The 57671-nt window shown below is 64.3% G+C and carries 44 protein-coding genes, 1 tRNA gene, 1 other RNA gene and 4 pseudogenes (2 of these 50 running past the window's edge); 27 read left to right on the top strand and 23 right to left on the bottom strand.

Annotation, left to right across the window (positions count from 1 at the left end; genetic code table 11):
* Nucleotides 1-591: the 5' portion of a pyridoxal phosphate-dependent aminotransferase gene (locus tag NDY25_RS00720; protein ID WP_168958473.1), read on the bottom strand. Its footprint begins 534 nt before the window's first position; only the first 591 of its 1125 coding nucleotides appear in the window; its start codon is at nucleotides 589-591; the stop codon falls past the left edge of the window.
* A 193-nt stretch (nucleotides 592-784) separates the two neighbouring features.
* Here NDY25_RS00720 and ligA point away from each other — a divergent pair, with 193 nt between their 5' ends.
* From ligA to NDY25_RS00690, 6 genes and pseudogenes are all read left to right on the top strand, one after another.
* The gene (ligA, locus tag NDY25_RS00715) at nucleotides 785-3286 is read left to right on the top strand and encodes an NAD-dependent DNA ligase LigA (protein ID WP_168958472.1); all 2502 of its coding nucleotides are present in this window, start codon (nucleotides 785-787) and stop codon (nucleotides 3284-3286) included.
* Complete coding sequence (gene epmA, locus NDY25_RS00710; protein WP_168958471.1) at nucleotides 3283-4245, top strand: EF-P lysine aminoacylase EpmA; 963 nt, start codon at nucleotides 3283-3285, stop codon at nucleotides 4243-4245. The genes ligA and epmA overlap by 4 nt, the downstream gene beginning before the upstream one ends.
* A gap of 169 nt (nucleotides 4246-4414) precedes the next feature.
* Nucleotides 4415-5101 carry a DUF3011 domain-containing protein gene (locus NDY25_RS00705; RefSeq protein ID WP_168958470.1) on the top strand — a complete coding sequence of 229 codons (687 nt, stop codon included), beginning with the start codon at nucleotides 4415-4417 and terminating at the stop codon, nucleotides 5099-5101.
* An 898-nt stretch (nucleotides 5102-5999) separates the two neighbouring features.
* Nucleotides 6000-7064 carry an S-methyl-5-thioribose-1-phosphate isomerase gene (gene mtnA / locus NDY25_RS00700; protein WP_168958469.1) on the top strand — a complete coding sequence of 355 codons (1065 nt, stop codon included), beginning with the start codon at nucleotides 6000-6002 and terminating at the stop codon, nucleotides 7062-7064.
* A gap of 210 nt (nucleotides 7065-7274) precedes the next feature.
* Nucleotides 7275-9986, top strand: a complete 2712-nt coding sequence (gene gyrA, locus NDY25_RS00695; RefSeq protein WP_168958468.1) for a DNA gyrase subunit A — start codon at nucleotides 7275-7277, stop codon at nucleotides 9984-9986.
* A gap of 197 nt (nucleotides 9987-10183) precedes the next feature.
* Nucleotides 10184-12659: pseudogene (locus NDY25_RS00690) on the top strand (membrane-bound PQQ-dependent dehydrogenase, glucose/quinate/shikimate family).
* Nucleotides 12660-12917: 258 nt separating this feature from the next.
* On the opposite strand, the gene NDY25_RS00685 reads toward NDY25_RS00690, so the two are convergent.
* Nucleotides 12918-13643: a hypothetical protein gene (locus tag NDY25_RS00685; RefSeq protein WP_023903654.1), complete on the bottom strand. Its 726-nt coding sequence runs from the start codon at nucleotides 13641-13643 to the stop codon at nucleotides 12918-12920.
* 339 nt (nucleotides 13644-13982) lie between these two features.
* On the opposite strand from NDY25_RS00685, the gene NDY25_RS00680 reads away from it, so the two are divergent.
* Nucleotides 13983-14945, top strand: a complete 963-nt coding sequence (locus NDY25_RS00680; RefSeq protein WP_256627702.1) for a hypothetical protein — start codon at nucleotides 13983-13985, stop codon at nucleotides 14943-14945.
* Nucleotides 14946-14998: 53 nt separating this feature from the next.
* Here NDY25_RS00680 and NDY25_RS00675 read toward each other — a convergent pair.
* From NDY25_RS00675 to hutI, 5 genes are all read right to left on the bottom strand, one after another.
* Nucleotides 14999-16143, bottom strand: a protein-coding gene (locus tag NDY25_RS00675) for an IS3 family transposase (protein ID WP_256627573.1) whose coding sequence is annotated in 2 segments (ribosomal slippage) — nucleotides 14999-15906 and nucleotides 15906-16143 — 1146 coding nt in all. Because the reading frame shifts where the segments join, the coding sequence is not laid out codon by codon here.
* Between the two features lie 700 nt (nucleotides 16144-16843).
* Complete coding sequence (gene hutU / locus NDY25_RS00670; protein WP_168960033.1) at nucleotides 16844-18511, bottom strand: urocanate hydratase; 1668 nt, start codon at nucleotides 18509-18511, stop codon at nucleotides 16844-16846.
* 16 nt (nucleotides 18512-18527) lie between these two features.
* Entirely contained in the window at nucleotides 18528-19388 is an 861-nt protein-coding gene (gene hutG, locus NDY25_RS00665) for an N-formylglutamate deformylase (RefSeq protein WP_168960034.1), read from the bottom strand.
* 73 nt (nucleotides 19389-19461) lie between these two features.
* A complete protein-coding gene (gene hutH / locus NDY25_RS00660; protein WP_256627701.1) occupies nucleotides 19462-21045 on the bottom strand; it encodes a histidine ammonia-lyase in 1584 nt (527 codons plus the stop codon).
* Nucleotides 21014-22219 carry an imidazolonepropionase gene (hutI, locus tag NDY25_RS00655; RefSeq protein ID WP_168960036.1) on the bottom strand — a complete coding sequence of 402 codons (1206 nt, stop codon included), beginning with the start codon at nucleotides 22217-22219 and terminating at the stop codon, nucleotides 21014-21016. The genes hutH and hutI overlap by 32 nt, the downstream gene beginning before the upstream one ends.
* Nucleotides 22220-22279: 60 nt before the next feature.
* On the opposite strand from hutI, the gene NDY25_RS00650 reads away from it, so the two are divergent.
* Complete coding sequence (locus tag NDY25_RS00650; RefSeq protein ID WP_168960037.1) at nucleotides 22280-23650, top strand: formimidoylglutamate deiminase; 1371 nt, start codon at nucleotides 22280-22282, stop codon at nucleotides 23648-23650.
* 4 nt (nucleotides 23651-23654) lie between these two features.
* Nucleotides 23655-24428, top strand: coding sequence for a histidine utilization transcriptional repressor HutC (hutC, locus tag NDY25_RS00645; protein ID WP_233366658.1), 774 nt, complete (start codon nucleotides 23655-23657; stop codon nucleotides 24426-24428).
* A 28-nt stretch (nucleotides 24429-24456) separates the two neighbouring features.
* Here the strand turns inward: hutC and NDY25_RS00640 are convergent, their stop codons facing one another.
* The 3 genes from NDY25_RS00640 to NDY25_RS00630 form a co-directional block, all read right to left on the bottom strand.
* The gene (locus NDY25_RS00640; RefSeq protein ID WP_425526345.1) at nucleotides 24457-25464 is read right to left on the bottom strand and encodes a restriction endonuclease; all 1008 of its coding nucleotides are present in this window, start codon (nucleotides 25462-25464) and stop codon (nucleotides 24457-24459) included.
* Between the two features lie 241 nt (nucleotides 25465-25705).
* Nucleotides 25706-26266 carry a phasin family protein gene (locus NDY25_RS00635; RefSeq protein WP_006451097.1) on the bottom strand — a complete coding sequence of 187 codons (561 nt, stop codon included), beginning with the start codon at nucleotides 26264-26266 and terminating at the stop codon, nucleotides 25706-25708.
* 251 nt (nucleotides 26267-26517) lie between these two features.
* Entirely contained in the window at nucleotides 26518-26793 is a 276-nt protein-coding gene (locus tag NDY25_RS00630) for a polyhydroxyalkanoic acid system family protein (RefSeq protein WP_043889151.1), read from the bottom strand.
* Between the two features lie 171 nt (nucleotides 26794-26964).
* On the opposite strand from NDY25_RS00630, the gene NDY25_RS00625 reads away from it, so the two are divergent.
* Entirely contained in the window at nucleotides 26965-27774 is an 810-nt protein-coding gene (locus tag NDY25_RS00625; RefSeq protein WP_168960040.1) for an FHA domain-containing protein, read from the top strand.
* On the opposite strand, the gene msrQ is transcribed toward NDY25_RS00625, so the two are convergent.
* The gene (gene msrQ / locus NDY25_RS00620) at nucleotides 27716-28372 is read right to left on the bottom strand and encodes a protein-methionine-sulfoxide reductase heme-binding subunit MsrQ (RefSeq protein ID WP_168960041.1); all 657 of its coding nucleotides are present in this window, start codon (nucleotides 28370-28372) and stop codon (nucleotides 27716-27718) included. The genes NDY25_RS00625 and msrQ overlap by 59 nt on opposite strands.
* A 141-nt stretch (nucleotides 28373-28513) precedes the next feature.
* A complete protein-coding gene (gene msrP / locus NDY25_RS00615) occupies nucleotides 28514-29482 on the bottom strand; it encodes a protein-methionine-sulfoxide reductase catalytic subunit MsrP (RefSeq protein ID WP_168960042.1) in 969 nt (322 codons plus the stop codon).
* Nucleotides 29483-29661: 179 nt separating this feature from the next.
* Here msrP and serC point away from each other — a divergent pair, with 179 nt between their 5' ends.
* The 3 genes from serC to aroA all read left to right on the top strand — a co-directional run bounded on the left by serC (nucleotide 29662) and on the right by aroA (nucleotide 33452).
* Complete coding sequence (gene serC / locus NDY25_RS00610) at nucleotides 29662-30747, top strand: 3-phosphoserine/phosphohydroxythreonine transaminase (RefSeq protein ID WP_023903670.1); 1086 nt, start codon at nucleotides 29662-29664, stop codon at nucleotides 30745-30747.
* Nucleotides 30748-30813: 66 nt separating this feature from the next.
* On the top strand, nucleotides 30814-32013 hold the full coding sequence (pheA, locus tag NDY25_RS00605) for a prephenate dehydratase (RefSeq protein ID WP_095574583.1): 1200 nt from the start codon (nucleotides 30814-30816) through the stop codon (nucleotides 32011-32013).
* Nucleotides 32014-32135: 122 nt separating this feature from the next.
* Nucleotides 32136-33452, top strand: coding sequence for a 3-phosphoshikimate 1-carboxyvinyltransferase (aroA, locus tag NDY25_RS00600; protein WP_168960043.1), 1317 nt, complete (start codon nucleotides 32136-32138; stop codon nucleotides 33450-33452).
* Here aroA and NDY25_RS00595 read toward each other — a convergent pair.
* On the bottom strand, nucleotides 33436-33903 hold the full coding sequence (locus NDY25_RS00595) for an energy transducer TonB (RefSeq protein WP_168960046.1): 468 nt from the start codon (nucleotides 33901-33903) through the stop codon (nucleotides 33436-33438). The two genes, aroA and NDY25_RS00595, sit on opposite strands and share 17 nt — an antisense overlap.
* Nucleotides 33904-34264: 361 nt before the next feature.
* On the bottom strand, nucleotides 34265-34930 hold the full coding sequence (locus NDY25_RS00590; RefSeq protein WP_168960044.1) for an energy transducer TonB: 666 nt from the start codon (nucleotides 34928-34930) through the stop codon (nucleotides 34265-34267).
* A 113-nt stretch (nucleotides 34931-35043) separates the two neighbouring features.
* Between NDY25_RS00590 and serS the strand changes: the two genes are divergently transcribed.
* The 4 genes and pseudogenes from serS to NDY25_RS00570 form a co-directional block, all read left to right on the top strand.
* Nucleotides 35044-36393: a serine--tRNA ligase gene (gene serS / locus NDY25_RS00585; RefSeq protein ID WP_168960045.1), complete on the top strand. Its 1350-nt coding sequence runs from the start codon at nucleotides 35044-35046 to the stop codon at nucleotides 36391-36393.
* 487 nt (nucleotides 36394-36880) lie between these two features.
* Nucleotides 36881-37897 carry a LysR family transcriptional regulator gene (locus tag NDY25_RS00580; protein ID WP_006451085.1) on the top strand — a complete coding sequence of 339 codons (1017 nt, stop codon included), beginning with the start codon at nucleotides 36881-36883 and terminating at the stop codon, nucleotides 37895-37897.
* Between the two features lie 361 nt (nucleotides 37898-38258).
* Nucleotides 38259-38348, top strand: a tRNA-Ser gene (locus NDY25_RS00575).
* An 83-nt stretch (nucleotides 38349-38431) separates the two neighbouring features.
* Nucleotides 38432-39229 (top strand): annotated as a pseudogene (locus NDY25_RS00570) (DUF6538 domain-containing protein); the annotation flags it as partial.
* Nucleotides 39230-39255: 26 nt separating this feature from the next.
* On the opposite strand, the gene NDY25_RS00565 reads toward NDY25_RS00570, so the two are convergent.
* From NDY25_RS00565 to NDY25_RS00555, 3 genes are all read right to left on the bottom strand, one after another.
* Nucleotides 39256-40400, bottom strand: a protein-coding gene (locus tag NDY25_RS00565; RefSeq protein ID WP_256627700.1) for an IS3 family transposase whose coding sequence is annotated in 2 segments (ribosomal slippage) — nucleotides 39256-40163 and nucleotides 40163-40400 — 1146 coding nt in all. Because the reading frame shifts where the segments join, the coding sequence is not laid out codon by codon here.
* A gap of 51 nt (nucleotides 40401-40451) precedes the next feature.
* Nucleotides 40452-41258, bottom strand: coding sequence for an IS5 family transposase (locus NDY25_RS00560; protein WP_251761629.1), 807 nt, complete (start codon nucleotides 41256-41258; stop codon nucleotides 40452-40454).
* 42 nt (nucleotides 41259-41300) lie between these two features.
* The gene (locus NDY25_RS00555; protein WP_233366360.1) at nucleotides 41301-41462 is read right to left on the bottom strand and encodes a hypothetical protein; all 162 of its coding nucleotides are present in this window, start codon (nucleotides 41460-41462) and stop codon (nucleotides 41301-41303) included.
* Between NDY25_RS00555 and NDY25_RS00550 the strand changes: the two genes are divergently transcribed.
* The gene (locus NDY25_RS00550) at nucleotides 41456-42532 is read left to right on the top strand and encodes a LysR family transcriptional regulator (protein WP_218973963.1); all 1077 of its coding nucleotides are present in this window, start codon (nucleotides 41456-41458) and stop codon (nucleotides 42530-42532) included. The genes NDY25_RS00555 and NDY25_RS00550 overlap by 7 nt on opposite strands.
* An 88-nt stretch (nucleotides 42533-42620) precedes the next feature.
* On the opposite strand, the gene NDY25_RS00545 is transcribed toward NDY25_RS00550, so the two are convergent.
* The 4 genes and pseudogenes from NDY25_RS00545 to NDY25_RS00530 form a co-directional block, all read right to left on the bottom strand.
* On the bottom strand, nucleotides 42621-43247 hold the full coding sequence (locus tag NDY25_RS00545) for a DUF8082 domain-containing protein (protein WP_168957689.1): 627 nt from the start codon (nucleotides 43245-43247) through the stop codon (nucleotides 42621-42623).
* 44 nt (nucleotides 43248-43291) lie between these two features.
* Entirely contained in the window at nucleotides 43292-44419 is a 1128-nt protein-coding gene (locus NDY25_RS00540) for a Cache 3/Cache 2 fusion domain-containing protein (protein WP_168957688.1), read from the bottom strand.
* 205 nt (nucleotides 44420-44624) lie between these two features.
* A complete protein-coding gene (locus tag NDY25_RS00535; RefSeq protein ID WP_115040121.1) occupies nucleotides 44625-45266 on the bottom strand; it encodes a response regulator transcription factor in 642 nt (213 codons plus the stop codon).
* Nucleotides 45259-48352, bottom strand: a pseudogene (locus NDY25_RS00530) (sensor histidine kinase). The gene NDY25_RS00535 and the pseudogene NDY25_RS00530 overlap by 8 nt, the downstream one beginning before the upstream one ends.
* Nucleotides 48353-48695: 343 nt before the next feature.
* Between NDY25_RS00530 and NDY25_RS00525 the strand changes: the two are divergent.
* From NDY25_RS00525 to NDY25_RS00485, 9 genes and pseudogenes are all read left to right on the top strand, one after another.
* Nucleotides 48696-49169: a helix-turn-helix transcriptional regulator gene (locus NDY25_RS00525; RefSeq protein ID WP_168957687.1), complete on the top strand. Its 474-nt coding sequence runs from the start codon at nucleotides 48696-48698 to the stop codon at nucleotides 49167-49169.
* Nucleotides 49166-49822 (top strand): hydrolase, encoded by a 657-nt coding sequence (locus NDY25_RS00520; RefSeq protein WP_168957686.1) that lies wholly within the window; start codon nucleotides 49166-49168, stop codon nucleotides 49820-49822. Before NDY25_RS00525 ends, NDY25_RS00520 begins: the two co-directional genes overlap by 4 nt.
* Nucleotides 49819-50256: a DoxX family protein gene (locus tag NDY25_RS00515; protein WP_168957685.1), complete on the top strand. Its 438-nt coding sequence runs from the start codon at nucleotides 49819-49821 to the stop codon at nucleotides 50254-50256. Before NDY25_RS00520 ends, NDY25_RS00515 begins: the two co-directional genes overlap by 4 nt.
* A 125-nt stretch (nucleotides 50257-50381) precedes the next feature.
* Nucleotides 50382-52223 carry an amidohydrolase gene (locus NDY25_RS00510; RefSeq protein ID WP_180336523.1) on the top strand — a complete coding sequence of 614 codons (1842 nt, stop codon included), beginning with the start codon at nucleotides 50382-50384 and terminating at the stop codon, nucleotides 52221-52223.
* Nucleotides 52224-52305: 82 nt separating this feature from the next.
* Nucleotides 52306-53934: an MFS transporter gene (locus tag NDY25_RS00505; RefSeq protein WP_168957683.1), complete on the top strand. Its 1629-nt coding sequence runs from the start codon at nucleotides 52306-52308 to the stop codon at nucleotides 53932-53934.
* 5 nt (nucleotides 53935-53939) lie between these two features.
* The gene (locus tag NDY25_RS00500; RefSeq protein WP_168957696.1) at nucleotides 53940-54170 is read left to right on the top strand and encodes a DUF1427 family protein; all 231 of its coding nucleotides are present in this window, start codon (nucleotides 53940-53942) and stop codon (nucleotides 54168-54170) included.
* Nucleotides 54167-54325, top strand: a complete 159-nt coding sequence (locus tag NDY25_RS00495) for a XapX domain-containing protein (RefSeq protein WP_256627699.1) — start codon at nucleotides 54167-54169, stop codon at nucleotides 54323-54325. The genes NDY25_RS00500 and NDY25_RS00495 overlap by 4 nt, the downstream gene beginning before the upstream one ends.
* Before the next feature lie 245 nt (nucleotides 54326-54570).
* Nucleotides 54571-54782: pseudogene (locus NDY25_RS00490) on the top strand (hypothetical protein); the annotation flags it as partial.
* A 90-nt stretch (nucleotides 54783-54872) separates the two neighbouring features.
* Nucleotides 54873-54948: non-coding RNA, sX9 sRNA (locus NDY25_RS00485), on the top strand.
* Nucleotides 54949-55028: 80 nt separating this feature from the next.
* Here the strand turns inward: NDY25_RS00485 and NDY25_RS00480 are convergent.
* Both NDY25_RS00480 and NDY25_RS00475 read right to left on the bottom strand, forming a co-directional pair.
* Nucleotides 55029-55853: an alpha/beta fold hydrolase gene (locus tag NDY25_RS00480; RefSeq protein WP_168957695.1), complete on the bottom strand. Its 825-nt coding sequence runs from the start codon at nucleotides 55851-55853 to the stop codon at nucleotides 55029-55031.
* Nucleotides 55854-56370: 517 nt separating this feature from the next.
* Nucleotides 56371-57671, bottom strand: partial view of an Nramp family divalent metal transporter gene (locus NDY25_RS00475; protein ID WP_168957681.1) — the 3' portion only. 46 nt of this gene lie beyond the right edge of the window; only the last 1301 of its 1347 coding nucleotides appear in the window; its start codon lies beyond the right edge, outside the window; it ends in the stop codon at nucleotides 56371-56373.

The raw sequence follows: 57671 nt of genomic DNA, 5'->3' as shown, positions 1-57671 counted from the left end.
GGCCAGCAGCCACTCGATCTCGGCGCGCGGGGTGATGGCGCCGGCGGCGTTGCCGGGATTGCACAGGTAGATCAGGCCGGCGGTGGGGTCGGCCTTGGCCATCGCCTTGACGTCGTGCGCGCCATCGGCCCGCAGCGGCACCTTGCGCACCGGCACGCCGCGCGCGTTTGCGCTGTCGACGATCGGATCGAAGCTCGGGTCGGCCACCACCAGCCCGGCACGGGCCGAAGTGAACAGGCTGCCGGCACGATTCAATGCATCCCTGGAACCGGGAAACAACGCCAGATGGTCGCCCGGCAGCTGCAACTCGCCGGTCATCAGATTGCGCAGGTCCTGCTCCATCTCGAACAGGTAGCGGCCCGAATGCGCCAGCGAGCGCGTCGCGGCATCCAGCGCGGCCGGCGCCGGCCCGAGCGGATGCTCGTTGAGGTTGAGATACACCGCACCGGCGGCCGGCGCCACGCTGGGCGTTGCCGCTGCGGCTGCGCGCTTGCGGGCTGCCTCGGCCGCGGGCGCCAGTCCCAGTGCGGACACCGCCACGCCAACGCTGGCGAGGCTGAGAAACGAACGGCGCGAGACGGGCAACGACACGGGTGAACTCCAGACGGGCGGGCGGCAGAGGGCGCCACGCTATCGGGTTTGTGCTTGTCTGACTATCGGGAAATACCCGTAGTGCTTGCTGTCGACGGCGCATGCGTGGTCGCGGCAGTGGCCGGCCGGCTACCCTTGCGCATCGGCACGGCCCGTTAGAATAGGCGGCCCCTCAAGCCAGCCCAGCGATCGTATGACTGTCAGCCCGGATCCCGCGCAGCGTATCGACGCCCTGCGTCATCGTCTCGAGGACGCCAACTACCGTTATCACGTGCTCGACGAGCCGCAGATGGCCGACTTCGACTACGACCGCCTGATGCGCGAACTGGAAGCCTTGGAGGCCGCGCACCCGCAGCTGGCCAGCGCCGATTCGCCAACCCAGCGCGTCGGCCATCTGGCTGCCTCGCGCTTTGCCGAAGTGCGGCATGCCTTGCCGATGTTGTCGCTGGGCAATGCCTTCAGCGATGAGGAAGTGGCCGAGTTCGTGCGTCGCATCAGCGAGCGGCTCGAGCTCACGCATCCGCTGTTTTCTGCCGAGCCCAAGCTCGATGGCCTGGCGATCAGCCTGCGCTACGAAAACGGCGAGTTCGTGCAGGGCGCCACGCGCGGCGACGGCGCCACCGGCGAAGATGTCAGCGCCAATCTGCGCACCGTCAAGGCGATTCCGCTGCGTCTGCGTGGCGAAGGGTGGCCGCAAATTCTGGAAGTGCGCGGCGAGGTCTATATGCCGCGCGCCGCCTTCGAAACCTACAACGCACAGATGCGCCTGCATGGCGGCAAGGTATTGGCCAATCCGCGCAACGGTGCTGCCGGTTCGCTGCGTCAGTTGGATGCGCGTATCACCGCGCAACGCCCGCTGAGTTTCTATGCGTATGGCATTGGCGAAGTGAGCGAGGGCGCATTACCGCAAACGCATTCGGCGATCCTGGCGCAGCTGCGCCAATGGGGTTTCCCGGTCAGCTCCCTGGTCGAGGTCGTGCAGGGCAGCGACGGCTTGTTGGCGTACTACCAACGCATCGGTGAAGCGCGCGACGGGCTGCCATTCGATATCGATGGCGTGGTCTACAAGCTCGACGATCTGGCCGGGCAGCGCGAGATGGGCTTTGTCTCGCGCGCGCCGCGCTGGGCGATCGCGCACAAATTCCCGGCGCAGGAGCAGTCCACCACGGTGGAAGCGATCGAGATCCAGATCGGCCGTACCGGTGCGGCCACGCCGGTGGCGCGGCTGAAGCCGGTGCATGTGGCCGGGGTGATCGTCACCAACGCCACGCTGCACAACGCCGACCAGATCGCGCGGCTGGATGTGCGCGTGGGCGACACGGTGATCGTGCGGCGTGCCGGCGATGTGATTCCGGAAGTGGCTGGTGTTGTCGCCGATCAACGGCCACCCGGCACGCAGCCATGGCAGATGCCCACGCAATGCCCGGTATGCGGCTCGGAGATCGTGCGCGAGGAGGGCGAGGCGGTATGGCGTTGCTCCGGCGAGCTGACCTGCCCGGCGCAGCGCAAGGAAGCGTTCCGGCATTTCGTCTCGCGCCGCGCGATGGATGTCGATGGCCTTGGCGAAAAATTCATCGAGGTGCTGGTCGACAGCGGCGTGGTGCAGGGCGTGGCCGATCTGTATCTGCTCAGCGTCGATCAACTGCTGCAGTTGCGTCTGATCAGCACCGCCGAGAGTCCGCATGCGTTTTTGCGCGAAGCGCGCGAGCATCTGGCCACCGGCGCATATGCGCAGTTGGAAAAGACGGTGGTGAGCATCGGTGTGGATCTGGCCGGCGAGCGCGAGGTGCCGCAAACCTGGCAGGCCGATCTATTGCGTGCCGGCCTGCCGGCCTTCGACTGGAACCGCAAGAAGATCGCCACCAAGTGGGCGGAAAACCTGATCGAGGCGATTGAAAAATCGCGCGACACCACGCTCGAACGTTTCCTGTTTGCGCTGGGCATCGAGCATGTCGGCGAGAGCACTGCCAAGGCCTTATCGGCCTGGTTCGGCGATCTGGAACTGATCCGCCACCTGCCGTGGCCGCTGTTCAAGCGTGTGCCGGATATCGGTGGCGAGGTGGCGCGCTCGCTCGGGCACTTCCTGGATCAGCCCGGCAATCAGCAGGCCATCGACGATCTGCTGCAACGTGGCGTGCGCATCGGCGATGCACATCCGCCTTCGCCCAAGCTGCGCGACGCGCTGAGTTTTGCCAGCGTGCTGGAAGACATGGATATCCCCAAGGTGACGCCGGTGCGTGCGCAGCAACTGGCCGCCGCGGTGGACTCGTTCGATGCGTTGCGCAGCGCCGGTGCCGATGCCTTGCTGCAGGCCGGCGTGCCTGCGGCAGTCGTCGCTTCGGTGCAGCAATGGCTGGAGCGGCCGGAAAATGCGGCGTTGGCCAGCGCAGCGCAGCAGGCCATGGAAACGGTGCTCTCGCGCCTGCCCGAAGCCGATGCGCTGCAGACCGGCCCGCTCGATGGCCAGACCGTGGTGATCACTGGCACCTTGGCCGCATTGACGCGCGATGCCGCCAAGCAGCGCCTGGAAGCGTTGGGCGCGAAAGTCGCGGGCAGTGTCTCCAAGAAAACCGCGTTTCTGGTGGCTGGCGAAGAAGCCGGTTCCAAGCTCGACAAGGCGCAGTCGCTGGGCGTGGATATCTGGGACGAAGCGCGGCTGCTAGCGTTTCTCGGCGAGCACGGCCAGCAGCGATGAGTGCGGTGCAGATCGATCTGGCCGCGTTGCAGTTACGCGCGCGGCTCAATGCGGTGATCCGCGCGTTCTTCGCCGAGCGTGGCGTGCTGGAAGTGGAAACGCCGGTGCTCTCGGAGGCCGGCAACACCGAGCCGAATATCGAAAGTTTCAGCACGCGCTTCAGCGGGCATGTGGATGCCGGCGCAGCGGTACGTTGGTTGCGCACCTCGCCGGAGTATCCGCTCAAGCGCCTGCTCGCGGCCGGCGTGGGCGATTGTTACGAGCTGGGGCGGGTGTTCCGCAATGGCGAAGCAGGCGGCCGCCACAATCCCGAGTTCAGCATGCTCGAGTGGTACCGGGTGGGCTGGGACGATCGCGCCTTGGCGCAGGAGACCATCGCGTTGGTGCAGCACGCGCTTGCGTTGGTCCAGCGCCAGGCGCGTGTGCAGGTGCTGAGCTATCGCGACCTGTTCCTGCAGCAGTTGGGTATCGACCCGTTGCTCCATCCGATCGAAACGCTACGCGCGCCGTTGCACGACATCGCCATCGATCCACACGGCCTGACCCGCGACGACTGGCTGGACCTGCTGATGACCCATCGCATCCAGCCCAGCTTTGCCGACGACACCTTGACTGTGGTGCACGACTGGCCGGCCAGCCAGTGCGCATTGGCGCGCATCCGCCACGACAGCCCGCCGGTGGCCGAGCGCTTCGAGCTGTATCTGGGTGCTTACGAGGTGGCCAACGGGTATCACGAGCTCAACGATGCGCAGGAGCAACGTGCACGTTTCCTGCGCGACAACGCGGTGCGTGCCGCGCGCGGGGTACAGCAGTTGCCATTGGATGAACGCTTGCTCGCGGTGTTGTCGCAGCTACCCGATTGCGCCGGTGTGGCGGTCGGCGTCGACCGCTTGTTGATGGCCTTGCGTGGCACCGCGCAGATAGCGGATGTGCTCGCGTTCGAGTTCGCCCGCGCCTAGCGCCGGCGCAGCCTGCTCGGGCTGTGCCGACGACTTCGTGGCGTATCGCAGGCCCGAAGTGCCATCCAGTTGTCATCGGCACCGTATTGCTTTCTTCACATCGATGATGCTCTCATCCTCACGTCCACGGGGGCTCGGCGCAGAGTGTGTTTGGGTGAGGAGTGTCGGCATGAAGTGGCTGGTCAGCTTATGCGGTTTGTGGTGCTTGCCGCTGCTGATGCTCGCCGATGCGCGTGCCTCGGATCGAGCCTCCGGCGTGGTGCGTTGCGAGTCCAAGGACATGGCGCGCACGCACTGTGCGATGGACACCGAACACGGCGTGCAACTGGTGCGCCAGCTGTCCGAAACCAGCTGTATTCGCGGCAGCGAGTGGGATGTGGAACGCGACGGCGTATGGGTCGAGCAGGGCTGCCGTGCGGAGTTCGCCTCTGCGCGTGTGCCAGCCTCCCCGCAGATGCGCCGCGTGGTGCGCTGCGATTCCAACGGCGGCAAAGTGGCCTGCCCGGTGATACTGCGCGGTGCACCAGTGCGTTTGTTGCGTCAACGCTCGATGTGGCCGTGCAAGGAGGGCCGCACGTGGGGCACCCGCCGTAACGAAATCTGGGTGTCACGCGGTTGCGATGGAGAGTTCGAAGTCGGTGCCGAAGATGGTTCCGGCTTTGTGGCTGTGCCGCGCATGGTCACCTGCGAATCGAAGAAGAGCTCGCGCCGCACCTGCGGGGTGTCGGTGGAGCGCCAGGTGCGTGTGGGCCGGCAGATCTCCAAAAAAGAATGCGTGGAAGGCCAGACCTGGGGCTGGAGCCGCGACGGGGTGTGGGTGAACGACGGCTGCCGTGCCGAGTTCATCGTCGACTGAGCTGCTGACGAACCTGCTGCGTATTGGTCTATTGCAGAGCGGTGGATCTTGGCTTTCGCTGCACAGCGTGGCTGATCTGTGGTTTGGCTGCAGGCCCTTGCCCGCCCACCATCGTGGGACACGCTGCAAGTACGTCCTTGTAGCTCTTACGCGGCATCCATGCCGCGTAAGGTCCCGCGACGGTGAGCGGGCAAGGGCCCGTCGCGATGGTCGGTGTGCATAGCTTTCAATAAAGCAGTCAGCAAACTGTCTGGTGCGGTGTCCTCACCGATTGCGGGACCGTGTGGCGGCATGGATGCCGCCACCGAGCCCCCAGGGACGGGTTTACGGCGTGTCCCGCGAGCGGTGAGGACACCGCGCCCTCGATGCTGCGGGTTTGGCTGCAGGGCCCTTGCCCGCCCACCGTCGCGGGACACGCCGCAAGTACGTCCGTGTAGGCTCTTACGCGGCATCCATGCCGCGTAAGGTCCCGCGACGGTGAGCGGGCAAGGACCAGTGGAGACGGTCGGTGTGCATGGTTGCAAGCAAGGCATGGTGTGTTGTCTGGATAACACCGCGACGGATCAGCTTCGCAGCGCAACGCGATCGACGGGCAGGTTTCAACAAAGGAACCGGCAAACTTCCTGGTGCGGTGCCCTCGCCGATTGCGGGACCGTGTGGCGGCATGGATGCCGCCACCGAGCCTCCACGGACGGATTCACGGCGTGTCCCGCGAGCGGCGAGGGCACCGCGCACTCGACCAACCAGGCTTTTGACTGCATCCAAACTACTCGCTACGTTTTTTAGCCGCTCTAAATACCTTCGCCTAGCACGCGCTTGAGGCATTGTTGCGCGCTGCCCCCAGGCTGAGCACGGCAGGTCCACTGACTGGGCTGCCCGCGCGCCTTACAATAGCGCCATGAACGACAGCGCCCACATCGATTACGCCCGCTACGACCACATCCGCCCACTGCTGTGGACCGGCGATGCCCTGGAATTGCTCGACCAACGCAAGCTGCCCTTCGTGGTGGAACATGTGCGTTGCGAGAGCAGCGATGCGGTGGCCGAGGCGATCCATTCGCTGGCGGTGCGCGGCGCGCCGGCGATCGGGATTGCGGCCGGGTGGGGCGTGGTATTGGCGGCGCGCGACATCGATGCCGATGACGGCAGCGCGGTATTGCAGAAGCTCGAACCGGCGCTGTTGCGGCTCAATGCCGCGCGTCCGACCGCGGTCAATCTGGCCTGGGCGCTGATGCGCATGCGTCGCGTGCTGGGCGCTGCCGGCGCCGACTGGCGCGAGGTGATCGCGCGCGAGGCGCAGGCCATCGCCGATGAAGATCTGGCAGCCAATCGGCACATGGGCGCACTCGGCGCTGCGCTGATCGCGCCGGGTAGTGGCGTGCTGACCCACTGCAATACCGGCTCGCTGGCCACCGCCGGTTTCGGCACCGCGCTGGGCGTGATCCGTGCCGGCATGGCGCAGCAGCGCATCGGCAAGGTGTTTGCCGGCGAGACCCGGCCGTGGTTGCAGGGCGCGCGGCTGACCGTGTGGGAGCTGCAGCAGGATGGCATCGACGCGACCTTGATCGCCGATTCGGCCGCCTCGCACCTGATGAAATCCGGCCTGGTGCAATGGGTCATCGTCGGCGCCGACCGCATCTGCGCCAATGGCGATACCGCCAACAAGATCGGCACCTATCAGCTGGCCATCGCCGCGCGCCACCACGGCGTCAAGTTCATGGTGGTCGCGCCGTCGTCGACGGTGGATATGGCCACCGCCAGCGGCGAGCAGATCGAGATCGAGCAGCGCGACCCGGGCGAATTGTTCGGGGTGGGCGGGGTCAGAACGGTGGCCGATGGCATCCATGCCTGGAACCCGGTATTCGACGTCACCCCCGGCAGCTTGATCGATGCGATCGTCACCGAGCGCGGGGTGATTGCGCAGCCCGACCTGGCGCAGATGCAGGCCGCATTCGGCGCCTGAGCCCGGCGCGTGCGATAACGTCGCCAACACCGCGCAAACGCCTTGCAAGTGCTTGTTTCTGGCTGGTAAACCGGCGGCATCGGGCTGCCCCTTCGTGGTACAATCCGGTGCTTGAATCGATCGGCGGGAGCGTGGGGCCGGCAGCCTGTTACAGGGTGCTCCCGACGCGGCTTTCCGGCTCGCCCGCCACCTCAAAATTACGGAACCCGAATGGCAGAAACCGCCAAGGAAATCATCCAGGTCAATCTGGAAGACGAGATGCGCAAGAGCTATCTCGATTACGCGATGAGCGTGATCGTGGGCCGCGCACTCCCCGATGCCCGTGATGGCCTCAAACCTGTGCATCGCCGCGTGCTGTTTGCCATGCACGTGCTGGGCGCGCACAGCAACAAGGCGTACTTCAAGTCGGCGCGTATCGTCGGCGACGTCATCGGTAAATACCACCCGCACGGCGACCAGTCGGTGTACGACACGTTGGTGCGCATGGCGCAGCCATTCTCGCTGCGCTACATGATGGTCGACGGCCAGGGTAACTTCGGTTCGGTCGATGGCGACTCTGCTGCGGCGATGCGTTACACCGAGTCGCGCATGTCGCGTCTGGCGCATGAGCTGATGGCCGACATCGACAAGGAAACCGTCGATTTCCAGCCCAATTACGACGAAAAGGAACTGGAACCGACGGTCATGCCGACCCGGTTCCCGAGCCTGCTGGTCAACGGCTCGGCCGGTATCGCGGTGGGTATGGCCACCAATATCCCGCCGCATAATCTGACCGAAGCGATCAACGCGTGCATCGCCTTGATCGACACGCCGGAGCTGGATGTCGAAGGCCTGATGGAGTACATCCCGGGCCCGGATTTCCCCACTGCCGGCATTATCAACGGCACCGCCGGCATTGCCGCCGGCTACCGCACCGGGCGTGGCCGGGTGCGCATGCGCGCCAAGGCCGACGTGGAAGTGGCCGACAACGGCCGTGAAGCGATCATCGTCACCGAGATCCCGTATCAGGTGAACAAGGCGCGGTTGATCGAGAAGATCGCCGAGCTGGTGAAGGAAAAGAAGCTCGAAGGTATCAGCGAGCTGCGCGATGAGTCCGACAAGGACGGCATGCGCATCTACATCGAGGTCAAGCGCGGCGAGTCGGCCGAGGTTGTGCTCAACAACCTGTATCAGCAGACCCAGATGGAGTCGGTGTTCGGCATCAACATGGTTGCGCTGATCGACGGCCGCCCGCAGTTGATGAACCTCAAGCAGATGCTGCAGGCGTTCATCCGCCACCGCCGCGAAGTGGTCACCCGCCGCACCATCTTTGAACTGCGCAAGGCGCGTGCGCGTGCGCATGTGCTGGAAGGTTTGACCGTCGCGTTGGCCAACATCGACGAGATGATCGAGCTGATCAAGACCTCGGCCAATCCGCAGGAAGCGCGCGAGCGCATGCTGGCCAAGACCTGGGAGCCGGGGTTGGTCGGCGCCTTGCTGGGCGCAGCCGGTGCCGAAGCCTCCAAGCCGGAAGATCTGCCGCCGGGCGTGGGCCTGATCAAGGGCTTTTACCAGCTCACCGAAGTGCAGGCCTCGCAGATCCTGGAAATGCGTCTGCATCGCCTGACCGGGTTGGAGCAGGAAAAGCTGACCGACGAGTACAAGCAGTTGCTCGAGGTCATCCAGGGCCTGATCCGCATCCTGGAAAACCCCGACGTGCTGTTGCAGGTGATCCGCGACGAGCTGATCAATATCCGCGAAGAGTACGGCGACGAACGCCGCACCGAAATCCGTCACAGCGAAGAAGATCTGGATATTCTTGATCTGATTTCGCCGGAAGACGTGGTGGTGACGCTGTCGCACGCCGGTTATGCCAAGCGGCAGCCGGTGAGCGCGTATCGTGCGCAGCGCCGTGGCGGCCGTGGTCGTTCTGCCGCGGCGACCAAGGAAGAGGACTTCATCGATCAGCTGTGGCTGGTCAACACGCACGACACGTTGCTGACCTTCACCAGCAGCGGCAAGGTGTTCTGGCTGCCGGTGTATCAGTTGCCGGAAGCCGGCTCCAATGCGCGCGGCCGTCCGATCATCAACTGGATTCCGCTGGAACCCGGCGAGCGCGTGCAGGCGGTGCTGCCAGTGCGCGAATACGCCGATAACCGCTATGTGTTCTTCGCCACGCGCAACGGCACCGTCAAGAAGACCCCGTTGAGCGAATTCGCGTTCCGTCTGGCGCGCGGCAAGATCGCCATCAACCTCGATGAGGGCGATGCGCTGGTCGGTGTGGCCTTGACCGATGGCGACCGCGACGTGCTGTTGTTTGCCTCCAACGGCAAGACCGTGCGCTTTGGCGAATCCACGGTGCGTTCGATGGGCCGTACCGCCACCGGCGTGCGCGGCATCCGTCTGACCAAGGGCGAAGAGGTGGTCAGCCTGATCGTGGCCGAGCGTGCTGCGGGCGTCGAAAGCGATGTCGAGGAAGAGGGCGTCGAGGACGTTGTGGAGACCACGGACGTGGCCGATGCGGCAGTGATCGAGGTCGCCGAAAACGACGACACGGCCTATATCCTCACCGCCACCGAGAACGGCTACGGCAAGCGCACCCCGCTGGCCGAGTATCCGCGCAAGGGACGTGGTACGCAGGGCGTGATCGGCATCCAGACCACCGAGCGCAACGGCAAGTTGGTGCGTGCGGTGTTGCTGGGCGGAACAGACGAAGTGCTGCTGATTTCCGACGGCGGTACGCTGGTGCGCACCCGCGGTTCGGAGATCTCGCGTGTGGGTCGCAACACGCAGGGCGTCACGCTGATCCGTCTGTCCAAGGGCGAAAAGCTGCAGGCGGTGGAACGTCTGGATGCCTCGCTGGATGAAGTGGAAGACGTGGTGGACGATGCAGCCGTCGCACCGGCAGCAAGCACCAGCGAGTTGCCGCCGACCGAAGCATGATCGCGCGTAGCGAGTAACGCAGTTGAAGAAAAACGCCGGCGCACAGCCGGCGTTTTTTATTGCACGCGGTGACATCTGCAACCCGCAGTGTTTTTCGACGGGGGCCGCAAAGAGCGCGGCTCTTTCACCGTTGCGGGTCGAAGGTGGTTGGCGGTGCGGCGGCGTTGCGTCGCCGCAGAATCGAAGAGGAACAACTGATGACGATCGTGCATCGTCCTTCCCGTCGCGGCCATTGGGCGCTGGCGACACTGGGAGGCGTGATTGGAGTGCTCGGCGCTGTGCTGCTTGCAGGCGGCGTGTGGTTGGCCGCGCTGGGCGGCTCCTGGTACTACGCGCCTGCGGGCGCGGCCATGCTGGTTGCCGGCGTGCTGCTGTTTCGCGGTCGCAATGCGGGCGCGTGGTGGTTTGCTGCAGTGGTCGTGGCGTCGTTGCTGTGGACATGGTGGGAATCGGGCAGCGATTACTGGCGTTGGGTGCCGCGTGCGGGCTTGATCGTCGGCCTGGCGTTCGTGCTGGCGCTGTTGCTGCCCAAGTTGGAGCGCCCGGTGTCGCGCGGGCTGTCGCGCAGCGTGGCCGGCGTACTGGCGGCGGTGTTTGTGGTGGCCTTCGCGCTGGCGTTCGTGCCGTTGGGGTGACCGAGGCCGATGGCGCGTTGGCGCATGCGGCCGGTGTTGCCGCGAGCCTGGTCAATCGCAACGTTCCAGCGTCGCTTGCGTCCTCTGGCGCACAGCCGGCAAATGCACCTGCCGATGACGACTGGGCCGCGTATGGACGCAGCCAGGCCGGGCTGCGTTATTCGCCGCTGCAGCAGATCAATCGCGATAACGTTGCGCAGTTAAAGCAGGCCTGGCTCTTTCACACAGGCGACCTGCCAAGCAAGCGCTGGGGTGCGGAAACCACGCCGCTGAAGGTGGGCGACAGCCTGTATGTGTGCACTGCGCGCAATCAGGTGATCGCGCTGGATGCATCCAGCGGCAAGCAGCGTTGGCGCTACGATCCCAAGGTCAAGGACGAGGCAATTCCGTACACGGCTGCCTGCCGCGGCGTGTCGTATTACGAGATGCCGGCGGCAGCCAACGATGGCGCAGGAGCGGTGGCAGCGGATACCTCGGCAATGTGCCGCACGCGCATCATCGAAGGCACGCTGGACGGCCGCCTGATCGCACTGGATGCACGCAGCGGCAAGCCGTGCGCGGACTTCGGCAACAACGGCCAAGTCGACATCACCGTGGGAATGGGCGAGACCCCGCCGGGCTATGTGTCGATCAATTCGCCACCGGCGATCGTGCGCGGGGTGGTGGTCACCGGGCATCAGGTGCTGGATGGGCAGAAGCGTTACGAGCCGTCCGGTGTGATCGAAGGCTTCGATGCGGTGACCGGCAAGTTGCGCTGGGCCTGGGACATGACCCATCCGGACTGGAACGGCGCACCGCCGCCGGGCCAGAGCTGGACGCGTGGCACGCCGAATATGTGGACCACCGCCGCGGCCGACGAACAGTTGGGCTATGTGTATCTGCCGATGGGCAATTCCACCGCCGATTACTGGAGCAGCTCGCGCACGCCGCAGGAGAATCGCTATGCGACCTCGCTGGTGGCGCTGGATGTCACCACCGGCAAGCCGGTGTGGAATTTCCAGACCACGCATATCGATGCCTGGGATTACGATCTGGGGTCGCAGCCGAGCCTGATCGACTTCCCCAAGGACGGGGTCACGGTGCCGGCGGTGTTGTTGCCGAGCAAGCAGGGCGAGCTGTACGTACTGGATCGGCGTACCGGCAAGCCGCTGGTGGGTGTGGAAGAGCGTGCGGTGCCCGGTGGCGGCGTGGAGCCGCAGATGCGCGCCAAAACCCAGCCGTTCTCGCTGTATCACACGTTGCGCAAGCCGGATCTGACCGAGCGCGACATGTGGGGCATGACACCGATCGATCAACTGGTGTGCCGCATCCAGTTCCGCAAGGCCAGCTACAAGGGCATCTACACGCCGCCGGAGGCCGACCGGCATTCGATCGAATATCCCGGTTATAACGGCGGGTCGGATTGGGGCAGCGTGGCGGTGGATCCGCAGCGCGGCGTGATTGTGGCCAACTACAACGACATGCCCAACTACAACCTGCTGGTGCCGCGCGCCAAGGCCGACAAACTGGGCTGGGCACCGCGCGACGAAGTGCGTGGCGATGCGGGCGGTGCGGAAGGCGCGGGCGACCCGCAGGCTGGCACGCCGTACGCGATCAACGTCAACGCCGGCTGGCGTTTGCCGTTCACCAAGTTGCTGTGCAAGGAGCCTCCTTATGGCGGCATCCGCGCGATCGATTTGGCCAGCGGCAAGACGCTATGGGACCGTCCGTTCGGCAGTGCGCGCGGCAATGGGCCGTTCGGTATCCGCTCGGGGTTGCCGATCGAGATCGGCACGCCGAACAACGGCGGTTCGGTAGTGACGGCAAGCGGATTAATCTCATTGCCGCAGCCACCGACGACCTGATCCGCGCCATCGATCTGTCTACCGGCAAGGAGCTGTGGCACGCCAAGTTGCCGGCCGGTGGTCAGGCCAACCCGATGGTGTACGCCTACGGCGGCCGCGAGTATCTGGTGATCATGGCCGGCGGCCACCACTTCATGGAAACGCCTGCGGGCGATGCGTTGGTGGCGTATGCGTTGCCGCAGAAAACGCCTTGATTTGAGCCGTTCTCGAACCTGCTCGCCAGAGTTCGTTAGCCGTTCCTAAGGCTTGAAACAAAAAAAGCGCACCGTAAGTGGTGCGCTTTTTTATAAGTAACCGCAATGCAACTGTGACTCAACGACGCACATCAACACGCTGTTCGACAATCATGCATCTATATGTTGACCTGACAGAACACCGCGCCCACGCTCTTGCGAATCCCGAATCCCGAATCCCGAATCCCGAATCCCGAATCCCGAATCCCGAATCCCGAATCAAGCCACATTTGCCGCAACTGCCTCTTCCATCACCGCATCCTGCGCGTCCTGCGCCAGCGTGGCCTTGACGATGATCGAGCGGATGGCGTCGGTGGCATCGGACAGGGGGACATCGCTGCTCAGACGCTGAAAGGTATCGCGGCTGTTGTAGCCGGAGCCGTCTTTCAAATAGTGGTCGTACATCGACAGCAGGTCCTGGCAGGCCGTGATCAACGCGGCGACGTTACCGCGCACCAGCGCATGGCCGATCTGGTCGAAGCTGTGCAAGCAGTCCGCCAACCAGTGCAGGTCGTAGCGGGCAGTGTTCGGTTCGGGGGCATTGTGGCCGCGGCTGTAGGCGCTATAGCGACGCAGGCTGCGCGCAACGCGTGCCACATGTGCAAACAAGGTGCCGATTTCGTTGGCGATGTCCAGCTGCTGCACCATCACCATCGGAATCACCTGGGCCGTGGTCGCTTGTTGCTCGGCCGCATTCTGTTCCTGCTGCTCCAGCGACTGTTTGAGCACCGCGTAGCTGCGCTGCAGCGATTCCAGCTCCAGCGTGCTGGCGGCCGCGCGTGCCTTCAATTGCGACAGCGCAGCCTGGTAGCGGGCAAGACTGTCCTGGGTGTTCGCAAGCTGGCCGGACTCGGCACGCAGTTGCCGGCCACGCACGAACGCCAGCCCGGTGGCGATGAGCGCCCAGAGTGCGAATGCAGGCACCAGGTAGATCAGGATGCCCATGGAGGCTCCTCGAAACGTTGCATACCTTGTCGGCCTGATCCCGGCAGTCTTGAGGGCAATTGTCGAGAATGTGACGGGCTACGGTGGTTTTGCCGTCAAAGCAGGCCGCCAACGTGCAGGTCTCGCGCACCCCTGACGAAAGACACGTTGCGAGCGGTATCCCTGCATGTTCGAATCAACGCACTCGCCAGCCCAGAATTCCGCATGCGCAGATGGAGTGATTGCTGGCCGACCAAACTGCGGAACATGCGCGTAGTGGCACTGATCTGGATGTTGCTGTGCGCCACTGCGCATGCCGCGCCACCCACACCATCATCGACGTCATCGACGCACGTCCAGGTGGGCTACAGCGAAGCGACGGATCTGTTCAACCTGCTGGATAACCTGTCGGATTGGTTGCCGGGCTTTACGGTGCCCGTCTACCGCAGCTACATGGAAGCCCATGGCGGGCTGGATCAGGCGGACCTTGCCGCGCTTGCCGCCTATGCGGATTTCCGCCGCCGCACCTCGGGGCTGGCAAAGGACGACGATCTGGAGGTGGTCGACCGAGTCTTTGCGCCAGACGTCACCCGTGAGGCGGATCCGTTCTCCCGGCATTTCCTGGGGAGCGAAGACTTCGAGGCTTCAGCGAACGCCGCCATTGCAGAGCAGTCGGCAGATGACCAGAGGCTGTTGCGCGCGTATTTTGCGCGGTTCGTTCCGCGTGCCAGTCGTTTGATCGCAGTTGCATCCCGGTTCGAGCAACAGATACGCGTGCTGAGAGAGGAGCTGTCCAACCCCGCCGTTTCCCGCCTGGCATCGCAGATGCGTGATTTCTTTGCGGTGCCGGAACCTCCGGTATTCGAGGCACGATTCGTGTGGTGGCCGGAGATGGATACCACCCAGGCCAAAGTGCGTGGACGCACGATGCTGCTCTATTCGCAGCACGATGCGCTCACCGGCACGGCATCGATGGACTGGACGCCGATCGTGTTGCACGAGTTGAGTCACTACTTGTCTGCGGGGCAGCCATCCGCGCGTAAACGCATGCTCGCTGCGAACTTCTTGTGGCTGTGTCCGAGTGCGTCCACCTTGCGTAACCCGCTCAACGCGCTGGAAGAGCCATTGGCGATTTACTGGGGACAGTATCGATTCGAACACGCGGTACGTGGACGTGCGTTGCCGATGGCGTCGCAGTGGTATATCCAGGCGGATGCAGATCGCGCGGCGAAGGCGATCGCAGCTTCTTACCCGGCAAGCGGGGCGGTGCCGCTGCTCGATGACAGCGCATTGCTGGCTGCTGCTGCATCGGCCTGCAAGTAAACAGAGCTGGAAACCAAAGCCGACTGATGATACGCCCAGGGTTCCGTAGACACTCAAGACCCTCGTTGCGCGTAGCGCCGTTCAAACTCTACAGGGGACAAGTCGCCAGTTGAACCGTGGCGGCGGTTGGGGTTGTAGAACATCTCGATGTAGTCGAATACCTCGGCGCGAGCGGCGTCCTTGGTGGGATAGGTCCGCCGCCTGATCCGCTCGCGTTTGAGCAGGCCGAAGAAGCTCTCTACGGGTGCGTTGTCGTGGCAGTTGCCACGCCGACTCATGCTGCACACCAAGCCATGGGACGCCAGGAAACTGCGCCAGTCATCGCTGGTGTAGACAGACCCTTGGTCCGAGTGAACCAAGCAACCAGTGTTGGGTTTGCGCCGCCACACCGCAGACAACAAGGCCTGCACGACCAACTCGGTGTCGGCCCGATCGCGCATCGCCCAGCCGACGACCTGCCTGGAAAACAGATCGATCACAACAGCCAGGTACATCCAGCCTTCATGCGTGCGGATGAAGGTGAAATCGCTCGCCCAGGCCGTGTCCGGCTCCGTCACGTCGAACTGTCGGTCAAGCAGATTGGCAGCCGCCTTGCACTGCATCCCTCCATGGAAGCGCGGTTTGCGACCATAGCCCACCTGGGCACGCAGTCCCTCGGTGCGCATCAGCCGATGCACCCGATGGCGACTACAACGCTCACCCAGATCGCGCAGATCCGTGGTGATCTTGCGATGCCCATAGACACTGCCGCTGGCCAGCCAGTGGTGCTTGATTAGTCCAAGCAAGCGATCATCTTCCTTGGCGCGCTCACTGTTGGGCGAGCACAACCAGGCGTAATAACCCGACCGGTTGACCCGCAATACCCGGCACATCGCACACACCCTGAATTCCCTGCAGTGGGCTTGCATGAAGGCGTACTTTGCCTTTACCCCTTGGCAAAGTACGCGGCGGCCTTTTTTAGGATGTCGCGCTCCTCGGTCACTCGACGCAACTCTGCCTTCAGCCGCCGAACCTCGGCGCTCTGGTCCACCTCGGCGCGATGCACCACGCCAGACTTGCCGAACGTGCGCAGCCAGGCGTACAGGCTGTGCGTCGTGACACCCAGCCGCTCGGCGACTTCTGCCACCTTGAACCCACGATCAGTCACTTGCCGGACCGCCTCGATCTTGAACTCATCCGTATACCGCTTGCTGCTCATAGACACCTCCGAATCGACCATTTTCCATGGCCTTGAGATGTCTAGGAAACCCTGGGCGTATCATGAGGCGATGCATTTCCTGCAGAGTATCTGGCTCGCTCATCTGGAGAGTGGCTTGTAGACGTCGAGTCCATTTAGAGCGGCTAACACAACTCGTGTAGAGCGGTTGATCTGCAGCTTGGCTGCGGGGCCCTTGCCCGCCCACCATCGCGGGACACGCCGCAAGTACATCCATGTAGGCTCTTACGCGGCATCCATGCCGCGTAAGGTCCCGCGACGGTGGGCGGGCAAGGACCAGTCGGGATGGTCGGTGCGCGTAGCTATTCTAAAAGCAACCAGCAAACTGTCTGGTGAGGACATCGCGTCCTCGACTGACCCAGCTTTTGACCTAAGCTTTTGACTGCGTTTAACCGCCGCCGCGACCGAAATCTCGGTTGTCCTTGGAGTGGTTGAACAGTGTGGCGGATAGATCAGTTGTAGAGCTGATGTCTGCAGCTTGGCTGGTGGGCCCTTGCCCGCCCACCATCGCAGGACACGCCGCAAGTACATCCATGTAGGCTCTTACGCGGCATCCATGCCGCTTAAGGTCCCGCGACGGTGGGCAGGCAAGGACCACTCGAGATGGTCGGTGTGCATGGTTGCGAGCAGTGCACACAGCCTGCCGACAGCGTGCGGTATACCGCGCTGTCGGAGGGCGAACTCAGCCAAGAATCCCCGGCAAATCCAGCCCTTTTTCCTTCGCGCAGTCGGTGGCGATGGCATAGCCGGCATCGGCGTGGCGCATGACGCCAGTGGCCGGGTCGTTCCAGAGCACGCGTTCGATCCGCTTGTCGGCCGCTTCGCTGCCGTCGCAGACGATCACCATGCCGGCGTGCTGCGAGAACCCCATGCCGACGCCGCCGCCGTGGTGCAGCGACACCCAGGTGGCGCCGCTGGCAGTGTTGAGCAGGGCATTGAGCAGCGGCCAGTCGGAGACCGCATCGGAGCCATCGGCCATGGCCTCGGTTTCGCGGTTGGGCGAGGCGACGCTGCCGGAATCCAGATGGTCGCGCCCGATGACGACCGGCGCCTTCAATTCGCCGCTGCGCACCATTGCGTTGAAGGCCAGACCCAGTCGATGCCGATCGCCCAGACCGACCCAGCAGATGCGCGCAGGCAAGCCCTGGAAGGCGATCTTTTCGGCGGCCATATCGAGCCAGCGATGCAGATGCGCATCGTCGGGAATGAGTTCCCTGACCTTGGCGTCGGTCTTGGCGATGTCCTGCGGATCGCCACTGAGTGCGACCCAGCGGAACGGGCCGATGCCGCGACAGAACAGTGGCCGGATATAGGCGGGCACGAAGCCGGGGAAGTCGAACGCGTTGTCGACGCCTTCCTCCAGTGCCATCTGGCGCAGGTTGTTGCCGTAGTCCACGGTGGGCACGCCGAGTGCGTGGAACGTGAGCATGGCGCGGATGTGGCTGGCCATCGACTCGCGCGCGGCGGCTTCCACCTCTTTCGGCGCGCTCACGCGCTTTGCGTCCCATTCTTCCACGCTCCAGCCCTGCGGCAGGTAGCCGTTGACCGGGTCGTGCGCGGAGGTCTGGTCGGTCAACAGGTCCGGCTTGATCCCGCGTAGCAGCAGTTCGTCGAGCACATCGGCGACATTGCCGAGCAGGCCGACCGACAGCGGCTTCTTCGCCGTGCACGATTCCTCGATCAGGCGCAGCGCTTCGTCCAGCGAGTCGGTCCAGGTGTCCAGATAGCCGGTGCGCAGGCGCATGTCGATGCTGGAACGGCGGCATTCCACCGCCAGGCACGAGGCGCCGGCCATTACTGCGGCCAGCGGCTGCGCGCCACCCATGCCGCCGAGGCCGCCGGTGAACAGCCACTTGCCGGCCAGGCTGCCGCCGTAATGCTGGCGGCCCATCTCCACGAACGTTTCGTAAGTGCCTTGCACGATGCCTTGCGCGCCGATGTAGATCCAGCTGCCGGCGGTCATCTGGCCGTACATCGCCAGGCCCTTTTTATCGAGTTCGTTGAAGTGGTCCCAGGTGGCCCAGCGCGGCACCAGGTTGGAGTTGGCGATCAGCACGCGTGGCGCATCGGCATGGGTGCGGAACACGCCGACCGGCTTGCCGGATTGCACCAGCAAGGTCTGGTCGTCGTCCAGGCGGGTGAGTGCGGCGACGATTGCGTCGAAGGATTCCCAATCGCGCGCGGCGCGGCCGATGCCGCCATACACCACCAGCTCCTGCGGGCGCTCGGCCACGTCCGGGTCCAGGTTGTTCATCAGCATGCGCAGCGGCGCTTCGGTGAGCCAGCTCTTGGCGGTGAGCGTGGTGCCGGTGGCGGCGCGGATGACGCGGGTTGCATCGTGACGGGTCATGCCGGGTTCCCTGCAATCAACGGTGCGCCGCAGGCGGCGTGGTGTCGGAGGAGGGGGGTGTTGCGTTGGCGAAGTGCAGGCAGGTCAGCAGCACGTGACGCAGCACGGCGCGTAATGCCACTGCGTGCGCGGGATGCCACGGCGTGGGCCAGGTGTCTGGCGTGATGTCGTCGGGCTCGCGCATATAACCGCGGCAGGCCAGCTCCATCTGCAGCGTATGCACGCCGCGCTCGGGCTGCGCGTAGTGGCGCGTGATCCAGCCGCCCTTGAAACGCCCATTGCGCACGGTGCTGGAGCCACTGCTGCGGCACAGCCGTTCCACCGCGTCGGTCAGGTCTGGATCGCAACTGCGGTCGTCATTGCTGCCGATATTGAACTGCGGCAACTCGCCGTCGAACAGATGCGGAATATGCGAGCGGATCGAATGCGCGTCATAGACCACGATCTTTGGGTGTTGCACGTGCAGGCGCGCAATCTCGGTGTCGAGCGCAGCGTGATAAGGATCGAACCAGCGGGTGCGGCGTCGCTCGATCTGCGCCTGATCAGGTGCGTCACCGTCTGCGTACAACGGCTGATTGTCGAAGGTGGTCAGCGGGCACAGACCGGTGGTGTTCTGGCCCGGATACAACGATGCGCCGCTCGGGTCGCGATTGACGTCGATCACCGAGCGCGAGATCGCGGTACGCACAGTGGTGGCACCGAGCGATTGCGCGAAGTCGTACAGCTGGTGCACCCACCAATCGGCATCGCGGCGCGCCAGCCACGGCGACACGAATCGACCGGCCACGTCGTCCGGCAGCTCGGTGCCGGTATGCGGGAAGCTGACGATCAGTGGCGCGTCGCCTCGGTGTATTTCGAGCCAGGGCAGGGCGCTCATCGTTGCGTGCCTTGCATCGGTGCAATCGCCCAGACGTCTTGATAGCGCGATTGCGTCTTGTCGGCCTGCCGCTTCATGCGTCCTGCTCCACGCCCGGCAATGCCATCGCCACCGCGCGCGCCAGTGCACCCGAGCGTACCAGCGCGCTGGCAGCCAGCATGTCGGGATGGAAATAGCGGTCGTCCTGCAGCGTGGGTACGTGCGCGCGCAGCAGTGCGCGTGCGGCTTCCAACGCGGCGCTTGAGCGTAGCGGCGCATGGAAGTCGCAGCCTTGCACCGCAGCCAGCAACTCGATGCCGATCACGTGCGTGGCGTTTTCGGCCATCGCCAACAAGCGCCGTGCGCCGTGCGCGGCCATCGACACATGATCTTCCTGATTGGCCGAGGTCGGAATCGAATCGACACTGGCCGGATACGCGCGCTGCTTGTTCTCCGACACCAAGGCGGCAGCGGTGACCTGCGGAATCATGAAGCCCGAATTCAAGCCCGGGCGCGGGGTGAGAAACGCCGGCAGGCCGGACAAGGCCGGGTCGACCAGCATCGCGGTGCGGCGTTCGCTGATCGAGCCGATTTCGCAGACCGCCATCGCCAGCATGTCGGCCGCAAAGGCCACCGGTTCGGCGTGGAAGTTGCCGCCCGACAAGGCCTCGCCGGTCTCGCTGAACACCAACGGATTATCGGACACGCCATTGGCCTCGATCTCCAGCGTGCGTGCAGCCTGACGCATGATGTCCAGCGCCGCGCCCATCACCTGCGGCTGGCAGCGCAGACGGTACGGATCCTGCACGCGTACATCGCCGAGCCGGTGCGATTCGCGAATGCTCGAATCGGCCATCAAGGCGCGCAGCGCTGCAGCGGTGGCAATCTGCCCAGGCTGCCCGCGCAGGGCATGGATGCGCGCATCGAACGGCGTATCCGAGCCCTTGGCCGCTTCCACCGACAAGGCGCCAGTGACCAGCGCGGCCTGCAGCACGGTTTCGATCTCGAACAAACCGGCCAATGCGCAGGCAGTGGAAAACTGGGTGCCGTTGAGCAGCGCCAGGCCTTCCTTTGCGCCCAGCACGCGTGGCTGCAACTGCGCCTGTGCAAGCGCCTCGGCGGCAGGCAAACGTTGCTCGCCGACGAAGGCTTCGCCAACGCCGATCATCACTGCGGCCAGATGCGACAGCGGCGCCAGATCGCCGGAGGCGCCCACCGAGCCCTGGCACGGCACCACCGGCGTGATGCCCAGACGCAGCATCGCGTCCAGCAGCGCCAAGGTGTCCGGCTGCACGCCGGAGGCGCCTTGGGCCAGGCTGGTGAGCTTGAGCGCCATCATCAGCCGCACCACCGGTACGGGTGTGGGCTCGCCGACGCCGGCCGCATGCGACAGCACGATATTGCGTTGCAGGGTCTGCAGGTCCTCGCGCTCGATGCGCACGCTGGCCAGTTTGCCGAAGCCGGTATTGACGCCGTAGACCGGCTCGCCGCGCGCAACGATGGCCTCCACGGTCTGCGCGCTGCGCAGTACGGCGGCCGCGCAGGCGTCGTCCAATACGACCTCGGCGCCGCGATACAACGCACGCCATTGCGCCAGGGTGACCTGGCCGGGCTGCAAGACAACAGAACTCGCGACGACTCCGGATTCAGCAGGAATGCCCGCGCCAGACGCGGGCATGAAGTGGGTTGAAGCCCATGCGGTAGACCAGATCGGCCGGCGCTTCGATGTTCCAGATCGCCAGGTCGCAGTCCATGCCGGCGCGCAGCCGGCCAAGTCGCTCGCTGCGTCCGAGTGCACGTGCAGCCTCGCGGGTAAAACCGGCGATGCATTCGTCCACGGTCATGCGGAACAACGTGGCGGCCATGTTCATCGCCAGCAGCGGGCTGGTCAGCGGCGAGGTGCCTGGATTGCAATCGGTGGCCAAGGCCAGCGGCACGCCAGCGGCGCGCAACGCGGCGATCGGCGGCAGCTGGGTATCGCGGGTGAAGTAAAACGCGCCGGGCAACAGCACCGCCACCGTGCCGGCGCTGGCCATCGCGGCAACGCCGTCGCTGTCCAGATATTCGATGTGATCGGCCGACAGCGCGCCATAGCGTGCGGCTAACGCTGCGCCGTGCTGATTGCTCAGTTGTTCGGCATGAATCTTGATGCCCAAGCCGTGCGCTTGCGCGGCGATGAAGACCTGTTCGGCCTGCGCGTGCGAGAACGCCAGGTGCTCGCAGAACACGTCCACCGCCTCGGCAAGACCTTGCGCGGCAATCGCCGGAATCATCTGCGTGCAGACCGCGTCGATATAGGTCTGTGCATCGCCGCCCGGTGGCACCGCGTGCGCGCCGAGAAACGTCGGCGCCACTTCGACCTTGCGCAGCGCGGTGAGCTGGCGTGCCACGCGCAGCTGCTTGGTTTCATCTTCCAGCGTGAGTCCGTAGCCGGATTTGATTTCCAGTGTGGTCACGCCTTCGGCAAGCATCGCGTCCAGGCGTGGCAGGCTGGCGGCCAGTAACGCTGCATCGTCGGCAGCGCGGGTTGCGCGCACCGTGGCCACGATGCCGCCGCCGGCTGCTGCGATTTCGGCGTAAGTGGCGCCGCGCAGGCGTTGCTCGAATTCGCTGGCGCGGTTGCCGGCGTACACCAGATGGGTATGGCAATCGATCAGGCCCGGGCTGATCCAGCGGCGCTGGCAATCGTGCGCAACGTCCGGCTTCAGTGCCGGGGCCTGCGCGGCCGGGCCGGCATAGGTGATGCGGCCGTCCTGGCAGGCGACCACGCCATCGTCCACTCTGCCCAGGCCGCCGTCGGCGGCATCCAGGGTCATCAGTTGCGCGTTGTGCCAGAGGACGTCGCAATGCATGGCGCAGGCTCGTGGTGTCTGATATGTATATACAATAGAACCGGCAATCGAGGGTGTCCAGTGGCAGACCAACAGGTGCAGGCGTTGTGGGCGGCGCGGGCGCTTTTGCCCGATGGCTGGGCGAGCGGTGTGCGGATCGCGCTGGCGCAGGGGCGCATCGCCTCGGTGCAGACCGATACTGCAGTGGCCGCCACCGATACCCGTGTCGAGGTGCTGCTGCCCGGGTTAGGCAATCTGCATAGCCACGCGTTCCAGCGCGGCATGGCCGGTCTGACCGAAGTGGGCGGACGCAGTGGCGACAGTTTCTGGAGCTGGCGCGAGTTGATGTATCGCTTCGTCGACCGGCTTGATCCGGACAGCTTGCAGGCGATCGCCGAACAGTCCTATGTGGAAATGCTCGAAAGCGGCTTCACCCGCGTCGGCGAATTCCATTACCTGCACCACAGCCCCTGCGGCGCGGCGTATGCGCACGTGGGCGAAATGTCCGAGCGCATCGCCGCCGCCGCCGCCAACACCGGCATAGGGCTGACGCTGCTGCCGGTGTTCTATGCGCATTCGGATTTCGGTGGCGTCGCGCCCAGCGCAGCACAGCGTCGCCTGATCCACGACATCGACGGTTTCGTGCGTTTGCTGGACGACTGCGCGCGCAGCCTCAAGGCCTTGCCCGATGCGGTGCTCGGGTTGGCGCCGCACAGCTTGCGCGCGGTCACGCCGGCGGAGCTGGCCGCATTGGTGCCGCTCACCGATGGCCCGATCCACATCCATATCGCCGAACAGCAGCGCGAGGTGGATGCCTGCCTGGCCTGGTCGGGCCAACGCCCGGTGCAGTGGCTGCAGGCCAACGCGTCGGTGGATGCCCGCTGGTGTCTGGTGCACGCCACGCATGTGGATGCGAGCGAACTGCAGGCGATCGTCGATAGCGGTGCGGTGGTCGGGCTCTGCCCGATCACCGAGGCGAATCTGGGCGACGGGCTGTTCCCGATGCAGGCATTTGCCGCCGCAGGCGGGCGGTTCGGGGTGGGTTCGGATTCGAATGTCTTGATCGATGCGGCCGAAGAACTGCGCCTGCTCGAATACGGCCAGCGCCTGCACCTGCAAGCACGGAATGTGCTGGCGCAAGGCGGCGTTTCCAGCGGGCGATGGTTGTTCGACCAAGCCAGCGACGGCGCGGCGCAGGCCTTGGGTATTGCAAACGGTGGAATCCGTGTCGGCGCATCGGCCGATCTGCTTGAGCTGGATCTCACCCATCCGGCACTACTGGCGCGCAGCGACGATGCCTTGCTCGACAGCTGGCTGTTCGCCGCACGCGGCAGCGCCGTGCGCACTGTCTGGCGCGCCGGGCAACAAGTGGTGCGCGACGGGCAGCATGTGGATCGCGCGCGCATTGCCACGCGTTTTGCCGGCGTTTTGCGATCGCTGCTGAGCAACTGAGCGGATGCGCGCACAATGCGGGTCTGACCGGAGACCTGCTTTGACCGCCCACCCCATCGCCGCGCCCGGCACCCTGCATCAACGCATCCGTCAGGATCTGGAACAGCGCATCCACAGCGGCGACTGGCCGCCCGGTCATCGCGTGCCGCCCGAACACGAGTTGATGACGCAGTACGGCTGTTCGCGCATGACGGTCAACAAGGTGCTCGGGCTGCTCGCCGACGCCGGCATGATCGAACGTCGCCGCCGCACCGGCTCGTTCGTGGCGCGGCCGCATCCGCATCTGGAACAGGTGGCGCTGTCGATCCCGGATATCGAAGTGGAGATGACCACGCGCGGCCATGCCTATCGGTTTTCGTTGTTGTCGCGGCGACTGCGCAACCTGCGTCAGCGCGTGCCGCAGGAACGCGCCCTAGGCAGCACCGGCAAGGTGCTGGCGCTGGAAAGCGTGCACCTTGCCGATGGCAGCCCGTTCGCGCTGGAGCAACGCGTGATCGATACCACCACGGTGCCGGAGGCGTTATTGCAATCGTTCACCGACGTGGCACCGGGCAGCTGGCTGTTGCGCAACGTGCCGTGGACGCGCGCCGAACACCGCATCAGCGCGGTCAATGCCGACGCCGCGCAGGCGCAACGCCTGCAGGTGGACGATGGCGCTGCGTGCCTGGTGATCGATCGCCACACCTGGCGCGGCAATCAACCGGTTACCTACGTGCGCCAATGGTTCCTCGGCGGCTCGTACGATCTGGTGGCGCGGTTTGCGCCGGGAATGCGCTGAGATTCGCAGCGGCTCACCAATGCGCCAATCACCCACTCAAATCGTCGTGCATTGACGCCAGCGCACCGGCTCGTCCACGCCTGTGCGCGGGTTGAGTTGCACGCGCACGGTGCGCAGGTACGGGTAGCGTTCCAGTTCGCGGCAGATCAGCGGCCATGCGGCGGCGTCTTCGACCGTGCGGTCCACCGCCAACGTTGCCTGAGTGATCCAGATCCCGCGGAGTAGACCGGGCGTCTGTGCGAGCGCTTTGGAAACCTCGCGTTGATAGCCCTGCATGGTCGCTGCATCCGGTTCCTTCCCGCTTGCGAATGGCATGGCTGCCGGAGTGGATGCCGTTGTCGGCGCTGCCTGCGACGTAGCAGTAGCGGGCAGCGGAAGGCGCAGCACGCACGGGTGCGGCAACCGGTGGGGTAGGTGCAATTGCAGTCTGCGTCAGCGCCGCTTCCTGCAGCGCCGGCTGCAGTGCCAGCACAGCGACCAGCGCCAAGGTTGCGAGAGCCACACCGGCGATGACGCTGTGGCGGATCGCGCGGCGCCTTGCCATGCCGACCACGCCGGTTTCCATGTCGCCGGGCAGGTAGGGTTTGAGCAGTGGCCACAGGCGCGTGCCGTCCAGCACTTCGATGGATTGCTTGTCGGCGGCCGCGATGCCTTCGCGCTCCATGCGGCCCTCGGTCACCATCACACCGCCGCCGGCACCGGCCAGCCGCGCCATCGCGCCCAACTCGTTGACCGCCGCCACGCCGATGCGATAACCGCGCCCGTGCTTGCACGCAACCAGGCGGGTGCCGTGGTCGGTCTGCATCATGAAATCGGCGGTGGGCAGGCCGTCCTGCGGCAACCGGGTCGGTTGCCAACCGCGTTGGTCCTGCAGCACGCGCAGCACCAGGGCGGAAAAATCACGCCAATGCATCGCTGCCAGGGCGCGCACGCCCTCGGTGGTTTCGTCGGCGCGACGGCGCACCAGCCAGACGTAAGCGCACACCGCCAGCCACAGCAAGAGGGCGGCCAACAGCGCCAAAATCCAGGAAGGCATCAGCATCAAACGAAGTTATGGCGCGTATAACGAAATGGTGCGCCTAGAAGAATCCCTCGCGGCAGATTCGTCAATGGATCGCGCGCGGCGAACTCACGAGCCGTGATCCAGATAGCGAAAGACCCGCCAGTCCGAAGCCGTGAGGGGAGGGGAGCAAACGGACTTCGTGTTACAGGACTGGCGGGTCCTTCTCGATTGTGTGGAAAATCATGCTGCTTTGCAACATTCGCCGGGTGCCGGCTTATTCGCCGTCGAATGCAGCGGTGTTTCCGGTCGAGGTGCTGCCTGGCGTGGTTGATCCAGTGCCGGCCGTGTCGCTGCTGGCAGCCTGGGCCGCTTGATTGGCGGTGCGGTTGGCGCGCTTGGTGGCGGCGGTATTGGCGCGCACCTGGGCCTTCAACGATTCCACTTCTCGACGCAGGTTTTCCAGCTCGTCCTGTTCGGGGATGTTGAGGGTGCGCAGCACGCCCTTGACGCGCTCGTCGAAAGCCTTGCCCAGCCGGTCCCAGCCACGCACGGCGGTGTCGCGTGCCTGCTCGAACTGGGTCTCCACCTCTTCGCGCAGTTCGTCGACGCTTTCGCTGGCCTTCTGCTGGCCCGTGCGCTCATAGGCGGCGCCCTCGCGAACCAGGGAATCGAACAATTTGCCGCCCTCGGTCTGGACGCGACCCAGCGCGCCAAGCCCGGCCAGCCACACCGTCTGTGCCGATTCGCCAAGCCGGCGCGAAATCTGCTCTGCCTGTGCCTGGAACCCATGGGCCGCGTTGTTGCGGTTGCCGTTCTGATCGTATCCGGTCGTCATGCGATGCTCCTGTAGGTTGCTAAAGCGACGTTGCTTTCACCCTAGTGCCGACGCTGCATCGGGCAGGTGAAGCATTGCCTGCTGGCGTCTATCTAGGTCATGTGTGCGCGAGACGCGTTTTCAAGCATCCGCGCATCCAGCGTGATGCGGGTGACCTTGCGCTGAAGGGCCGGCACCTTCAGCGTGGCCTGCTCAAGTTCGCAGGCCCCAGGCCTGGCCCAATTGGGGCAAGGACGATCAGACCTGCCTGCTCAGGCGAGTTTTTCGCTAAGCAGCCGTCGGATTTCCGATTCCACCATCGGCTGCACCGCCGACAATAGAAAGCCAAGCTCGGCGGTGACATGCACCTGCTGCGGCAGCAAGGCGATCGCCCCGTCCACTCCGGCGCGCGCGATGCGCAAGGTGTCGCCTTCCCAGTGCGAAGCGATGCCGTAGCGATCGGTCAGTTTGCGTGCCGCCTCGTCGATCGCTGCGCGGGCCTGGGCCGGCGTCAAGGAATGGTCGTGGCGGATATCGATGCTGGACATGGCGTGGATAGGTGAGACGAAAGGAGCGCGCATTGTGCGCATGCGCGGGCCAGGCTCCAAGTGCGGATGCTTGCGGCGGACCAGAAACGACGCGCAAACACCGCGCCTGTTGGGCGGACGCCGGTCACGTTGTTGGCCGCTGCAAGGGGCAGACCTGCTAGGCTACGGCGGGTGCGCGATCTGCAAGTTCATTTCACTCACCGGCAGCAGCCGGATCATTCTCTCAAGCCCGGCGTCCACCGGATCGTCCGTCATGCCTCCGGCAGCGTGCGCGTGGTGGACGATGCGCAGGGCGCGTTGCTGTTGGCGCAGTTCTGCCTGGACCAACGCGGCCTGTGGCTGCAGGTGGCCAACGGAATCCGCGGCATCCATGTCAACGGACGCCCGGTACGCCGCATGGCATTGCTGCGCCCCGGCGATGCGATCTACGCCGATGGCGTGGAGATGCTGCTGCGCAGTGCGCCGTCGAGCGCGCCGGCCAACGACGTGCCAGAGGACGACGCCGGCCTGAGCGAGGTCTGTCTGTTGTTGCGCGGGCTGGGTGGACGCCATCACGGGCGCAGCTTCACGCTGGATCGCTCACGGCTGGTCGGCAGCGACCCGGCGGCGGATATCGTCATCGACGACCCGGCCTTTGCGGCCCAGCATGCGCGCCTGGAACGCCACGGCGACCGCGTGCTGATCCGCGATCTGGGTTCGGAAGAAGGCAGCTGGATCAATGGCGTGCAGGTGCGCGACGGCTGGCTGCAGGCCGGCGACCAGGTCGTATTCGATGCCCGGCACCGGTTTGTCGTCGAGGTGCCGCGCACCCATCACGGCACCACCTGGGATATCCCCGACATCGAGCCGTTGCCGCCGCCGCGCGCCACCACCGAACCGACGCGTGCGCCGGTCAAGGTCGCGCGCTGGCCGTGGCTGCTGCTCAGCGCGGTGTTGCTGGCGGCGGCGCTGAGCGCCTTGCTGTGGTTCGGTGCGCGCTGAGTTTTTTCCAGACCCGCCTGCCCAGCAATACCGCAAGAATCCCGGCACACAGCGCCGGTTCGCGGATATCGGATTTCACCAGCCACCAGAAATGCAGCACCGCCAACAGCCCGATCGGGTAGATCAGCATGTGCAGGCGGCCCCAGTTGCGCTTGAGCCGACGCATCCAGCCCTGGGTGGAGGTGATCGCCAACGGCAACAGCAACAGCCAGGCCGTGAAGCCGACGGTGATATAGGGCCGTTTGATGATCTCTTCGAAAAGCTGCGTCCAGAAGCCGCGCAGATCCAGGCTCAGGTAGGCCGCCAGATGCACGCTGGCGTAGAAGAATGCGTACAGCCCGAGCATGCGGCGGAAGCGGATCAGTACCGCCTGGCCGGTGAGCTGGCGCAGTGGCGTGACTGCCAAGGTGATCAACAGGAAACGCAGCGCCCATAGCCCGGTGCGGTGCTCGATCTCGGCGACCGGATCGGCGCCCAGCGCGTCGCTGCCGGTTTGCCACACCTGCCAGAACTGCCAGCCGAGCAATGCGATCGGCGCCAACGCGGCCGCATGCAGCAGCGTCTTGGCAGCGATCAGGGAGGTGGATGTCTTGGCCATGCGATCTCGAAGAGGGGAGCGTGCTGAGCGGGTACCATGCATCAATCGTAGGAGCGCACACGGGCGCGACGGGCATTGCCAGGAAAGCCCGTCGCGCCCAGGTGCGCTCCTACGACAGGCCGATATCAGATCATTTGTTGCCTAGAACCACCTCTTCAAATCCATCCCCGCGTACAACGAAGCGACCTGATCCGCATAGCCGTTGAACGGCTTGGTCGCGATGCGCTCGGCGAACAACTTGCTGGCGGTGCCGGCGATACGGCGCTCGGTCTTCTGGCTCCAGCGCGGGTGGTCCACCGCCGGATTGACGTTGGAAAAGAACCCGTATTCGGAGGGCTGCAGATCGTGCCACGCGGTCTCGGGCATCTTCTCGACGAAGCGGATTTCCACGATCGACTTGATGCTCTTGAAGCCGTACTTCCACGGCACCACCAGCCGCAACGGCGCGCCGTTCTGCTGCGGCAGCGGCTTGCCGTACAGGCCGGTGGCCAGCAAGGTCAGCGGATGCATCGCTTCATCGATGCGCAGGCCTTCGCGATACGGCCAGTTGATCGAGCGGTAGCGCACACCGGGCATCTGCTGCGGGTCGGCCAGCGTGGTGAATGCCACGTACTTGGCCTTGGAGGTCGGCGCAAAGCGCTTGAGCACCTCGCCCAGCGGTACGCCGGTCCACGGAATCACCATCGACCAGCCTTCCACGCAGCGCAGCCGGTAGATGCGTTCTTCTGCAGGGATGCCCTTGAGCAATTCGTCCAGTGACAGGCTGCCCGGCTTTTCGCACTCGCCGCTGACCTTCACCGACCATGGCGACAACTTCAAGGTCTTTGCGGCCTTGGACGGGTCGGTCTTGTCGGTGCCGAATTCGTAGAAATTGTTGTAGCTGGTGACGTCTTCCAGCCGGGTCAGTTCTTCGGCGGTACGGAAGCCGCTACGCGCCTGCGCCGGCGTCACCACGGTCTTGGGCGGAGGTGTCGGGTCGGCCTCGGCGCACCCGGCCACCCCTAGCGCCGGGGTCAGCGCGAACAGCTGCAGCAGCCGGCGCCGGTCGCGGTAAACGGCCTCATCGGTAATCTCGCTGGACGGCGTCTTCAAGACATCGCGAAGGGACATGGCTCGCTCCTGACAGTGGCTGCAGATGAGAATAACGGACCACGGTGACGGTGCTGCCCATGGACGCTGCAACACCATACGTCGGCGTCGGTGAGAAGGATGCAGCTGCAACTTTTCTGCAACGCTGCCAAGGCCGATGCGCTGCGGCATACTAGAAGGCTAGCTCGACAAGGTGTGCCATGACACGCGCGTTCAATTTCAGTGCCGGCCCTGCGACATTGCCGGAATCGGTCCTGCGCCAGGCGCAGGCGGAGATGGTCGAGTGGAATGGCGTCGGCGCCTCGATCGTGGAAATCAGCCACCGCAGCGCCGATTTCATGGCCGTGGCGGCCGCGGCCGAAGCCGATCTGCGCACTCTGTTGTCGATTCCCGACGACTATGCGGTGCTGTTCACCGCCGGTGGCGCCACCACCATCCAGGCGCTGCTGCCGCTGAATTTCGCCGCGCCCGGTCAGGCCACCGACTACGTGATCAGTGGGCACTGGGGCAAGACCGCGATCAAGCAGGCGGCCCCGTATGTGGATGCACGGATCGCTGCCGACGGCCAGGCGGAAGGCTTCACCGATATCCCGCCGGTGGCCAGCTGGACCTTGTCGCCGCACTCGGCCTATGTGCACATCACCGCCAACGAGACCATCCATGGCGTGGAGTTTCGCGACACGCCGGATGTGGGCACGTTGCCGTTGTTCGCCGACTTCAGTTCGTCGATCGCCTCCGAGCCGCTGGACATCTCGCGCTACGGGTTGATCTACGCCGGTGCGCAGAAAAATCTTGGGCCGGTCGGCATCTCGGTGCTGATCGTGCGGCGCGACCTGCTCGAACGTGCCGGCCAGCCGCGCGCGGATATCTTCAACTACGCCTCGCACGCAGCCCGCGATTCGATGCTCAACACGCCGCCGACCTGGAACTGGTATCTGCTCGGCCTCAACGTGAAGTGGATGCTGGAGCAGGGCGGGGTGGCCGAGTTCGCGCGTCGCAATGCCGAGAAAGCCGCGCTGGTGTATGGCGCCATCGATGGCTCCGGCGGCTTCTATCGCAACCTGATCAAGCCCGCCGTGCGTTCGCGCATGAACATCCCGTTCTTTCTGCCCGATGAGCAGCTGGACGCGTTGTTCGTCAGCGAATCCAAGGCGGCCGGCCTGTTGGCGTTGAAGGGGCACAAGGCCGTCGGTGGCTTGCGTGCCTCGCTCTATAACGCGATGCCGGTGGCAGGCGCGCAGGCGCTGGTGAGCTTCATGCACGACTTCCAGCAGCGGCACGGCTGAGTCTTCTCTTCGACCGCGGCAGCTGCCGCGCAGGCGCATGCGCCGTTATTCAAGGAATGCCCAGCGATGGCTCCCAAGTCCAACAAGCCCACCACCGCGACTGGCGGCAAGACCAAGCCGGCGAGTAAATCGGTAGAGAAATCTGCGGAAAAAGTTGCAGGCAAGCTTGCAAAGCCGGCGGTCGCCGCACCGGTGCTGGCCGACGTGCGCGCCAAGATCGACCAGATCGACCGCACCATCCAGGAGCTGATCGCCGAGCGCGCCAACTTCGCCCATCAGGTCGGCAAGGCCAAGGGCAAGCTCGCCGCGGCGGTGGATTACTACCGGCCCGAGCGCGAGGCGCAGGTGCTGCGCATGGTGGTGGACCGCAACGAAGGCCCGCTCAGCGATGAAGTGCTGGTGCACGTGTATCGCGAAATCATGTCTGCGTGCCTGGCCCAGCAGGAGCCGTTGAAGATCGGTTATCTCGGCCCGGAAGGCACCTTCAGCCAGCAGGCCGTACTCAAGCATTTCGGTCGTTCGGCAGTGGGCTTGCCGATGGCGACCATCGAAGAAGTGTTCCAGGAAGTGGAAGCCGGCAACGCCGATTTCGGCGTGGTGCCGGTGGAAAATTCCGGGCAGGGCACCATCCAGGTCACGCTGGACATGTTCTTGACCTCCAACCTGAAGATCTGCGGCGAAGTCGAGCTGCGCGTGCATCAGTACCTGCTCTCGCGCAATGGCCGGCTGGAAGATATCGAGCGTATCTACGCGCACTCGCAATCGTTCGCGCAGACCGCCGGCTGGTTGCGTTCGCATCTGCCCAAGGTCGAGAAAATCGCCGTCTCCAGCAATGCCGAGGGCGCACGCCGCGCCCGCAATGCCGAAGATGCCGCGGCGATCGGTGGTGAGAGCGCAGCGCACGTGTATGGCTTGAAGAAAGTCATCATGAAGTCGATCGAAGACGACGACGACAACACCACGCGCTTTCTGGTGATCGGCCGGCAGATCTTCCCCTCGTCCGGGCACGACCGCACCTCGGTGCTGGTGTTCATCCACGACAAGCCGGGCGCATTGTTCGACGTGCTCAGCCCGTTCGCGCGGCATGGCATCAGCATGAATCGCATCGAGTCGCGGCCCTCGCATCAGGCCAAATGGGAGTACGGCTTCTTCATCGATCTGGCCGGCCACGTGGAAGACGAGGCGATGAAGCAGGCGTTGGCCGAACTGGAAGCGCACTCGGCGCAGATCAAGGTGCTGGGCTCGTATCCGGTGGCGATTCCGTAAGCGCTTTTCCTCTAAGCCGGTAACCGCTGACGCGCCGCCATCTGCAAGGTGACGGCGCTACCACACCATTCTTCAAAGCGCATTGCCGTGCATGGCGATGCCGCAGCAATCGGATCACACGCATGAGCAGCAATACGCAACATTGGATCGCGCAGCAGGGCAGCGCACTGCAGGGCAGCCTGGCCATTCCCGGCGACAAATCGGTGTCGCATCGCGCGGTGATGTTTGCCGCCTTGGCCGATGGCATCTCGCAGATCGATGGCTTTCTCGAAGGCGAAGACACGCGCTCCACTGCGGCCATTTTCGCCAAGCTCGGCGTGCGCATCGAAACGCCCTCGGCATCCCAACGCATCGTGCATGGCGTGGGCGTGGATGGCTTGCAGCCGCCCAGCGAAGCGCTGGACTGTGGCAACGCGGGCACCGGCATGCGCCTGCTCGCCGGCCTGCTGGCCGCGCAGCGCTTCGACAGCGTGCTGGTGGGCGACGACTCGCTGTCCAAGCGTCCGATGCGGCGCGTGACCGGCCCGCTGGCGCAGATGGGCGCCCGTATCGACACCGAAGAAGACGGCACCCCGCCATTGCGCGTGCATGGCGGGCAAGCGTTGCATGGCATCGACTTCGTCTCGCCGGTGGCCAGCGCACAGGTCAAGTCCGCCGTGCTGTTGGCAGGGTTGTATGCGCAGGGCGACACCTCGGTGACCGAGCCGCATCCCACGCGCGATTACACCGAACGCATGTTGTCCGCATTCGGTGTGGAGATCGATTTCTCGCCAGGCAAGGCGCGTCTGCGCGGTGGTCAGCGTCTGCGTGCGACCGATATCGCGGTGCCGGCGGATTTCTCCTCGGCAGCGTTCTTCATCGTTGCCGCCAGCATTATTCCAGGCTCGGACGTGGTGCTGCGTGCGGTGGGTTTGAATCCGCGTCGTACCGGGCTGCTCGCTGCATTACGGCTGATGGGCGCGAATATCGTCGAAGAAAACCACGCCGAACATGGCGGCGAGCCGGTGGCCGATCTGCGCGTACGCTACGCACCGCTGCAGGGCGCGCAGATTCCCGAAGCGTTGGTGCCGGACATGATCGATGAATTCCCGGCCTTGTTCGTTGCTGCTGCGGCGGCGAACGGGCAGACGGTTGTGACTGGGGCGGCCGAATTGCGGGTCAAGGAATCCGATCGTCTGGCGGCCATGGCTACCGGGCTACGCACGCTTGGCGTGCAAGTCGACGAGACGCCGGATGGTGCGACCATTCACGGCGGCAGCATCGGTAGCGGCGTGATCGAAAGCCACGGCGATCACCGCATTGCGATGGCGTTCGCCATTGCCGGTCAGCTCTCGACCGGCACCGTGCAGGTGAACGATGTCGCCAATGTCGCGACCTCGTTTCCAGGTTTCGATACCTTGGCGCAGGGCGCCGGCTTCTGGCTCAACGTTCGGACGTAAATTCGACCGGCACCTGCACGCTGCTGACGACCGCGTGGCCGTCGCGCGTTGCAGGTTCAAAGCGCCACTGCCCCAGGCTCTCCATCACCGCAGCATCCAGACGCGGGTCGTCGCTGCCGCTGCGATCGACGATGGTCACATCGCTCACCTGGCCCTGCACATCCAGTTGCAGACGCGCGGTGCGGCTGCCTTCGATGCCGGCTTGTGCAATGTCGGCTGGATAGCGCGGCATCGCGTTACCCGGCAGCGGTTTGGCTTCCTCGCTGCTGACCGCTGCACGTGCCGGCTGGTGCGCAATCATGGTCATCGCACGCGGGCCTTCGGAGGTTGGCAGGATCTGGCGGCTTGCCGCCGGCAACGGGCGCATGTCCTGCGCAAACGATTCGTCGCCATGCCGCGTCCACCACCAGGTCGGCAATACCACCAGCACCGCCAGCAGGGTTGCCCACAACCACGGCGATGCGCCATCTGCATCGTCTTCGCGCACACGCTCACGCAGGTGCGCGGCCTGTTGCGGCAGCGATGGCGTCTGGTGTGAAGAAGGATTTGAGGTGAAGGACATGGCCGGCCTCCTGGCGCATCTGTGGGATGACACGGCCAGTCTGGTCGGCGCTGCCTGAGGGGGAGCTAAGGCAGGGGACCAATGAAGGGCTAAAACTCGGCAGGCGTTCAGCTTTGTCGAACTGGCAAATCACCCGAGCGGCTGCCGGAGTGTTGCTCCCGGCAGACCAGATTCCGATGCATGCGCTGATGCGTCAACGCTTTACGCGTGGCCATCTGACGACCATCTGCGAAGACTCTGTCTGCAGGTCTTACTGCGCAGGCTTGAACTCAAACGGGATATCCACACTGCCGGCAATCGGCTGGCCATTGCGCTGCGCCGGGTGGAAGCGCCACTGACGCACCGCTTCCATCGCGGCGCGGTCCAGATCGCGCGAACCGCTACGCTGCACCAGTGTCACGCCGCCGGGCTTGCCCGCTGCGTCCACGTCCACCCGCACCACCACATCGCCGGCATCGCCACGACGCAACGCGGCCGAAGGATAGCGCGGCGGCGGCATCTGGCCCTGCATCGGTACCGGGCGATCGCCGCCTGCAGCTGCCGCAGTATTTGTGGGTGCTGTGGTGCCAGGCGCTCCGGGACCTGCGTCTTCGGGCAATGGCGTCGGCGCGGGTGGGGCAGGCGGCGCAGTGTCCACCAGGGTCGGGGTTTCTTCGGTCGGCTTGGCCTGCGGCATGTCACTGGCGCCGTCCTGGGCCGGCAGCGGCGCGGGCAGCGGCTGGATATCGTCGGTAGCTGGCGCACCTGCGCTCGGCTGGGCCGGCGAGGCCTTGTAGAAGTCGTCCTTGCGGCCGGTGGCCCACACCAACAGGAACAACAGCAGCCCGGCAACGAAGGCGATACCGGCAATTTTCAGGGTGTGGCGGGGCAGACGTAGAACGATCTGGCGATCGGACGCAGGGCGGGGCGCGGGCATAGGGCTCACCTGAAGGATCGGGTCAATTCTGGCATAGCGGCGGTGAATCGATCGCAGCAGGTGGCGGAACAGGCGATAATCTCGCGCTTCCCACTGACTCACACAGGCTTCCGATGCTAGATCCGGCCCTGCTTCGCCAACATCCCGCCGACCTTGCCGAGCGCCTGCGCAGCACGCGCAGTTTCGCCCTGGACACCGCGGAACTGGAGTCGCTGGAAGGCGAGCGCAAGCGCATCCAGGTGCGCACGCAGGAGTTGCAGAGTCAGCGCAATTCCAAGTCCAAGGCGATCGGGCAGGCCAAGGCAAAGGGCGAGGATGTCACCGCGCTGATGGCGGAAGTGGCCGGGTTCGGCGATGAGCTTTTGCAGTCTCAAGTGCACCTGAAAGACATTCAGGTAAAACTGGAGAAGTTGTACGCGGTGATTCCCAACCTGCCGCATGCAGACGTGCCTCTTGGAAAAAGTGAGGCAGATAACGTCGAGCAATCTCGCTGGGGCACGCCGCGTCAGTTCGATTTTCCGGTCAAGGATCACGTGGAACTTGGTGCGCCCAACGGCTGGCTGGATGGTGAAACCGCAGCCAAGTTGTCTGGCGCCCGTTTCACTGTGCTGCGCGGGCCGATCGCACGTCTGCATCGAGCGCTGGCGCAATTCATGCTCGATCTGCATGTTGGCCAGCATGGCTACGAGGAAACTAACGTGCCGCTGCTGGTCAACGCCGAGTCGATGCACGGGACCGGGCAGTTGCCAAAATTTGAGGATGATCTCTTCAGGATTTACGAAGACGAGTATCACTCTCAAACTGACGAAGAGACTGGTGAAGTTGCTCATTTGCGCACTGGTCATATAGATCCTGAGCCTGCTTACTATCTGATCCCCACCTCCGAGGTGCCGTTGACCAATATCGTGCGCGACGAAATCGTCGATGCCGAGCGCTTGCCGTTGCGCATGACCGCGCATTCGATGTGTTTTCGCGCAGAAGCCGGCAGCGGCGGCCGCGACACGCGCGGCATGATCCGCCAGCACCAGTTCGAAAAAGTGGAGCTGGTCACCGCCTGCGCGCCGGAAGACAGCGATGCCGAGCATCAGCGCATGACGCGCTGCGCCGAGGTGGTGCTGGAAAAACTCGGGCTGCCGTATCGCAAGGTGCTGCTGTGCACCGGCGACATGGGGTTTGCTGCGATCAAGACCTACGATCTGGAAGTGTGGCTGCCTTCGCAGGACACATATCGCGAGATTTCGTCGTGTTCCAATTGCGGCGATTTCCAGGCGCGGCGCATGCAGGCGCGTTGGCGCAATCCGACCAGCGGCAAGCCGGAGCTGATGCACACGCTCAACGGCTCCGGTACCGCCGTGGGCCGCGCAATGATCGCGGTGATGGAGAACTACCAGAACGCCGATGGCTCGATCAATGTGCCCGAGGTGCTGCGCCCGTATATGGGCGGGATCGAGCGGATCGGGTAAGCGCGGCTGACAAAAGCTGCTGAAAGCGGGCTGCGCTCATCGCCAGGCGGGCGCGGCTGTTGCTCGGAAGCAGCGAGCGCCACGCGTGCACGCCACTTTTGAGCGGGATGCCCGTACTCACCGACGAGTGCTCGCTACGTTTTGCTAGTACTCCAAGTGTCCCTGCCGATACGACCGTGTAGCCGACAGGTGTACGCGACCTGGCCGCTTCCAAAGACATTGAAGAAAACGGGGCCGTCAGTGGCCCCGTTTGCGTTTCCACGTGACGACCTCATGCGCTTCGTCTGGGCAGAACACCTTGCGGATCCTGCGGGCGCGACCCAGTTGGCGCCAACGCCGGTGCGCTGCGCGCTTTCGCGGCAAGACGAGAGGTCCTCGACGCCAAGCATTCCGTATCCCGGAAGCTCGTCAGACCGGGAACCCGATGCGACTGAGGTCGTTGCCCTGTTGGGATAAAGGTGCTTAAATATCACTTATCGTTCTATCCATGGATACCTGCGCCATGCACGACCTGAATGACCTGTACTACTTCGCGATGGTGGTGGACCACGGCGGCTTCGCTGCGGCCGAGCGTGCGCTCGGGATCCCCAAGTCGCGCCTGAGCCGGCGTATCAGCCAGCTCGAAACCGACCTGGGCGTGCGCTTGTTGCAGCGTTCCACGCGCCGCTTTGCGGTGACCGACGTCGGCACCAGCGTGCATCGCCATGCCCAGACCATGCTGGCCGAAGCCCAGGCCGCGCGCGAGGTGGTGGATCGTCTCAGCGCCGAGCCGCGTGGCCTTGTGCGTGTGAGCGTTCCGGTCTCGCTAGCGCAGATTCAATTGCCCAAGTTGTTGCCGGAATTTCTGACCAAGTATCCCAAGGTGCGGCTGCAGCTCAACATCAGCAACCGCCGCGTTGACGTCATCAATGAGGGCTACGACATCGCACTGCGCGTGCGTTCGCGGCTGGACGACGACGGCAGCCTGGTGATGCGCAGCTTCGGCCAGGTGCAGGAATTGCTGGTGGCCAGCCCCAAATATCTGGACCGCGCCGGCCGCCCCAAGGACCCCAGCGAGCTGGCCAACCACACCACCATGAGCACCAGCGAAGACGAAGCGCATCAGCGCTGGGAACTGCACGGCCCCAACGGCGAGATGCGCCGCGTAGACCTGCAGCCGCGTCTGGCCGGTTTCGATTTCCCGCTGCTGCAGTCGATGGCGCGCGATGGCTTCGGCATCACCATGTTGCCGGAGACCGTGTGCGCCCAAGCGGTACGCAGCGGCGAGTTGGAAGTGGTGCTGCCGCACTGGTCGCTGCCGCAGGGCATCTGCCACGCCGTGTTCGCCTCGCGCCGCGGCCTGCTGCCAGCGGTGCGCGTGTTCATCGACTTCCTGGCCGAACACCTGCCGCGAGAGATCGAACGCTCGCGTCTGGATTGCGGCGGCAACTGCGCCGAACTGGCCGAAAAGCTCAAGCGTGCCGCCGGCACTGCACCGCGCCTGGCCGTGGCCGAAGCGGGCTGAGGGTTGCGCCTGGTCGCCGAGGCCGGCTGACACGCCATTCGGCAGTCAGCTCGTTTCTCGGTAGTCAGCTCGCTTCAACGTTCGGCAGGTTGCATCCTTGGTCGGGTGCTCGGGGCCGGCCGGTGACATGCAGTGGCCGGCCGCGAGTGACGGCGCAGCACGCTGCGCCAGCCAAAAGCAGTGCGGTGTAACCGAGCAAAGCGCGCCCGGGCATGCGAGAATGCGCGCCCGGGAGCGATCCCGGGGGTGGGTGACACCGCACAAGTGGTGGTCACCATCAGCGTCACCCGCAAAGCGCGTGGCGCCTGCGTGATACACCGATGCCATCGGCGACCACGCAGAGCAGAATCAAAGCAGCATCGGAGAGATGGCCGAGCGGTTGAAGGCACCGGTCTTGAAAACCGGCGAAGGGTCAAACCTTCCGTGGGTTCGAATCCCACTCTCTCCGCCAGTCACGTCTAAGTTATTGATTTTAGTCACTAATTTTTTAGGCGAATTGATTGGAGGCAGGAAGCATGCAGAGGAAAAACTCGCATGCGCATCCCTCATCATTTGAGCCGGTCGTCCACCGGCCGCTGGTCGTTCGTCCAACGTGTGCCCGTCGATTTGCAAACCGTGATGGGCTGCAGACTTATCAAACGCACCCTGCAAACGAAGGACCTGGCACAGGCCCACGTGCGTGCGGTCGTGCTGGGCGCGGGATATGCTCGGCTCTTCGCACAGTTGAAGGATCAACGCGTGGCCAAGCTCAGCAAGTCGGACGCCGACCTCCTAATCGCTCGCCTGACGAGCGCCGAGAACCTCCAAGAACTGACGCTCAACCGCACCCGCCAACCGGATGGGACTGTGAATGAGCAGTGGCAGATCGACAGCCCAAAGGACTTGAAGCTGTATCGGCAGCTGATGGAGCTGGAGGCGATGGCCGGTGCTGCTTTGCAGGCTCGGGCACTTCCGGTGGCCGCTTCAACCATGTTTGGGTCACCGAATGCTGGCCCGAGTAGGCAGGCCTCCGCGCCGGCCATCGAGACGATGACGCTGGGAAAAGCCCGGGACGCGTTCCTGGCGACGCTGAAAGGCTCGACGCTGCCCAAAACCTACACCATCAAGAAAACCGCTATTGAGGCTCTGGTGAGCTTCCTCGGCGAGAAGGCGAAGGTCCATGCCATCACGCGCTCGGACCTGGCTCGCTGGTATCAGGACATGCGCGAGAAGGGCGCTTCAACGCCGACGCTCACCAACAAGCAGTCCTATATCGGAGGGAAGGGTGGCTTCTTCGAGTGGGCCATGGCCTCCGGTCATTACCCAAAGGGAGACAACCCGGCGAGCGGTCACTGATACGCCCAGGGTTCCGTAGACACTCAAGACCCTCGTTGCGCGTAGCGCCGTTCAAACTCTACAGGGGACAAGTCGCCAGTTGAACCGTGGCGGCGGTTGGGGTTGTAGAACATCTCGATGTAGTCGAATACCTCGGCGCGAGCGGCGTCCTTGGTGGGATAGGTCCGCCGCCTGATCCGCTCGCGTTTGAGCAGGCCGAAGAAGCTCTCTACGGGTGCGTTGTCGTGGCAGTTGCCACGCCGACTCATGCTGCACACCAAGCCATGGGACGCCAGGAAACTGCGCCAGTCATCGCTGGTGTAGACAGACCCTTGGTCCGAGTGAACCAAGCAACCAGTGTTGGGTTTGCGCCGCCACACCGCAGACAACAAGGCCTGCACGACCAACTCGGTGTCGGCCCGATCGCGCATCGCCCAGCCGACGACCTGCCTGGAAAACAGATCGATCACAACAGCCAGGTACATCCAGCCTTCATGCGTGCGGATGAAGGTGAAATCGCTCGCCCAGGCCGTGTCCGGCTCCGTCACGTCGAACTGTCGGTCAAGCAGGTTGGCAGCCGCCTTGCACTGCATCCCTCCATGGAAGCGCGGTTTGCGACCATAGCCCACCTGGGCACGCAGTCCCTCGGTGCGCATCAGCCGATGCACCCGATGGCGACTACAACGCTCACCCAGATCGCGCAGATCCGTGGTGATCTTGCGATGCCCATAGACACTGCCGCTGGCCAGCCAGTGGTGCTTGATTAGTCCAAGCAAGCGATCATCTTCCTTGGCGCGCTCACTGTTGGGCGAGCACAACCAGGCGTAATAACCCGACCGGTTGACCCGCAATACCCGGCACATCGCACACACCCTGAATTCCCCGCAGTGGGCTTGCATGAAGGCGTCCTTTGCCTTTACCCCTTGGCAAAGTACGCGGCGGCCTTTCTTAGGATGTCGCGCTCCTCGGTCACTCGACGCAACTCTGCCTTCAGCCGCCGAACCTCGGCGCTCTGGCCCACCTCGGCGCGATGCACCACGCCAGACTTGCCGAACGTGCGCAGCCAGGCGTACAGGCTGTGCGTCGTGACACCCAGCCGCTCGGCGACTTCTGCCACCTTGAACCCACGATCAGTCACTTGCCGGACCGCCTCGATCTTGAACTCATCCGTATACCGCTTGCTGCTCATAGACACCTCCGAATCGACCATTTTCCATGGCCTTGAGATGTCTAGAGCGTGTTATGAACCTTGAAAGAGCGTAGCTGCATTTCCAAGCATCAGAATCGTGAAGACAACAAAGTGCAAGCCGGCCAAGGTTTCCGGCAATCGCTCATAGTCGCGTGCCAGCCGCCTGAAACGATTGACCCATCCGAAGCTGCGCTCGACGACCCATCGGCGTGGAAGCAAAACGAAGCCTTTCTTCGCTTCTTGCAGCTTGATGACGTGCAACTCGATGCCTTCTTCCTTGGCCGCCTGCGCCGGTTCTTCGCCGGTATAGCCTTGATCCACAAACGCGATCTTGACCGTTTCACCGGTCACGTGTTGTACCTCTTGAGCCAACGATCGGACTTGCGCGCGCTCTTGCTCATTGGCTGGCGTGACCTGGACGGCGAGTAGGTGTCCCAGCGTATCGACCGCCATGTGCACCTTGCTCCCTTTCTTGCGTTTGTAGCCATCGTATCCGGCGCGCGGTCCGCTTTCACAGGTGGACTGCAGCGTCCGGCCATCGAAAATGACCGCGCTCGGCTGGCCTTTCTTCCCGTGCGCCACACGCAGGAGTGAGCGCAAATCGCTGACCATGGCCTCAAAGCAGCCAGCCTGTAGCCAACGTTGCGTTTGCTGATACACCGCCTCCCAAGGCGGGAAATCGTTGGGAAGCAATCGCCACGGTGCGCCGGCGCGTGCGATCCAGCGCAGTGCATTGAACATCGCGCGTAGCGCGTACTTGCGCTGCGGTGCCTGCGCATCCATCAGTGTCAGATACGGCGCAGCAAAGGCCCATTCTTCGTCGGAAATATCGGTCGGATATGGCTTACGAGGCTTCATCCATATACGTTAGCGTGACAAGGCTAAAGTTCATAACACGCTCTAGGAAACCCTGGGCGTATCAAACTGCTGCCATGCGGCCTCGGGAATATTGCCCTCGCCATCGATTTCGATCAGCGCTGCGTGTGCGCCTTCCGCTGCTGCTTCCGCAACGCGTTTGGTATGGCCGTAGCCGGAGAAGTACACAACGACTGTGTTTGACATGGTGGCTTCCTGTTGAGGGTAAGGGGACGGAAGCAAGCGTAATTGGCTGTGAAAGAAAGAAAAATGTGGTCCACAATGATGCTTGGTTCAATAATTGCGAACAGTCGATGGATAAGCTCACTGCTATGGCCACCTTCGTGAAGGTGGTGGACACCGGCAGCTTCACGCGTGCTGCCGATGCATTGGACCTTCCGAAAGCACGTGTTTCCCAGCGCATCAGCGATCTTGAAAAGCATCTGGGCGTGCGATTGCTCAACCGCACCACCCGCGCCCTGAGCCTCACCGACGACGGCGCCGCGTACTTCGACAAGTGCCAGGCGTTGCTGCAGCAGATCGACGAATTGGAGTCCACGCTCAGTGGCGAGACCGCAGCACCGATCGGCCGGCTGCGGGTGGATTCGCTGGTGTCCATCGCGCGGTGGGTCATCGCTCCCAAGCTGCACGATTTTCAGGCGCGATATCCCAGGATCCAGCTGCGGCTGAGCAGCTCGGACCGCATCAGTCATCTGCTGGAAGACGGAATCGACTGCACGATTCGCGGCGGTGCGCTTAAGGATTCCAGCATGATCGCCCGGCATCTTTGCGACATCCAGATGGGTTTGTATGCCTCGCCCGACTATCTGGCGTCTGTAGGCGGTGTGGACACTCCGGACACACTGCTGCAGCTCAAGCGGATCAGCTGGTTCAGCGGCAGGGAGCGCAACCCGTTCGTGTGGGAGTTGGAGGCGGGGCATGCGCGATTCGTACTGCAATCGGGCGTTGGCATGCAGTTCGATGAGCCCGATGTCGCAATGTCGGCCTGCATGGCGGGGAGCGGCATCTGCCCTGGAGCACCGTTTGCGGTTGCAGGATTCGTCCGCTCAGGCAGGCTGGTTCCGGTGCTGCCGCAGTGGCACTTTGCGCCTCGGCCGATTCATATCGTCTACCCGGGTTCCAGGCATCTATCGGTGCGCGTGCGCTGCTTCGTAAACTGGATCCTGGAGGTTTTTGCAGCGCATGGCGAGATCAAGCTCACGCCCATCGCACTTGCGATGGAGCCAGGTCTCTCGATCACAAAGCAGGGTGTCTAGATCTGTTCTAGGCAGACGAACGAATATCAAGACGAAAAAGCCGCGCAAAGCACGGCTTTCTGTCTGATTGTGTGTGACCACTTCTTGGTCAGCGCACCTTGGCCAGCGCCACGCGCGCGTCGGCCATGAACTTCTGCGTTTCCTGCGGCGTGGAGAGGTTGGCGCCAAGCTGATTGAGCACTTGCTCGATATCGCTCGATGCCTCCCAGGCTTCGTCGCAAAGCATGCCGGCGATCGGGCCGAGGTAGTTCAACGCGACTTTTTCCAATGCATCGCTTACTCGCTCGTCAGGTGCGGAGCCACCGCCGACGGATGCAGGCGCTGCGCTCGGTGCCGCGATAGGCGTTGCTGCGGCCGTCACGACTGCCGGTGCAACTGGCGCACGCGGTGCAGCCGGCGCACCACCCAGATCCTGCTCGAAACCACCCATCAACCACTGGCGCGAGTCATCGCTGAGCAGCGAGGGCTTGCCCATGCCGGCGCCGGGGTCGGTCTGAAAACGGGCCTTTGCCGCGTTGACCATGGTGAGGCGTTGCACTGCCTCGTCGTTGCGCAACATGCGGAACACCACTTCTTCGATCTGCCCGGCATTGAGGCGGACGATGCAGGAGTGGTTTTCCTCGGTGACGATGAACAGAAAGCCGGACGCCTTCTTCAATGCCAGCGCCTTGAGCTCGCGCAGGATCTCGATCAGCGGACGGAATTCAGTGGACATGGCGTCTTCCTTGCATCATCTGGTACGGAGTGGGTGCGAGCGGCTCAGCGTTTGCTGAGGCGCTCCATGGCCAACCGGACACTGTTGGACAGACGGGAAATAGCGCGCGCCAGAGTACCGATTTCATCTTTGAGATTGACCTCGTCGATGGTGTGGTTCCACTTGCCCAGGCTCAGTTCTTCGGCCACGGTGGTCAAATGCTGGATGGGGCGCAACACGCGGCTCCAGATCAACGCCCACTGCAGGCCGAGCAGCAACGCGCAGACCAGCAAGCCGATGCCGGCGATCCACAACGATTGGCGCACGATCACGCCATTGACGTCGCTCTTGGGATAGGCAGAGACCAGGGTGAAGCCCCAATCGGGCACTTCCTGCTTGGTCACGACCCAGTCGCCGGGGCTGTCCTTGACGATGCGTTCGATGGTGGCAGTGTCGGTGGTGGCACCGGTGGTGGACTGGAAGCGCAGCTTGTTCTTGCTGTCGAACACGGCGATGAAGCCGGAATCGAGCACGCGGCGGCTGCTGACCACGTTTTCCAGTGCCTGCGTATCGGCCTTGTAGCCGACGTACCAGGCACCGATCACGCGCTTGTCGTTGCCGGCAAAGATTGGCTCGTAGCCGGTGACATACGGGTTGCCGAGGATGTCGACCACGCCGTAGAAACTTTCGCCGTTACGCAGCTTGGCGGCGGCCTGGCCGTTGGGATCGAGCACGGTGCCGATGGCGCGGCTGCCGTCGTCCTTCTTGACGTTGGTGGAGATGCGCACGAAGTCATCGCCGGTCCGCGAGAACAGCGTGGCGGTGCCTTCGTGGATGGCGGTGACATCGTCGAGCATGTCGAAGGCGTTGGCCTGCGCCTTCTGACCCAGTAGCAGGTCGTTGGCGTTGCGGTCGCCCACACGCACTTCGTTGCCGATGCTTGCGGCGCCGTGTGCGTTGGCTTCCTTGCGCAGCTGGCGCATGGAGGAATTGACGCGGTCGAGCATCATCGCGCGAGTGACCGAGAACAGGGTCTGCAAGGACACCGACTGGCGCTCGATCGCGTCGCCGGCCTCGAACTTGACCCGGTTCGCTTCGGTAATGGCCAGAATGACCGTCAGTGCCGCCACCACGACCAGCACCAAGGCCAGCACCGGCAACAGCAGGCGCACCCGCAAAGAGTGACGAAGCATCGCAATTCCCCTGAACGCGTTTAGTGATTGGATCGAGTGCCGCCGCTGCGCTTTGCTGCGTCCGGATGTAGCCGTTATCGGCTGTCGCACACGATGCTGAAGCGGCCCCCGTGCCGCTCGGCGGTGCATACCATAGCGCAAGCCGGTCGATTTGACAGGGCGGCGGTCACGCTGCCTGGCCCTGCGTTCAAGAATGCTGGACCGCTCAGGTCTCCAGCGACAGGATCCCGCGACGCAAAGCGACGGTCACTGCGTGGGTGCGATCGTGCACGCCGAGCTTGCACAGGATGTTTTTCATATGCGCCTTGACGGTCTCTTCGGAAATCGTCAAGGCGCTGCCGATCTGCTTGTTGGAGCAGCCGGTGGCGACCAGGCTCAGCACTTCGGTTTCGCGCGCAGACAGCGCATCGTCGAGTACGTGTGCGGCGATGTTTTCGGCGACCAGCGCCGGCACATGCCGACGTTGTCCGCGGCGCACATCGCGGATGGTGTCCACCAGTTCGCGGCGCAGCGAACTTTTCAGCAGGTAGCCGCAGGCGCCGGCCTGCAATGCGCGCACCGCACGCACATCGCCGGTGTAGGTGGTCAGCACGATGACCTTGGCAGCCGGGTCGAGGCGGCGGATGCGCTGGATCGCTTCCACACCATCCACGCGCGGCATCTGCAGATCCATCAGCACCACATCCGGGCGCAGGCTGCTGTAGCAGGCCACCGCCTGTTCACCGTCTTCGGCCTCGCCGACCACGCGCATGTCGTGCTCGGCCGCGAGCATGGCGCTGAGGCCATCGCGCAGCAGCGGATGGTCGTCTACCACCAGCACATCGGTTGCTTTGACCATCTCAGCCATTGCGGCTCTCCGTGGATGTTGCCTGTCGAAATGGCCACCACCAGCGCGGTGGACTTGCGTAGGCCGCACGCGCGGGTACCAGGATCTGAATTTCGGTACCGCTGCCGGGGCGCGACCACAACTGCATCTTGGCGCCGATGCGTTGCGCGCGTTCCTGCATGCCGGTAAGTCCCCAGTGGCCGGTGCGGGCCTGGCCGTGCAGCACGTCCGGTTCGAGACCGCAGCCATCGTCGTGGATGCGCAGCACGAAGTCACGTGCACCGTAACGCAGTTCCAGCGCAATGCGGGTGGCATTGGCATGCCGGTCGGCATTGGTGAGCGCTTCGCGGCCGAGCTGGAACAGCTCATCGGCCACCAGCGGGCGCAAGCGCAGCGGCCGGCCTTCGACCAGGATATGCAGTTCCGCCGTGGGTGGCGGCATGGTCGCATTGCGTGCCCGTTGCAGGGCACCGGCCAGGTCTTCGTGCAGGGATTGGCTGTCGCGCAGCCCGTTGACGCGGTCGCGGCCTTCGATCAGCGCATCTTCGGCCAGGTCCACCGCCTGCTCCAGTTCCAGCCGGCGTGGGTCGTTCGAGGGCAACGAGCGGCTGGCCGCGTGCAGACGCAGAATCAGTCCCTGCGTGCCCTGCAACAAGGTGTCGTGCAATTCGCGGGCGATGCGCTCGCGTTCGCGATAACGCTCTTCCAGGCGCGCACGCAAGCGGCCGGCGACGTGGCGGGTACGCATGCGCCAGGCGATGCCCAACGCCAGCAGCACCGCGAGCGCGCAGCAGAGCTTGAACTGCCAGGTCTGCACGAACGCCGCGGCAATGACGAAGTCCAGCGTATCGCCGCGTTCGTTCCATACGCCGTCGTTGTTGGCTGCGGCAATGTGGAAGCGATAATGCCCCGGAGCGAGATTGGTATAGAACGCCTCGTTACGATTGCCGGCGTCCTGCCATTGCGCGTCCACGCCCTCCAGCCGGTAGCGGAAGCGCACGCGTTCGGGGCGGGTGAGGCTGATGGCGTCGTAGCCGATGCGCAGGCGATCGGTCCATTTTGGCAGTTGCAGGCCGTCCTGCCGCGGATAGGGCCGGTCGTTGGCGACTACCTGGGTGATGAACACCGCCGGTGCGATCGGATTGCGGTAGGTCTGTTCGGGATCGAGCCAGGCCAGGCCCTGATTGGTGGCGAACCAGAGCAACCCATCGTCGGCGGCAAGTGCGGTGGGCACCGGCGTGGCCTGCTGGGCGACGCCCGGCAGGCCATCCATGATGTCGTACAGGTGCAGTGCCGGGCTGGCCACGCCGGTGCGCAGGCTGGTCAGCAGCGCTTGCCGACCGAGGTGCACCACGCCGCGATTGCCGTTCAACCAGAACGTGCCGCGGCGGTCCTGCGCGATGCCGGTGATGCCTTGCAGTAGCGCAGTGGCCTGGTCGGGTACCTGCCGAAAGCGGCCATCTTCGCCCAACACCGCAAGCCCGGTTTCGCCAGCCACCAGCGTGAGCGAGCCGCGTTGCAGCACGGCGGTGATCGGGCCGACCGACAAGCCGTCGGCCGCGCTGTATCGGTGGACCTGCGTGCCGCGCAACATGCGCAGTTCGCCCGTGACGGTACCCACCCACATGCCGCCATCGCTGCTGTTGGCCAGCACCGAACATGGCGTGTCCTGCAGGCTGGCGATGGGTTGCCAGAGGCCACTGTCGAACCGGAAGGCTCCATCGGCTTCGGTGCAGATCCATGGATGGTTGTGCGCATCGACAACCAGGGCGCGTACCGACCCGGCCGACAATGCATGTGGCAGCGGCACTGCTTGCCCGCGGCCTGCTTGAAGCCGTAACAGGTCGTGCCTGCCCAGCACCCAGCCGCTGGCGGTCGCCGGGACGTCCAGCACCGCGACAGACGCACCGTGCTGCAAACGTTCGACGCGATCGCGCGTCAACGCCTGCAGGCGACCGTCGCGAAAGGTCGCCAGCAGCGGTGCTGCGGTCTGGCTGGGCGTGGTGGTGAAGAGCGCCACCGCCATCGCCTGACCCGGCAACAGCGGCGCAAGCGGCAGCAACGCGCGATGACGGAAGCGGTTGAGGCCCAGATTGGTGCCGGCCCACAGATTGCCTTCGCGATCTTCCAGTAGCGGGCCGGCGGTGGTCGAGGTCAGGCCCTGCATGGTGTCGAAGCGTTCCAGCACCGGCGGGCGACGCCGGCGATGCGATGCGGAACAGCCCGCGCGCCGCGTAGTCGCTGCCCCACAACGCACCGTCGCGGGTGAAGCGGATGCGGTGCGCAAACAGGCCGGGAAACTGCGGCTGTGCGCGTACCGCTGCGGGCAGCACCTGGCCGTGCGCGTCGGTCAGCGCAAACACGCCGCGATACGGATCGGCCACCCAGATCGCGCCATCGGGACTCTCGGTCATGGTGACGAAATGGCCGATTCGCTGGCCGCTGGGCTCGAAACGTTTGGCGCCGGGCCGCAGCAGCAGAATCTGCGCGCCATCGCTTACCCACAGCACGCCGCGGCGATCGCGCAACAGCCATTGCGCGCGGGTGGCTGCATAGCCCCAAGCCATACCGGCGCGTTGCCAACGTTGCCCGTCGAACCAGCACAACCCGCCATCGATGGCCGCCCACAGACGCCCGCTGCCATCGCGCTCGATCCGGAACACCATGCCGGCCGGCAGGTCCTTGCCGGGTGCGAAGTGGGTGAGGTGGCCGTCCGCCATCCGGTCGATGCCGGCGTTGAAATAGCCGATCCAGGCGCTGTTGTCCTGCGTCAGCGCCAGCGTGGTCATGTTGTGCGAGGCATAGGCTTCGCCGTCGGGCGGCGGCTGCCGCGCGAAGTGTTGGCCATCGAACTGGAACAGTCCGAAGCCGGTGGCCAACCACAACGGGCCGGTGTCGGCCTGCTGGATGTCCCAGATATCGGCCGGCGCACCGCGCTCGGTGCTCCACGCGGTGTGGTGGAACTGCAGCAATCCGTCGCGCGTGGAGGCGATCGCGCTTGCCCAGGCCGGTGCGCACAGCAAGTTGCTGCCACAGCACGCCAACGCCGCCAGCGCGATGCACAGGCGCAGCAGCGAAGAGGATCGAATAGCGGGCGCATGCGGCATCGCGGCATTGTCGGGCGAGATCAGGGCAAGCACCAACACCTCTTTCGGGGGAGCGACGTGTGGATCGAATTCGAGTAGGTGCTACTAGAGAGCGAGATTCGGCACGGCTGGATTTTAACGCCGGGTGCGCTGCGCTGTACGCAACTATAGGGCGGGGCGATTGTGGTGATGGGCGGCGTAACGTGCAGGTTGGCGATGCGGTTGTGATCGGTTGTCTGGGTTCTCTACTGCCGAGCACGTCGACCGATACCCCCGAAAGAGTGAGCGATTTGACTCACCATCAGGGGTAGGGCGCGACGGCACCTGACCTCACCATGAGGTCATTCCCCGCCGGAGACGCCGCATGGCAGGTCTGATCGCCGCCGCTCGCCCCGATGCGCACAGTGCATGCGTCAACCAACCGACTGCCCCACGTGTGCGTGCGGTGGCCAGAGCCATGCACTACATCGACACGCATCTGTGCGAACCCATCAGCGTGGCGCAATTGGCGGGTGCGGCGTGTATGAGCCGCTTCCATTTCGCACGCGTGTTTCGCGAGGTGGTGGGTGCCAGCCCGATGGAATACCTGCGTGGTCGCCGCATCGAACGTGCACAGGTGTTGCTGCGCGAAAGGCGCCACAGCATCAGCCAGATCGCCACCGATCTGTGCTTCTTCGATCAGAGCCACTTCGTGCGCAGCTTTCGGCATGCCACCGGCTGCACACCGGCGCGCTTTGCCGCGCAAGACGCGATGGATGCCTGCGCTGCGTTGACCACATCGCGTGCGCAAGTACGCGGCGGCCACGCGTTTTCAACCTCCCTGGAGCATCACCCATGAGCACCGCTACTGCAGTTCCCGGCACACGCCTGCTGTCGCCCGGCGATCACGCCCTGATCCTGATCGACCATCAATCGCAGATGGCCTTCGCGACCCACACCATCGACATCTCCGCGCTGCGCAATAACGTGGCGCTGATTGCCAAGGGTGCCAAAGGCTTCAAGGTGCCGGTGATCCTGACCACCGTGGCGGAAAAATCTTTCTCCGGTCCGTTGTTTCCCGAGCTGCCGGAGATCTTTCCCGGCGAGCCGGTGTACGACCGCACCAGCATGAATGCCTGGGAAGATCCTGCCGTGATCGACCGCGTCAACGCCATCGGCAAGCAGCGGCTGGTGATGGCCGGGCTGTGGACCAGCGTGTGCATCGTCGGCCCGACGCTGTCGGCGATCGAACAAGGGTTTGAGGTCTACGTCATCACCGATGCCTGCGGCGATGTCAGCGATGAAGCGCACGAACGCGCGGTTACGCGCATGCTGCAGGCCGGCGCCGCGCCGATCACCAGCGTGCAATACCTGCTGGAATTGCAGCGCGATTGGGCGCGCGGTGAGACCTATGAGCTGACCACCGGGATCGCACGCGCACATGCCGGCGGCTACGGCATCGGCATCCAGTACGCCAAGACGATGTTCGGCGCGCAGGAAGGCGGGCATTGAACCGCTCTCTGCTGCGCGGCACTGCCGGCCAGGCAGCTGCGCTGTTGCTGCTGCGCCTCGCCGGTGGCGGCTTTCTGTTGCCGCATGGATTAGGCAAGTTGCTGGGGTGGTTCGGTGGTCCGGGCCTGGTCGGCTTCGCCGGTGAATTGCAGCACTTTGGCTTTCCTGCAGCGGCACCGTTGCCGCTGGTGTTGGCACTGGTACAGACCTTGTCCGGTGGTGCGGTCTTGCTCGGTGCATGGACGCGCGCCAGTGCGATGCTTGCCGCGTTGTTCATCGCCATCACCGTGGTGTTGGCAGTGCCCAACGGCTGGTTCTGGATGCACGGCGGCATGGAGTATCCGCTGATGTGGCTGCTGGTCTTGCTGGCACTGATCGGCACCGGTGGCGGCGACTGGTCGCTGGATGGATGGCGCAGGCGCGTCGCCAGATGAGCAACAACCCTTCACACGATGCCGGACGACGTCAACTGCTGCAGGGCGCTGCGGCCAGCCTCGCGGTTGCTGCACTCCCGGGTGTCGTGTCTGCCGCCACCTCGCCGACTTCCAAGGCAGCTGACATGGTCGATCTTGTCGTTCGCAATGCGCGCATCACCACACTGGATCCGCGCCAGCCCATTGCCAGCGCAATTGCGGTGGCCGATGGACGCATCGTCGCGGTCGGCGACGATGCACACGTCATGGCGCTAGCCAAGGGCGCACGCGTCATTGATGCGCAGGGTCGACGCCTGCTGCCCGGCCTCAACGATAGCCATACCCATCTGATCCGCGGCGGGCTGAATTACAACCTGGAGTTGCGCTGGGACGGCGTGCGTTCGCTGGCCGATGCGATGGCAATGCTCAAGGCGCAGGTCGATCGCACGCCTGCGCCGCAATGGGTGCGCGTAGTCGGCGGTTTCACCGCGCATCAATTCGTCGAAAAACGTCTCCCCACATTGGATGAGATCAATGCGATCGCACCGGACACGCCGGTATTTCTGCTGCATCTGTACGACCGCGCCTTGCTCAATCGCGCCGCGCTGCGCGCCTGCGGCTACGACAAGCAGACACCGGATCCGCCGGGCGGGCGTATCGAACGCGACAAACTCGGCAATCCCACCGGCCTGCTATTGGCCAAGCCCAACGCGCTGATCCTGTACGCAAGTCTGGCCAAAGGCCCGCGCTTGCCGCTGGAATACCAAGCCAACTCCACGCGCCACTTCATGCGCGAACTCAACCGGCTGGGCATCACCTCGGTGATCGATGCCGGCGGCGGTTTCCAGAACTATCCCGAGGACTATCAGGTCATCGAGCAGTTGCATGCAGCCGATCAACTGAGCGTGCGCATCGCCTACAACCTGTTCACCCAGAACAAGGGCAAGGAGGTCGATGACTTCCGTGGCTGGACCGAGATGATGCCGGTACGCAAGGGCGACGATCTGCTACGTCACAACGGTGCTGGTGAAATGCTGGTGTTCTCTGCGGCCGACTTCGAGCAGTTCAGCGAGCCGCGTCCGGAGTTGCCGCCGGAACTGGAGCCGGAGCTTGAACAGGTGGTGCGGCTGTTGGTGGAAAAGCGTTGGCCGTTCCGCATCCATGCCACCTACGACGAAAGCATCGGGCGCATTCTCGATGTCTACGAAAAGGTCAATGCGGAGATTCCGTTCGATGGCCTGCACTGGTTCATCGATCACGCCGAGACCATCACCCCGCGCAATATCGATCGCATCCGCGCCTTGAATGGCGGCATCGCCGTGCAACACCGCATGGCCTATCAAGGTGAGGCTTTCGTCGAACGCTATGGCGTGCAAGCCGCACGGCACACACCGCCGGTGCGTCGCATGCTGGCCGCCGGGGTACCGGTCGGTGCCGGCACCGATGCCACGCGTGTTGCCAGTTACAACCCGTGGGTGGCGCTGTCGTGGTTGGTCACCGGCCGCACCGTAGGCGGGCTGGCCTTGTATGGCGAGGAGAATCTGCTCGATCGCGAACAGGCCTTGCGATTGTGGACGCAGGGCAGTGCGTGGTTCTCCGGCGACGAGGCCAACAAGGGCACGTTGGCGGTGGGGCAGCTGGCCGACTTCATCGTGTTGTCGGACGATTACCTGCACGTCGACGATGCCGCCATCGCCGACATCACCAGCGTGCTGACCGTGTTGGGCGGGCGCGTGGTGCATGGCGCTGGCGACTTTGCCGTGCTGGCGCCGACCCTGCCACCTGCCATGCCGGACTGGTCGCCGGTCAACCGTTTCGGCGGCTATCACGTTGGTGGTGTGGTTATCGGGCTTGCCGGTGCCACGCATGTGCACGGCCACGGCTGTCACACCCATGGCGCACATCGCCACGCGGCGCAGCACGCTGCACCGTCTGACGATCTGCGTAGTTTCTGGGGTGCATTGGGCTGCGCATGTTTCGCGTTCTGATGCCGCTGCCATGGTGCGCTGGCGTGCGTTGCGCATGCCGCCGCATCGCCTGTTTCATCCCACTGCCTGGAGCTTGGCCGCAATGACTTCTTCCGCTGCACCTGCCGATGGCGGTGCCTGGGCGCCGCTGCGCGAGCCGGTCTTCCGTGCGTTGTGGCTGGCGATCCTGGGCAGCAACATCGGCACCTGGATCAACGATGTCGCCGCTTCGTGGGTGATGGCCGAACAGACCGGCTCGCCGTTGATGGTGGCGGCGGTGCAATCGGCCACCACCTTGCCGGTGGTGTTGTTTGCGCTGGCGGCCGGCACCCTGGCCGACATCGTCGACCGGCGCCGCTATCTGATGTTCACGCAAGCGTGGATGTTGCTGGTGGCCGGCATGTTGGCACTGCTGTCGCATCTGCAGTTGCTCACCCCCTGGGTGCTGGTGGGCCTGACCTTTGCGATGGGCACCGGCGCGGCGATGGCGATGCCGGCGCAGGCGGCGATCGTGTCGGAGCTGGTGCCGCGCCCGATGCTGGCCTCGGCAGTAGCGCTCAACTCGATTGGAATGAACATCGCACGCTCGATCGGCCCGGCGATCGGCGGCCTGATCGTGGCGCAGTTCGGCCCGCCATGGGCCTTCCTGCTCAATGGGCTCACCTTCGGATTGATGCTGTGGGTAGTGTGGCGTTGGCGCCGCGATACGCATGCCTCGGCGTTGCCACCGGAGAGTTTTGGCGCCGGCCTGCGCGCCGGCTTGCGTTACGCCGCGCGTGCCGGTGTGCTGCAGGCAGTGTTGATCAAGGCCGGCGGATTCTTTTTGTTTGCCAGCGCGCTGACGGCATTGTTGCCCTTGGTGGTGCGCCGCGAGATGCAATTGGGCGCGGGCAGTTACGGCATCTTGCTGGGCTGCATCGGGATCGGTGCGATCAGTGGCGCATTGCTGTTGCCGCGGCTGCGCGCGCGTTACGACCGCGATCTGCTGGTATTCATCGCCACCTTGGTGTGCGCGGCATCGCTGCTGGGGCTCGCGTTGTCGCGCCAGATCGGCGTGTTGTGCGTGGTGATGGTGGTGAATGGACTGGCCTGGATCACCGTGCTGTCGTCGCTGCAGATCGCCGCGCAAACGTCGGTGCCGGCATGGGTGCGTGCGCGTGCGCTGTCGTTGTACATCGTGGTGTTTTCTGCAGGCATGGCCGGTGGCTCGTTGCTGTGGGGGGCGTTGGCGCAACGCACCTCGATTGCCACTGCGCTGCAGATCGCAGCCGTTGGTGCGGTGATTGCGGCGGTGCTGGTCAAGCGCGCGCGCATTGCCGGCACCGAACAGCTGGACCTTGCACCCGGGGGACATTGGCCCACGCCTGCGCAATCGGACACGGTCGAACACGATCGCGGCCCGGTGCTGGTGACAGTGGAATACCGCATTGCCGCAGATGCACGCACCGCGTTCATCCAGTTGATGACGCAACTCGGCAACGCCCGCCGCCGCGATGGCGCAGTGGTCTGGGGCGTGGCCGAAGACGCCGCAACGCCTGGCGTGCAGCTTGAATATTTCATCGTTGCCTCGTGGCTGGAGCACTTGCGCCAGCACGAACGCGTTACCGGCGACGACCGCCAGTTGCAGGAGCGGATCCGCGCTTTGCATCAAGGCGAGCGTGCGCCGGTGGTGCGGCATTTTGTCGGTGGCGGCGGCGTGGCGGTGCCGCCGCATGCGCATTCGGATATCTGATGACCGTGGACTGGAAATTCATCAGCGGTGTTGTGCTGGGTGTGGCAATCGGCTGCGGCTGCCGTGCGGCGGGCATTCCATCGCCTGCACCGACAGCCTTTGTAGGCGCGCTGCTGGTGCTGGCGATGACCTGCGGCTACGCATTGGCCGACCGCTTTCTGGCCCGCCGTGTCGCGCGCAACCTGATGCATTGCGGCGGGCCCAGCGGCCGCGTTGCGGGGCATGGCGAAGGATGAGCCTGGCATTGCTTGGCGTACTGCTCGCATTGGTAATTGGCATTGGTTGCCGGCTGCTGGATCTGCCGTTGCCGGCGCCGCCACGCCTGACCGGCGCGTTGTTGGTGGTCGCGATGAGTGGCGGGGTTTTGCTGGCCGATTGGGTGCTGCGTTAACTCAGCACGGTGTGTGATAGGCGCTGGTGACGCAGATGCACTGACGAATCAATGATGTCGAATTGATGTGTTGGAGCGGCTGAAAAAATTACTTCATGCCGGTCTGTTGCGGAGCGGATGATCTGGGTCTTCGCTGCAGGGCGGCTGATTTGCGGGTTTGCTGCAGGGCCCTTGCCCGCCCACCGTCGCGGGACACGCCGCAAGTACGTCCGTGTAGGCTCTTACGCGGCATCCATGCCGCGTAAGGTCCCGCGACGGTGGGCGGGCAAGGACCAGTCAAGATGGTTGGTGTGCGTAGCTCTTCTCAAAGCAACCAGCAAACTGTCTGGTGCGGTGTCCTTGCCGATTACGGGACCGTGTGGCGGCATGGATGCCGCCACCGAGCCTACACGGACGTACTTGCGGCGTGTCCCGCGAGCGGCGAGGGCACCGCGCGCTCGACCAACTAGGCTTGTGACAGCATCCAATAAAATGCATCCAATAAACTGCGGCTAACAAAACTGCTGCGCTCACTGCCATGCGAGTGCGAACAATGCTCGAAATCGGCAGGTACCACTCGTACACGGTAGTTCCCACGCGTCGTCCGCACCCACCTCACGACCGCTCGCTAGGTTGTGTTAGCTGCTTTTAAGTACAACCTCAGTATCGCCAAGAAAAAGGCCGGCTCTCACAAGCCGGCCTTCTCTCAGCGATTCAAAACAGATCAGGCTTTTGCGAACGCCAGCAGATCCTTGCTGAACTGGTCGGCATGGGTGACCGGCAGACCATGCGGCGCACCGGCATAGATCTTCAGTTCGGCGTGCTTGATGATCTTGGCCGACAACTTGCCGGATGCATCGATCGGCACGATCTGGTCATCGTCGCCATGCACCACCAGCGCCGGCACATCGATCTTCTTCAGATCGGCGGTGTAATCGACCTCGGAGAATTCCTTGATGCAGTCGTACTGGCCCTTGTGGCCGCCCAGCATGCCCTGCAGCCAGAACGAGTCGCGCATGCCCTGGGTGACCTTGTTGCCGTCACGGTTGGCGCCGAAGAACGGCGTGGTCAGATCCTGATAGAACTGCGAACGGTCCTTGGCCACGCCTTCGCGAATGCCGTCGAACACGCTCAGCGGCAGGCCGCCCGGATTGGTCGGGCTCTTGACCATCTGCGGTGGCACCGCGCCAACCAGCACCACCTTGGCCACACGCTTGCTGCCATGGCGGCCCACGTAATGCGCCACTTCGCCACCGCCGGTGGAATGCCCGACCAGGATCGCGTCTTTCAGATCCAGCTTTTCGATCACCGCAGCCAGATCGTCGGCGTAGGTGTCCATGTCGTTGCCGTCCCAGGTCTGGGTCGAACGACCGTGGCTACGACGATCGTGCGCAATCACACGGAAGCCGTGTTGGCCCATGAACAGCATCTGCGCATCCCAGGCATCTGCGCTGAGCGGCCAGCCGTGCGAGAACACGACCGGTTGGCCCTTGCCCCAATCCTTGTAGAAAATGTTGGCGCCGTCGGGGCGGGTGACGAAATTGGACATCGGGTTGACTCCGTTGTTGGTCGGGTGGGGCAGTGTGGAGGGAGGTGCGCGCACGGCTGCGGCGGCATTGGCGAGAGCGGGCAGGGACAACGCTGCCACGGCGGCCGTGCTGGAGATGAGAAAGCTGCGGCGTCCGGCGTCGGCCGGAGTGGGCTCGAACGGATGCATAAACACTCCTGTGGGCGAGGGCATGCATCCCGGGCGTCGCGTGACAGCGTGAAGCGTCATGGCTGTCTCTGCGAAGCGCGTCGCGAATGCAGCGCAGGCCGTGGACACACCGGTGCATCCACTCAGTAGACCCGCGCGAGCAGCAAGCAGATTGCACACGCGTGCGCACTGTCGCCGTGGTGCTGGCTGACTGTGATCTGGTCGATCAAAGCAAGTGGCAGCTGTTAAACGCGTTGGTCAAGCAGGCTCAGTCGTGCGGCAAGAGCGTGCATCGTGCAGGCGATCGCGCACGCGCTTGGAATGGATGGCGAGTCGATGAGGCTCGCTCAGCCTCAACCGACATCGCCGGTCACTGCAGAGCGGTATCCCACAACAACTTGATGTTCAAACAAACGATCACCGCAGCGATCACCCAGGCGATGCGCACCAGCCACACCGGTGCCACCAGCGCCCCCATCAATTGACGATCCGACACGAAGCGCACCAGCGGGATCACCGCAAACGGCAGCTGCATCGACAACACCACCTGGCTGAGCACCAGCAGCCGCGCAGTGCCGGCTTCGCCGTACAGCCAGGTCACGATCACCACCGGCACGATCGCGATACCGCGGGTCAACAAGCGGCGCAGCCATGGCGGCAGCCGCAACTGCAAAAAGCCTTCCATCACGATCTGCCCGGCCAACGTCGCAGTCACCGTGGAGTTCACGCCCGAAGCAAGCAGTGCGACCGCAAACAAGGTCGAGGCCAGACCCACCCCCAGCATCGGCGCCAGCAGCGCATGTGCCTGTTCGATCTCCTGCACATCGGTGCGGCCCTGCGCATGAAACACCGCCGCTGCCAGAATCAGGATCGAGGCATTGATGAACAACGCGAACATCAAGGCCACGGTGCTGTCGGTCACCGCCCAGCGCAACGCCGACTTGCGCCCCACATCGGTGCGCGGATACGCACGCGTCTGCACGATCGACGAATGCAGGTACAGGTTATGCGGCATCACCGTCGCACCGATGATGCCGATTGCCAGATACAAGGCCTGCGGATCGGTGATCACTTGCGCGCGCGGAATGAAGCCGCCCAACACCGCCGCAATCGGTGGCGCAGCCAGCGCAATCTGGATACCGAAACACACGAAGATGATCAGCAGCAAGGCCATGACGAACGCTTCCAGCGCGCGAAAACCGCGGTTCATCAGCAACAACACCAACACCACATCGACCGCGGTGATGATCGCGCCCAGGGTCAGCGGAATGCCGAACAACAACTTCAATGCGATGGCAGTGCCGATCACCTCGGCCAGATCGCAGGCGATGATGGCCAGCTCGCACAATCCCCACAGCGCCAGATTCACCCCGCGCGGGTAGCGCGCCCGGCAGGCCTGCGCCAGATCCAGCCCCGTCGCGATACCCAAGCGTGCCGACAATGCTTGCAACACGATCGCCATCACGTTGGATAGCAGGATCACCGACAACAGCAGATAGCCGAACTGCGAGCCGCCGGCCAGATCGGTGGCCCAGTTGCCCGGGTCCATGTAACCCACCGACACCATGTAGCCCGGCCCCAGGAACGCCAGCAAGCGGAACCACCAGTGGCCTCCCTTGGGCACGGCGACGCTGGCGTGGTGATCGCCCAGACCACCGTTGGCGGGCTGCG

The sequence above is a fragment of the Xanthomonas hortorum pv. pelargonii genome, from assembly GCF_024499015.1.
Classification (GTDB): domain Bacteria; phylum Pseudomonadota; class Gammaproteobacteria; order Xanthomonadales; family Xanthomonadaceae; genus Xanthomonas; species Xanthomonas hortorum_B.
Note: the sequence above shows the minus strand (reverse complement) of the source record. Positions and strands in the feature narration are given on the sequence as shown.

Excerpts from the sequence above, each read along its gene's own strand:
- NDY25_RS00540 (WP_168957688.1), bottom strand. The coding sequence starts at position 44,419 with ATGCTTCGTCACTCTTTGCGGGTGCGCCTGCTGTTGCCGGTGCTGGCC.
- NDY25_RS00520 (WP_168957686.1), top strand. The coding sequence starts at position 49,166 with ATGAGCACCGCTACTGCAGTTCCCGGCACACGCCTGCTGTCGCCCGGC.
- NDY25_RS00545 (WP_168957689.1), bottom strand. The coding sequence starts at position 43,247 with ATGTCCACTGAATTCCGTCCGCTGATCGAGATCCTGCGCGAGCTCAAG.
- NDY25_RS00640 (WP_425526345.1), bottom strand. The coding sequence starts at position 25,464 with ATGCCTTCCTGGATTTTGGCGCTGTTGGCCGCCCTCTTGCTGTGGCTG.
- NDY25_RS00580 (WP_006451085.1), top strand. The coding sequence starts at position 36,881 with ATGGATACCTGCGCCATGCACGACCTGAATGACCTGTACTACTTCGCG.
- NDY25_RS00480 (WP_168957695.1), bottom strand. The coding sequence starts at position 55,853 with ATGTCCAATTTCGTCACCCGCCCCGACGGCGCCAACATTTTCTACAAG.
- epmA (WP_168958471.1), top strand. The coding sequence starts at position 3,283 with ATGAGTGCGGTGCAGATCGATCTGGCCGCGTTGCAGTTACGCGCGCGG.
- NDY25_RS00505 (WP_168957683.1), top strand. The coding sequence starts at position 52,306 with ATGACTTCTTCCGCTGCACCTGCCGATGGCGGTGCCTGGGCGCCGCTG.
- NDY25_RS00685 (WP_023903654.1), bottom strand. The coding sequence starts at position 13,643 with ATGGGCATCCTGATCTACCTGGTGCCTGCATTCGCACTCTGGGCGCTC.
- hutC (WP_233366658.1), top strand. The coding sequence starts at position 23,655 with ATGCGCGCACAATGCGGGTCTGACCGGAGACCTGCTTTGACCGCCCAC.
- NDY25_RS00555 (WP_233366360.1), bottom strand. The coding sequence starts at position 41,462 with ATGTCAAACACAGTCGTTGTGTACTTCTCCGGCTACGGCCATACCAAA.
- NDY25_RS00630 (WP_043889151.1), bottom strand. The coding sequence starts at position 26,793 with ATGTCCAGCATCGATATCCGCCACGACCATTCCTTGACGCCGGCCCAG.
- NDY25_RS00525 (WP_168957687.1), top strand. The coding sequence starts at position 48,696 with ATGGCAGGTCTGATCGCCGCCGCTCGCCCCGATGCGCACAGTGCATGC.
- msrP (WP_168960042.1), bottom strand. The coding sequence starts at position 29,482 with ATGTCCCTTCGCGATGTCTTGAAGACGCCGTCCAGCGAGATTACCGAT.
- NDY25_RS00495 (WP_256627699.1), top strand. The coding sequence starts at position 54,167 with ATGAGCCTGGCATTGCTTGGCGTACTGCTCGCATTGGTAATTGGCATT.
- ligA (WP_168958472.1), top strand. The coding sequence starts at position 785 with ATGACTGTCAGCCCGGATCCCGCGCAGCGTATCGACGCCCTGCGTCAT.
- serS (WP_168960045.1), top strand. The coding sequence starts at position 35,044 with ATGCTAGATCCGGCCCTGCTTCGCCAACATCCCGCCGACCTTGCCGAG.
- msrQ (WP_168960041.1), bottom strand. The coding sequence starts at position 28,372 with ATGGCCAAGACATCCACCTCCCTGATCGCTGCCAAGACGCTGCTGCAT.
- hutI (WP_168960036.1), bottom strand. The coding sequence starts at position 22,219 with ATGCATTGCGACGTCCTCTGGCACAACGCGCAACTGATGACCCTGGAT.
- mtnA (WP_168958469.1), top strand. The coding sequence starts at position 6,000 with ATGAACGACAGCGCCCACATCGATTACGCCCGCTACGACCACATCCGC.
- NDY25_RS00590 (WP_168960044.1), bottom strand. The coding sequence starts at position 34,930 with ATGCCCGCGCCCCGCCCTGCGTCCGATCGCCAGATCGTTCTACGTCTG.
- NDY25_RS00560 (WP_251761629.1), bottom strand. The coding sequence starts at position 41,258 with ATGAAGCCTCGTAAGCCATATCCGACCGATATTTCCGACGAAGAATGG.
- aroA (WP_168960043.1), top strand. The coding sequence starts at position 32,136 with ATGAGCAGCAATACGCAACATTGGATCGCGCAGCAGGGCAGCGCACTG.
- NDY25_RS00705 (WP_168958470.1), top strand. The coding sequence starts at position 4,415 with ATGAAGTGGCTGGTCAGCTTATGCGGTTTGTGGTGCTTGCCGCTGCTG.
- hutG (WP_168960034.1), bottom strand. The coding sequence starts at position 19,388 with ATGAGCGCCCTGCCCTGGCTCGAAATACACCGAGGCGACGCGCCACTG.
- hutU (WP_168960033.1), bottom strand. The coding sequence starts at position 18,511 with ATGACCCGTCACGATGCAACCCGCGTCATCCGCGCCGCCACCGGCACC.
- NDY25_RS00510 (WP_180336523.1), top strand. The coding sequence starts at position 50,382 with ATGGTCGATCTTGTCGTTCGCAATGCGCGCATCACCACACTGGATCCG.
- pheA (WP_095574583.1), top strand. The coding sequence starts at position 30,814 with ATGGCTCCCAAGTCCAACAAGCCCACCACCGCGACTGGCGGCAAGACC.
- hutH (WP_256627701.1), bottom strand. The coding sequence starts at position 21,045 with ATGCCCGCGTCTGGCGCGGGCATTCCTGCTGAATCCGGAGTCGTCGCG.
- NDY25_RS00535 (WP_115040121.1), bottom strand. The coding sequence starts at position 45,266 with ATGGCTGAGATGGTCAAAGCAACCGATGTGCTGGTGGTAGACGACCAT.
- NDY25_RS00635 (WP_006451097.1), bottom strand. The coding sequence starts at position 26,266 with ATGACGACCGGATACGATCAGAACGGCAACCGCAACAACGCGGCCCAT.
- gyrA (WP_168958468.1), top strand. The coding sequence starts at position 7,275 with ATGGCAGAAACCGCCAAGGAAATCATCCAGGTCAATCTGGAAGACGAG.
- serC (WP_023903670.1), top strand. The coding sequence starts at position 29,662 with ATGACACGCGCGTTCAATTTCAGTGCCGGCCCTGCGACATTGCCGGAA.